Origin of the sequence: Burkholderia sp. AU33423, assembly GCF_002223135.1 — a bacterium.
Taxonomy (GTDB): Bacteria; Pseudomonadota; Gammaproteobacteria; order Burkholderiales; family Burkholderiaceae; genus Burkholderia; species Burkholderia lata_D.
The window spans coordinates 1257141-1313206 of record NZ_NKFH01000004.1 but is presented as its reverse complement, the minus strand read 5'-3'; the positions used below and the strand labels follow the sequence as shown (position 1 = coordinate 1313206).

General features: G+C 64.1%; 54 protein-coding genes and 2 pseudogenes (2 of these 56 cut by a window edge). 19 read left to right on the top strand and 37 right to left on the bottom strand.

Going from position 1 to position 56066, the window contains the following annotated elements; all coding sequences use genetic code 11:
• The 18 genes from CFB50_RS08870 to CFB50_RS08780 all read right to left on the bottom strand — a co-directional run.
• On the bottom strand, positions 1 to 281 hold the start of the coding sequence (locus CFB50_RS08870) for an ABC transporter substrate-binding protein (RefSeq protein WP_089445582.1). The gene continues 535 nt to the left of window position 1, outside the view; the window shows 281 of its 816 coding nt (coding positions 1-281); its start codon is at positions 279 to 281; the stop codon falls past the left edge of the window.
• A 199-nt stretch (positions 282 to 480) separates the two neighbouring features.
• A complete protein-coding gene (locus CFB50_RS08865) occupies positions 481 to 2403 on the bottom strand; it encodes a rhomboid family intramembrane serine protease (protein WP_089445581.1) in 1923 nt (640 codons plus the stop codon).
• Between the two features lie 372 nt (positions 2404 to 2775).
• Positions 2776 to 4080 carry an MFS family transporter gene (locus tag CFB50_RS08860; protein WP_089445580.1) on the bottom strand — a complete coding sequence of 435 codons (1305 nt, stop codon included), beginning with the start codon at positions 4078 to 4080 and terminating at the stop codon, positions 2776 to 2778.
• A 233-nt stretch (positions 4081 to 4313) separates the two neighbouring features.
• A complete protein-coding gene (locus CFB50_RS08855; protein ID WP_069247903.1) occupies positions 4314 to 5996 on the bottom strand; it encodes a SpoVR family protein in 1683 nt (560 codons plus the stop codon).
• On the bottom strand, positions 5993 to 7261 hold the full coding sequence (locus CFB50_RS08850; RefSeq protein WP_069247902.1) for a YeaH/YhbH family protein: 1269 nt from the start codon (positions 7259 to 7261) through the stop codon (positions 5993 to 5995). The genes CFB50_RS08855 and CFB50_RS08850 overlap by 4 nt, the downstream gene beginning before the upstream one ends.
• Positions 7262 to 7386: 125 nt before the next feature.
• Positions 7387 to 9309, bottom strand: coding sequence for a PrkA family serine protein kinase (locus CFB50_RS08845; RefSeq protein ID WP_043182748.1), 1923 nt, complete (start codon positions 9307 to 9309; stop codon positions 7387 to 7389).
• A 551-nt stretch (positions 9310 to 9860) separates the two neighbouring features.
• Positions 9861 to 11627, bottom strand: coding sequence for a methyl-accepting chemotaxis protein (locus CFB50_RS08835; RefSeq protein ID WP_089445579.1), 1767 nt, complete (start codon positions 11625 to 11627; stop codon positions 9861 to 9863).
• Between the two features lie 278 nt (positions 11628 to 11905).
• Positions 11906 to 12835 (bottom strand): ribokinase, encoded by a 930-nt coding sequence (gene rbsK, locus CFB50_RS08830; RefSeq protein WP_089445578.1) that lies wholly within the window; start codon positions 12833 to 12835, stop codon positions 11906 to 11908.
• Positions 12832 to 13863 carry a LacI family DNA-binding transcriptional regulator gene (locus CFB50_RS08825; protein WP_011351902.1) on the bottom strand — a complete coding sequence of 344 codons (1032 nt, stop codon included), beginning with the start codon at positions 13861 to 13863 and terminating at the stop codon, positions 12832 to 12834. The genes rbsK and CFB50_RS08825 overlap by 4 nt, the downstream gene beginning before the upstream one ends.
• Positions 13864 to 13898: 35 nt before the next feature.
• Entirely contained in the window at positions 13899 to 14918 is a 1020-nt protein-coding gene (locus CFB50_RS08820; protein ID WP_089445577.1) for an ABC transporter permease, read from the bottom strand.
• Positions 14915 to 16528, bottom strand: coding sequence for a sugar ABC transporter ATP-binding protein (locus CFB50_RS08815; RefSeq protein WP_089445576.1), 1614 nt, complete (start codon positions 16526 to 16528; stop codon positions 14915 to 14917). The genes CFB50_RS08820 and CFB50_RS08815 overlap by 4 nt, the downstream gene beginning before the upstream one ends.
• 145 nt (positions 16529 to 16673) lie before the next feature.
• Positions 16674 to 17624, bottom strand: a complete 951-nt coding sequence (locus CFB50_RS08810; protein ID WP_089425352.1) for a sugar ABC transporter substrate-binding protein — start codon at positions 17622 to 17624, stop codon at positions 16674 to 16676.
• Positions 17625 to 17902: 278 nt separating this feature from the next.
• On the bottom strand, positions 17903 to 18289 hold the full coding sequence (locus CFB50_RS08805) for a DUF805 domain-containing protein (RefSeq protein ID WP_089445575.1): 387 nt from the start codon (positions 18287 to 18289) through the stop codon (positions 17903 to 17905).
• 514 nt (positions 18290 to 18803) lie between these two features.
• Positions 18804 to 19730: a CysB family HTH-type transcriptional regulator gene (locus tag CFB50_RS08800; RefSeq protein WP_006484201.1), complete on the bottom strand. Its 927-nt coding sequence runs from the start codon at positions 19728 to 19730 to the stop codon at positions 18804 to 18806.
• Positions 19731 to 19805: 75 nt separating this feature from the next.
• Positions 19806 to 20864 carry a sulfate/molybdate ABC transporter ATP-binding protein gene (locus tag CFB50_RS08795; protein ID WP_069247896.1) on the bottom strand — a complete coding sequence of 353 codons (1059 nt, stop codon included), beginning with the start codon at positions 20862 to 20864 and terminating at the stop codon, positions 19806 to 19808.
• 13 nt (positions 20865 to 20877) lie between these two features.
• Complete coding sequence (gene cysW / locus CFB50_RS08790; protein WP_089445574.1) at positions 20878 to 21822, bottom strand: sulfate ABC transporter permease subunit CysW; 945 nt, start codon at positions 21820 to 21822, stop codon at positions 20878 to 20880.
• Positions 21819 to 22712 carry a sulfate ABC transporter permease subunit CysT gene (gene cysT, locus CFB50_RS08785; RefSeq protein ID WP_089445573.1) on the bottom strand — a complete coding sequence of 298 codons (894 nt, stop codon included), beginning with the start codon at positions 22710 to 22712 and terminating at the stop codon, positions 21819 to 21821. Before cysT ends, cysW begins: the two co-directional genes overlap by 4 nt.
• A gap of 122 nt (positions 22713 to 22834) precedes the next feature.
• The gene (locus tag CFB50_RS08780) at positions 22835 to 23872 is read right to left on the bottom strand and encodes a sulfate ABC transporter substrate-binding protein (RefSeq protein ID WP_011351893.1); all 1038 of its coding nucleotides are present in this window, start codon (positions 23870 to 23872) and stop codon (positions 22835 to 22837) included.
• Between the two features lie 264 nt (positions 23873 to 24136).
• Here CFB50_RS08780 and lexA point away from each other — a divergent pair, with 264 nt between their 5' ends.
• From lexA to CFB50_RS08760, 3 genes are read left to right on the top strand one after another with little or no spacing between them, the layout of a single operon-like run.
• Positions 24137 to 24784, top strand: coding sequence for a transcriptional repressor LexA (gene lexA / locus CFB50_RS08770; RefSeq protein ID WP_009689103.1), 648 nt, complete (start codon positions 24137 to 24139; stop codon positions 24782 to 24784).
• A gap of 25 nt (positions 24785 to 24809) precedes the next feature.
• On the top strand, positions 24810 to 25145 hold the full coding sequence (locus CFB50_RS08765; protein ID WP_006476078.1) for a hypothetical protein: 336 nt from the start codon (positions 24810 to 24812) through the stop codon (positions 25143 to 25145).
• Between the two features lie 29 nt (positions 25146 to 25174).
• Positions 25175 to 25885 (top strand): DUF2939 domain-containing protein, encoded by a 711-nt coding sequence (locus CFB50_RS08760; protein ID WP_089445572.1) that lies wholly within the window; start codon positions 25175 to 25177, stop codon positions 25883 to 25885.
• Positions 25886 to 25982: 97 nt separating this feature from the next.
• Here CFB50_RS08760 and CFB50_RS08755 read toward each other — a convergent pair whose 3' ends face one another.
• Complete coding sequence (locus tag CFB50_RS08755) at positions 25983 to 26480, bottom strand: universal stress protein (protein WP_039358765.1); 498 nt, start codon at positions 26478 to 26480, stop codon at positions 25983 to 25985.
• A gap of 340 nt (positions 26481 to 26820) precedes the next feature.
• Here CFB50_RS08755 and nodI point away from each other — a divergent pair, with 340 nt between their 5' ends.
• A complete protein-coding gene (gene nodI / locus CFB50_RS08750; RefSeq protein WP_069247891.1) occupies positions 26821 to 27735 on the top strand; it encodes a nodulation factor ABC transporter ATP-binding protein NodI in 915 nt (304 codons plus the stop codon).
• Positions 27736 to 27741: 6 nt separating this feature from the next.
• Positions 27742 to 28575 (top strand): ABC transporter permease, encoded by an 834-nt coding sequence (locus CFB50_RS08745; protein ID WP_089445571.1) that lies wholly within the window; start codon positions 27742 to 27744, stop codon positions 28573 to 28575.
• A 38-nt stretch (positions 28576 to 28613) separates the two neighbouring features.
• Here the strand turns inward: CFB50_RS08745 and CFB50_RS08740 are convergent, their stop codons facing one another.
• From CFB50_RS08740 to CFB50_RS08725, 4 genes are all read right to left on the bottom strand, one after another.
• On the bottom strand, positions 28614 to 29036 hold the full coding sequence (locus CFB50_RS08740; protein WP_021157006.1) for a hypothetical protein: 423 nt from the start codon (positions 29034 to 29036) through the stop codon (positions 28614 to 28616).
• A gap of 87 nt (positions 29037 to 29123) precedes the next feature.
• On the bottom strand, positions 29124 to 30182 hold the full coding sequence (locus CFB50_RS08735; protein ID WP_089445569.1) for a permease: 1059 nt from the start codon (positions 30180 to 30182) through the stop codon (positions 29124 to 29126).
• Positions 30179 to 31306, bottom strand: a complete 1128-nt coding sequence (mnmH, locus tag CFB50_RS08730; RefSeq protein ID WP_089445568.1) for a tRNA 2-selenouridine(34) synthase MnmH — start codon at positions 31304 to 31306, stop codon at positions 30179 to 30181. The genes CFB50_RS08735 and mnmH overlap by 4 nt, the downstream gene beginning before the upstream one ends.
• Positions 31307 to 31370: 64 nt before the next feature.
• Complete coding sequence (locus CFB50_RS08725) at positions 31371 to 32324, bottom strand: LysR substrate-binding domain-containing protein (RefSeq protein WP_089445567.1); 954 nt, start codon at positions 32322 to 32324, stop codon at positions 31371 to 31373.
• 166 nt (positions 32325 to 32490) lie between these two features.
• Here CFB50_RS08725 and CFB50_RS08720 point away from each other — a divergent pair, with 166 nt between their 5' ends.
• Together CFB50_RS08720 and CFB50_RS08715 are read left to right on the top strand one after the other, a co-directional pair.
• A complete protein-coding gene (locus CFB50_RS08720) occupies positions 32491 to 33912 on the top strand; it encodes a M20 family metallopeptidase (protein ID WP_089445566.1) in 1422 nt (473 codons plus the stop codon).
• A gap of 34 nt (positions 33913 to 33946) precedes the next feature.
• Positions 33947 to 35233: an MFS transporter gene (locus CFB50_RS08715; RefSeq protein ID WP_089445565.1), complete on the top strand. Its 1287-nt coding sequence runs from the start codon at positions 33947 to 33949 to the stop codon at positions 35231 to 35233.
• A gap of 66 nt (positions 35234 to 35299) precedes the next feature.
• Here CFB50_RS08715 and CFB50_RS08710 read toward each other — a convergent pair whose 3' ends face one another.
• Both CFB50_RS08710 and CFB50_RS08705 read right to left on the bottom strand, forming a co-directional pair.
• On the bottom strand, positions 35300 to 36352 hold the full coding sequence (locus CFB50_RS08710) for an NADP(H)-dependent aldo-keto reductase (protein ID WP_089445564.1): 1053 nt from the start codon (positions 36350 to 36352) through the stop codon (positions 35300 to 35302).
• A 147-nt stretch (positions 36353 to 36499) separates the two neighbouring features.
• Positions 36500 to 36937, bottom strand: a complete 438-nt coding sequence (locus CFB50_RS08705; protein ID WP_069247883.1) for a PaaI family thioesterase — start codon at positions 36935 to 36937, stop codon at positions 36500 to 36502.
• A 178-nt stretch (positions 36938 to 37115) separates the two neighbouring features.
• Between CFB50_RS08705 and CFB50_RS08700 the strand changes: the two genes are divergently transcribed.
• A complete protein-coding gene (locus CFB50_RS08700; protein ID WP_069247882.1) occupies positions 37116 to 37604 on the top strand; it encodes a winged helix-turn-helix transcriptional regulator in 489 nt (162 codons plus the stop codon).
• Positions 37605 to 37939: 335 nt separating this feature from the next.
• Positions 37940 to 38563 (top strand): phospholipase D family nuclease, encoded by a 624-nt coding sequence (locus CFB50_RS08695; protein WP_089445563.1) that lies wholly within the window; start codon positions 37940 to 37942, stop codon positions 38561 to 38563.
• Between the two features lie 107 nt (positions 38564 to 38670).
• Here CFB50_RS08695 and CFB50_RS39925 read toward each other — a convergent pair whose 3' ends face one another.
• Positions 38671 to 38898, bottom strand: a complete 228-nt coding sequence (locus tag CFB50_RS39925; RefSeq protein ID WP_089445562.1) for a hypothetical protein — start codon at positions 38896 to 38898, stop codon at positions 38671 to 38673.
• Between the two features lie 255 nt (positions 38899 to 39153).
• On the opposite strand from CFB50_RS39925, the pseudogene CFB50_RS38630 reads away from it, so the two are divergent.
• Positions 39154 to 39306, top strand: a pseudogene (locus CFB50_RS38630) (GGDEF domain-containing protein); the annotation flags it as partial.
• A 66-nt stretch (positions 39307 to 39372) separates the two neighbouring features.
• On the opposite strand, the gene CFB50_RS08680 reads toward CFB50_RS38630, so the two are convergent.
• The 5 genes from CFB50_RS08680 to CFB50_RS08660 form a co-directional block, all read right to left on the bottom strand.
• Entirely contained in the window at positions 39373 to 39846 is a 474-nt protein-coding gene (locus CFB50_RS08680) for a VOC family protein (protein WP_089445560.1), read from the bottom strand.
• A 155-nt stretch (positions 39847 to 40001) separates the two neighbouring features.
• Positions 40002 to 40544: an aspartyl-tRNA synthetase gene (locus CFB50_RS08675; protein ID WP_089446073.1), complete on the bottom strand. Its 543-nt coding sequence runs from the start codon at positions 40542 to 40544 to the stop codon at positions 40002 to 40004.
• 178 nt (positions 40545 to 40722) lie between these two features.
• On the bottom strand, positions 40723 to 40965 hold the full coding sequence (locus tag CFB50_RS08670) for a hypothetical protein (RefSeq protein ID WP_089446072.1): 243 nt from the start codon (positions 40963 to 40965) through the stop codon (positions 40723 to 40725).
• A 207-nt stretch (positions 40966 to 41172) separates the two neighbouring features.
• Positions 41173 to 41481 (bottom strand): phosphatidylserine/phosphatidylglycerophosphate/cardiolipin synthase, encoded by a 309-nt coding sequence (locus tag CFB50_RS08665; protein ID WP_046546333.1) that lies wholly within the window; start codon positions 41479 to 41481, stop codon positions 41173 to 41175.
• A gap of 47 nt (positions 41482 to 41528) precedes the next feature.
• Positions 41529 to 41912 carry a VOC family protein gene (locus CFB50_RS08660; RefSeq protein WP_089445559.1) on the bottom strand — a complete coding sequence of 128 codons (384 nt, stop codon included), beginning with the start codon at positions 41910 to 41912 and terminating at the stop codon, positions 41529 to 41531.
• 86 nt (positions 41913 to 41998) lie between these two features.
• Between CFB50_RS08660 and CFB50_RS08655 the strand changes: the two genes are divergently transcribed.
• Positions 41999 to 42742, top strand: coding sequence for a DUF695 domain-containing protein (locus tag CFB50_RS08655; RefSeq protein ID WP_089445558.1), 744 nt, complete (start codon positions 41999 to 42001; stop codon positions 42740 to 42742).
• Positions 42743 to 43172: 430 nt separating this feature from the next.
• Here the strand turns inward: CFB50_RS08655 and CFB50_RS08650 are convergent, their stop codons facing one another.
• Positions 43173 to 43799, bottom strand: a complete 627-nt coding sequence (locus tag CFB50_RS08650; protein ID WP_089445557.1) for a hypothetical protein — start codon at positions 43797 to 43799, stop codon at positions 43173 to 43175.
• Between the two features lie 211 nt (positions 43800 to 44010).
• Positions 44011 to 44406 carry a hypothetical protein gene (locus CFB50_RS08645; protein ID WP_089445556.1) on the bottom strand — a complete coding sequence of 132 codons (396 nt, stop codon included), beginning with the start codon at positions 44404 to 44406 and terminating at the stop codon, positions 44011 to 44013.
• A gap of 322 nt (positions 44407 to 44728) precedes the next feature.
• Here CFB50_RS08645 and CFB50_RS08640 point away from each other — a divergent pair, with 322 nt between their 5' ends.
• Positions 44729 to 45193, top strand: a complete 465-nt coding sequence (locus tag CFB50_RS08640; RefSeq protein WP_069247873.1) for a plasmid fertility inhibition factor family protein — start codon at positions 44729 to 44731, stop codon at positions 45191 to 45193.
• A gap of 75 nt (positions 45194 to 45268) precedes the next feature.
• On the opposite strand, the gene CFB50_RS08635 is transcribed toward CFB50_RS08640, so the two are convergent.
• Positions 45269 to 45784 (bottom strand): GNAT family N-acetyltransferase, encoded by a 516-nt coding sequence (locus tag CFB50_RS08635; RefSeq protein WP_089445555.1) that lies wholly within the window; start codon positions 45782 to 45784, stop codon positions 45269 to 45271.
• Positions 45785 to 46325: 541 nt separating this feature from the next.
• Between CFB50_RS08635 and CFB50_RS39920 the strand changes: the two genes are divergently transcribed.
• Positions 46326 to 47126 (top strand): VUT family protein, encoded by an 801-nt coding sequence (locus tag CFB50_RS39920; protein ID WP_256978816.1) that lies wholly within the window; start codon positions 46326 to 46328, stop codon positions 47124 to 47126.
• Positions 47127 to 47832: 706 nt separating this feature from the next.
• Here CFB50_RS39920 and CFB50_RS08625 read toward each other — a convergent pair.
• Positions 47833 to 48633, bottom strand: a complete 801-nt coding sequence (locus CFB50_RS08625) for a phosphatase PAP2 family protein (protein ID WP_179254162.1) — start codon at positions 48631 to 48633, stop codon at positions 47833 to 47835.
• A gap of 865 nt (positions 48634 to 49498) precedes the next feature.
• Between CFB50_RS08625 and CFB50_RS39915 the strand changes: the two genes are divergently transcribed.
• From CFB50_RS39915 to CFB50_RS08610, 3 genes are all read left to right on the top strand, one after another.
• Complete coding sequence (locus CFB50_RS39915; protein WP_256978815.1) at positions 49499 to 49747, top strand: hypothetical protein; 249 nt, start codon at positions 49499 to 49501, stop codon at positions 49745 to 49747.
• Positions 49748 to 50175: 428 nt separating this feature from the next.
• Entirely contained in the window at positions 50176 to 51078 is a 903-nt protein-coding gene (locus CFB50_RS08615; protein WP_089445553.1) for an HNH endonuclease, read from the top strand.
• A gap of 531 nt (positions 51079 to 51609) precedes the next feature.
• Positions 51610 to 52767 carry a RelA/SpoT domain-containing protein gene (locus tag CFB50_RS08610; protein WP_089445552.1) on the top strand — a complete coding sequence of 386 codons (1158 nt, stop codon included), beginning with the start codon at positions 51610 to 51612 and terminating at the stop codon, positions 52765 to 52767.
• A 230-nt stretch (positions 52768 to 52997) separates the two neighbouring features.
• Here the strand turns inward: CFB50_RS08610 and CFB50_RS08605 are convergent, their stop codons facing one another.
• Positions 52998 to 53702 carry a sulfotransferase domain-containing protein gene (locus CFB50_RS08605; RefSeq protein WP_089445551.1) on the bottom strand — a complete coding sequence of 235 codons (705 nt, stop codon included), beginning with the start codon at positions 53700 to 53702 and terminating at the stop codon, positions 52998 to 53000.
• A 147-nt stretch (positions 53703 to 53849) separates the two neighbouring features.
• Positions 53850 to 54254 (bottom strand): annotated as a pseudogene (locus tag CFB50_RS08600) (SOS response-associated peptidase family protein); the annotation flags it as partial.
• A 59-nt stretch (positions 54255 to 54313) separates the two neighbouring features.
• Here CFB50_RS08600 and CFB50_RS08595 point away from each other — a divergent pair.
• The 3 genes in view from CFB50_RS08595 to CFB50_RS08585 are tightly spaced (at most 5 nt apart) and all read left to right on the top strand, a layout consistent with a single transcriptional unit that may run on beyond the window.
• Entirely contained in the window at positions 54314 to 54862 is a 549-nt protein-coding gene (locus CFB50_RS08595) for a PAAR domain-containing protein (protein WP_089445550.1), read from the top strand.
• Positions 54859 to 55638: a nuclease gene (locus tag CFB50_RS08590; protein ID WP_089445549.1), complete on the top strand. Its 780-nt coding sequence runs from the start codon at positions 54859 to 54861 to the stop codon at positions 55636 to 55638. The genes CFB50_RS08595 and CFB50_RS08590 overlap by 4 nt, the downstream gene beginning before the upstream one ends.
• Positions 55639 to 55643: 5 nt before the next feature.
• On the top strand, positions 55644 to 56066 hold the start of the coding sequence (locus tag CFB50_RS08585) for a type VI immunity family protein (RefSeq protein ID WP_089445548.1). The gene runs 696 nt beyond the window's last position; the window shows 423 of its 1119 coding nt (coding positions 1-423); it begins with the start codon at positions 55644 to 55646; the stop codon falls past the right edge of the window.

Here is a 56066-nt window from a genome sequence, read left to right as displayed (position 1 = left end):
TTGCCGGACGTCAGGAACGGAATGCGGTTCGCGGGGTTGGTCGGCTGGAGCTGCAGCTTTACGCCGAGCTTGTCGGCGAGCGCCTTCGCATAGTCGACGTCGAGGCCGACGATGTGATTGCTCTTGCCGTCGACATAGCCGAACGGCGGGTTGCTGTCGAACGTTGCGACGCGCAGCACACCGGCCTTCTTGATGTCGTCGAGACGATCCGCATGCGCGACGGCGCCGGCGGTGATGAGCGCAGCTCCGACGAGCCACGTAGCGAGCGTGTGGAATTTCATGAGCACGACCTGATTTGTTATGAAGGCCGCCGCGGATCGCGCGGCGGCCCGGTTCGAAGAACATCGCGACGGATGTGTATCGTCGCGAAGCCGCTAACGTATCAGCGCGTGCGGCGAATCCGAACCAACAAATGGTGCTTTGCTCAGCGGGTTTCGTGATGAGGGGCGGCATGTGCCCCGCACGCACCTGCGCGTGAGGTCATTCGCTGCCGCCGTCTTCGGCGCCGTCCGCGGACGCGGCACACAGGAACTCGCCATCACCGCCGTCCTGCAGGTAGTCGAGCGAGCGGTCCATGCTCAGGAACGACAGCGTGCCCGATGCGCCCAGCGCGAACAGCGTCCGGTGATCCGGCGCGAAGATCACCTGCGACACGCCGCCCGCAACCGGAAATTCGCCCACGGTGCGGCGCGTAGCGGTCTTGATCACGCGCATCGGCTTGTCGTCATAGCCCGCCACCACGATCAGCGAACCATCGCCGCTGCCGTCGAAGCTGTGCATCGACGTCTGGCAGACCGGATAACGGTCGCGTATGGCAAGGCTCGCCCCATCGCTCCACTGAATCGACGACGCGTTATCAACCCAGAGACCCGCGCCCTTCGCGGCCGGCTGCGCCTGGATGAAATCCGAATCGACCGGATAGGTCTGCACCGGCGCGTTCGTCGCCGTATCGAATGCAACGATCGCGCTCTTCTGCATCGCATATGCATACAGCCGGCGGCCATCGGGCGACAGCCACATCGACAGCGCGCGGCCGAACTCGACGCCCGAGGCGTCATGCTCGCCGAGCGGCAGCGTCGCGATGACCTGCGGCCAGTGCGCGAGACTGACGACGGAAATCGTGTCGTCGAGGCTGTTCAGCACGTACAACCTGTCGTTCGACGCGGATGCGACGATCGCGCGCGGGAACCGTCCGAGCGTCACGCCGTCGACGATCGCGCCGCTGTTCAGGTCGATGCGCACGAGGCCGTTCTCGCGCATCGACGCGACATACGCATAGCGTTCGTCGGGGCTCACGTACAGGCCGCTCGCGCCGCGGCCGCGGCACATGTTGCCCGGGCAGCCGTCGAGTCCCGTCGCGAACGGCCCGCCTTCGATCGTGCGAACGACTGCATGCTGCTCGACGTCGACGACGACGAGCGTGTTCCGGTCGATGTCGGTCACGTACAGGCGCTTGCCCGATGCGCCCAGCACCATCGCGTACGGCCACTTGCCGACCGGCACGACGGTGCCTGCCGCCTGCTCGGCCGACACGGGCGTCGGGCGGTGCTGCTCGTCGTAGCGAATCTGCTCGGCAATCGCGGCCGCCTGCTGTTTCGCCTGCCGCTGCGCGGCGTCGCGCGCGATCTCGCGATGTGTCGCGACGCGCCAGCCTTGCAGTTCCTCGCTGCCCGCCCGCTGCGCGGCGAACAACATCGCCGCGCTGCCGAGCACCGCGAGTACGAGCGGCACGGCGACACGCATCGAGCGCCCGGCCCCGTACATCAGCCAACCGGCGACGAACCCGGTGATCACGCCGCCGAGATGCGCGGCCTGGTCGATGCCGGAGATGAAAAAGCCCGACGCCAGGTTGATCGCGATCACCTGACCGACCGCACCGAGATTGATCGCAACCGGCGCATCGCGGCCGCCGTCGCTCCTGCGTCGCAGCGCGAATGCCGCGGCCGCGCCGGCCAGTCCCATCAGCGCGCCCGACGCGCCGACACTCACGACCGGCCGGATCCCGCTTGACTCCAGCACGACACCGAACGCGAAACTGGTGCTGCCGACTTCGTGATAGCCATGCCACAGCGCGCTCAGCAGCGAGCCGCCGAGCGCGGACAACAGGTACGCGACGCCGAACCGGAGCGTTCCGCCGGTGCGTTCGAGCACCGTGCCGAGCACGATCAGCATGTACATGTTCAGCAAAAGATGCGTCCAGCCGCCGTGTAGAAACGCGCTTGTCAGCAGCCGCCACGGCTGCCCCGTGAGCGTATACGGCGCGAAGTTCGCGCCCCAGTCGAGCAGCAGCGGGTTCGACAGCTCGCCATACGATGCCTGTCGCCATATCAGCACGAAAACGGCGGTATTGACGACGGCCAGCAGAATCGTCAGCCACGGCCAGGAAGCTTGTTGTTCTCTCATCGGGATCTTGGTATGGGTTGTCGCGCGTGAGCAGCGCGAGCGCCATTATATTTCGCGTCCCGCAAGAAACGAGCGTGAGACGGAGCCGGTCGGCGAGCCCGGGATAAAAAGACGCCCGCTGCAAGCAGCGGGCGCGAATCCCAGTCAAGGAGGTGTCACACGAACTACGGATTCAGAATAAGGGGATCGCCTGCCCCGGACAACGAAGCGATTCCGATATCGATATCGCCGGCACCGGGATGACCTTCCGAGCCGCCGAGCCACCGCCGCACGCCCCAAAGAAAACGGCGCCCCGCCATGATGGCGGGACGCCGCTGACTGCCTGTCGCAGCGGGCAACCGCGGCCGCAAGGCCGGGCTGCGCCGCACGCGATCACGGCTCGTGACGCAGATACCCTTCCTTGCTCGGATCGCGCATCCGCCACGACACGATCAGCGAGATCGCGCACAGCACGGTCACGTACCAGTAGAAGGTTTCCTCGCTGCCGATCGACTTGAACCACAGCGCGACGTACTCGGCGGAACCGCCGAAGATCGCGTTCGCGACCGCGTACGACAGGCCGACGCCCATCGCGCGCACTTCCGGCGGGAACATCTCGGCCTTGATCAGGCCGCTGATCGACGTGTAGAAGCTGACGATCGCGAGCGCGACGGTAATCAGCACGAATGCGGCCACCGGGCTCGTCACGTCCTTCAGCGCATGCATCAGCGGCACCGTGCCGATCACCGCGAACGAACCGAACAGGATCATCGACGTGCGGCGGCCGATCTTGTCGGACAGCGCGCCGAACACCGGCTGCATCAGCATGTAGACGAGCAGCGCGACGGTCATCACGTTGCTGGCCGTCTTCGCATGCATGCCGGCCGTGTTCACGAGGTACTTCTGCATGTACGTCGTGAACGTGTAGAAGATCAGCGAGCCGCCGGCCGTGAAGCCGACCACCGTGAAGAACGCGCCCTTGTGCTGCCACACGCCGCGGATCGTGCCCGCGTCTTTCTTGTCGCGCGATGCCGTCGTCGACGTTTCGTCGAGCGACTTGCGCAGGTACAGCGAGATCAGCGCGGCCGCCGCGCCGACCACGAACGGAATGCGCCAGCCCCACGCCTTCAGTTCGCCGGCCGACAGCGTCTGCTGCAGGATCACGAGCACGAGCAGCGCGCACAGCTGGCCGCCGATCAGCGTCACGTATTGGAACGACGCGAAGAAGCCGCGGCGGCCCTTCAGCGCCACCTCGCTCATGTAGGTCGCGCTCGTGCCGTATTCGCCGCCCACCGACAGCCCCTGGAACAGCCGCGCGACCAGCAGCAGCGCCGGCGCGAGCGCGCCGATCTGCGCATAGGTCGGCAGCACCGCGATCACGAGCGAGCCGCCGCACATCATCAGCACCGAGATCATCATCGCGTTGCGGCGGCCGTGGCGGTCGGCGATGCGGCCGAACAGCCAGCCGCCGATCGGACGCATCAGGAAGCCGGCCGCGAACACACCGGCCGTGTTCAGCAGCTGCGTCGTCGTGTTGCCGCTCGGGAAGAACGCCGGCGCGAAGTACAGCGCACAGAACGAGTAGATGTAGAAGTCGAACCACTCGACGAGGTTGCCCGACGAGGCGCCGACGATGGCGAATACGCGCCGCCGGGTGTCATGCGCGGACAGCGCAGCTTGGTCGGTCTGGACGTCCATGGATTGGTCAGTTCCTTTTAGTGCTTTCTGGGCGAGACGGCCGGGGGCCGCCGCGTGCGATCGTACGTGGCACCGGTTCCGGCGCACGGCGCTACGGGATTTTAGCGAAATGTAAAGTAACGGGCTCTCCGGGTTCGTCCGGATGTAGAAGATTTTTCTCCCGCCACGCGTTCGTCATATGAAAACGCCAGCCGCAAGGCTGGCGTCCGATGCAAACTTTCTGCTTGCGATGTTCAGATCCTCACCTCCGGCGGCACGTAGCGGCACTCGTAGCGCTTGCGCACGGTGCCGGCCTCGTCGACGCTTTCCAGGAACACGTCGAACTGCCAGAGCCGCGCCATGTGCTTGAGCACCTCGTCGCTGTCGTTCGACAGGTGGCGGTTGTCGGTCATGAAGTGGCGCAGCGTGAGGCTGCGGTCGCCGCGCGTGTTCACCGCCCACACCTGGATGTTCGGCTCGCGGTGATGGATGTCGTATTGCCGCGACAGCGCCTGCCGCACGTACTGGTAACCCGAATCGTCGTGGATTGCCGACACCTCGAGCGAATCGCGCATGTCGTCGTCAAGCACCGAGAACAGCCGCATGTCGCGGATCAGGCTCGGCGACAGGTACTGCGCGATGAAGCTCTCGTCCTTGAAGTTGCGCATCGCATAGTGCATCGCCGGCAGCCACGGGGTGCCCGCGATCTCCGGAAACCACTTGTAGTCTTCTTCCGTCGGCGCTTCGCAGATCCGCCGGATGTCGCTCATCATCGAGAAGCCGAGCGCATACGGGTTGATCCCGCTGTAGTACGGCTTCGTGACGGGCGGCTGGTAGACCACGTTGCTGTGCGAGTGCAGGAACTCCATCATGAAGCTGTCTTCCAGCTTCCCCTGGTTGTACAGCGTATTCAGCAGCGTGTAGTGCCAGAACGTCGCCCAGCCTTCGTTCATCACCTGCGTCTGCCGCTGCGGGTAGAAATACTGGCCGATCTTGCGCACGATGCGGATCACTTCCCGCTCCCACGGCTCGAGCAGCGGCGCATTCTTCTCCGCGAAATACAGCAGGTTCTCCTGCGGCTCGGGCGGATAGCGTTCTTCCTGTTCCTCCATCAGCTCGGGCTTCTTGCCCGGCAGCGTGCGCCACAGTTCGTTCACCTGCGACTGCAGGTACGCCTCGCGCTCGCGCCGCAGCGCGGCTTCTTTCGACAGCGAAGGCTTCTGCGGCCGCTTGTAGCGGTCGACGCCGTAGTTCATCAGCGCATGGCACGAATCGAGCAGTTCCTCAACGCGATCGAGGCCGTAGCGCTCCTCGCATTCCGCGACGTAGTTCTTCGCGTACACGAGATAGTCGATGATCGCGTGTGCGTCGGTCCACAGCCGGAACAGGTAGTTGCCCTTGAAGAACGAGTTGTGCCCGTACGCCGCGTGCGCGATGACGAGCGCCTGCATCGTCATCGTGTTCTCTTCCATCAGGTACGCGATGCACGGGTTCGAGTTGATGACGATTTCGTACGCGAGCCCCATCTGGCCGCGACGGTAGCTCTTCTCGGTCGACAGGAAATGCTTGCCGAACGACCAGTGACGGTAGTTGACGGGCATCCCGACCGACGCATACGCGTCCATCATCTGCTCGGCGCTGATCAGTTCGAGCTGGATCGGGTAGATGTCGAGCTCGTATTGTTCGGCGACCTGCGAGATGTGGGTGTCGTATTCCTCGAGGAGTTCGAACGTCCAGTCGGACGGGCACGGCAGCGGCTTGCGTTCGGCAACGTTCATACGCGCTTCCTTTTGCCCTGGGCCGGGCAAGTCGGCGGCCGGCGGCGGCGGTGGTTCGGCCTGCCCGCGTTGCTGCGGTGCGGCAGGGCCGGCCGTGTCGTCGCCGGAAGGGCGCGGCGCATAGCCGCGCGACTCGTTGTGCAGATGGCGGGTCGTCATGACATTTCCACCTGCTTTTCGAACAATTCGCGAAACACCGGGTAAATATCGGCAGCCGATTCGACTTTTTTCATCGCGAGATGCGGCTGAGACAAGGCCAGTTGCGCGTATTCCAGCCACAGGTTCTGCTCTTCCGGCGCGACCTGGATATACGCGAAGTAACGCGTCTTCGTGAGGATATCCTCTTCCAGGATTTTGCGACACTTGGGCGAATCGTCGGTCCAGTTGTCGCCGTCGGACGCCTGCGCGCCGTAGATGTTCCACTCAGTCGGCGAGTAGCGCTCGTTCATCACCTTGCGCATCAGCTCGAGCGCGCTCGACACCACCGTGCCGCCGCTCTCGGTCGAATGGAAGAAGGTGTCCTCGTCGACTTCCTCGGCTCGCGTGTGGTGACGGATGAACACGACCTCGATGCGCTCGTAGTTCCGCTTGAGGAACAGGTAAAGCAGGATGAAGAAGCGCTTCGACAGATCCTTGCGCTGCTCGTCCATCGAGCCCGACACGTCCATCAGGCAGAACATCACGGCCTGGCTCGACGGTTGCGGCTGCTTCACGCGGTTGATGTAGCGCAGATCGAACGGATCGATGAACGGAATCCGCCAGATGCGCCCCTTCAGGTGATGGATCTCGGCCTCGAGCACCGCGATCTCCGCGCGCCGGTCTTCCGGATCGGTCTTCATCGCCTCGAGCTGCGCTTCGAGTTCGCGCAGCTCGTTGACGAGCGGCGAGCCGAGCGCGATGCGGCGACCGAGCGCGCTGCGCAGCGAACGCACGACGTCGATGTTGTTCGGCGTGCCTTCCGCCGACCAGCCCGCGCGCACGTTCTTCCAGCTCGGCACCGTCAGCAGGTGCGTCTTCACGAGGCGCGGGAGCTCGAGATCGTCGAAGAAGTACTGCATGAACTCGTCACGCGACAACTCGAACACGAAGTCGTCCTGCCCTTCGCCCTCGTTGCTCGCCTGACTGCCCCCGCCGCCCGAGCCACCCTGCGGACGCGGGATCTTGTCGCCGCGCACGTAGTCCTCGTTGCCGGGGTGCACGTATTCACGACGCCCGCCAGGCGCGTGCCGAAAATTCGGCTCCGCGATGTCCTTGCGCGGGATCGTGATGCTCTGCGTGCTCTGGATATCCTTGATGCTACGGTCGCGCACCGCGTCGGACACGGCACGACGAATGTAGTTCTTGACGCGACGCAAAAAGCGTTCGCGGTTGGCGATACTCTTGTTCTTGCCGGCCAGCCTGCGGTCGATGATTTGATGAAGCACTCCCGGTCTCCCGCTCGAAAATCGATACGCCGGGACGCTCGCCGCACATGCCGTCTCCCGTCATGCGGGCGGCGTCTCTGAAAACACCCGTACGGCGACGCCGTACGGGCGCGGTACCGCGCGCGTCATGACGACTTGCGCACGCGCAGGTACCAGTCGCAAAGCAGCCTCACCTGCTTCGGCGTATAGCCCTTCGCGACCATCCGGTTCACAAAGTCCTCATGCTTGCGCTGCTCCTCCGCCGAACCCTTGGCGTTGAACGAAATCACCGGCAACAGTTCCTCGGTGTTCGAGAACATTTTCTTCTCGATCACGACGCGCAACTTCTCGTAGCTCGTCCACACGGGGTTCTTGCCGGCATTCGCCGCCCGTGCACGCAACACGAAGTTCACGATCTCGTTGCGGTAATCCTTCGGATTACTGATGCCGGCTGGCTTCTCGATCTTCTCCAGCTCCGCGTTCAGCGCGGCGCGGTCGAAGCTCTCGCCCGTGTCGTGATCGCGGAATTCCTGGTCCTGGATCCAGAAGTCCGCATACGTGACGTAGCGGTCGAAGATGTTCTGGCCGTACTCCGAATACGACTCGAGGTAGGCCGTCTGGATCTCCTTGCCGATGAATTCCGCGTAGCGCGACGCGAGCACGTCCTTCACGAAGGACAGGTACTTCTGCTCGGTTTCCGGCGGGAACTGCTCGCGTTCGATCTGCTGTTCGAGCACGTACATCAGGTGCACGGGGTTGGCCGCGACCTCGCTCGAATCGAAGTTGAACACGCGCGACAGGATCTTGAACGCGAAGCGTGTCGACACGCCCGTCATCCCTTCGTCCACGCCCGCGTAGTCGCGGTATTCCTGGTACGACTTCGCCTTCGGATCGGTGTCCTTCAGGTTTTCGCCGTCATACACCTGCATCTTCGAGAACAGGCTCGAATTCTCCGGCTCGTGCAGGCGCGACAGCACCGAGAACTGCGACATCATCTTCAGCGTGCCGGGCGCGCAGACGGCCTCGGCCAGCGACGAGTTGCGGATCAGCTTCTCGTAGATCTTGGTTTCTTCCGAAACGCGCAGGCAGTACGGCACCTTCACGACGAAGATCCGGTCGAGCAGTGCCTCGTTGTTGCGGTTGTTGCGGAACGCCTTCCACTCCGACTCGTTCGAGTGCGCGAGGATGATCCCGTCGAACGGAATCGCGCCGAAGCCCTCGGTGCCCTTGAAGTTGCCTTCCTGCGTGGCGGTGAGCAGCGGATGCAACACCTTGATCGGCGCCTTGAACATTTCGACGAACTCGAGCAGCCCCTGGTTCGCCAGGCACAGACCACCCGAGTAGCTGTACGCGTCGGCGTCGTCCTGCGCGTACTGTTCGAGCTTGCGGATATCGACCTTGCCGACCAGCGACGAGATGTCCTGATTATTCTCGTCACCCGGCTCCGTCTTCGCGATGCCGACCTGCCGCAGGATCGACGGATAGCGGCGCACCACGCGGAACTGGCGGATGTCGCCGTTGTATTCGTGCAGCCGCTTGACGGCCCACGGACTCAGGATGTTCTTCAGGTAGCGGCGCGGAATGCCGTACTGTTCCTCGAGGATCGGGCCGTCTTCGTCGTAGTCGAACAGCCCGAGCGGCGACTCGTTGACGGGCGACCCCTTCAGCGAATAGAACGGCACGCGCTCCATCAGTTGCTTCAGACGCTCGGCGATCGACGACTTGCCGCCGCCCACCGGGCCAAGCAGATAGAGGATCTGCTTCTTCTCTTCGAGCCCTTGCGCAGCGTGGCGGAAATAGGCGACCACCTGCTCGATCACCTCCTCCATTCCGTAGAACTCACGGAATGCGGGATAGACCTTGATGACCTTGTTCGCAAAGATCCGCGACAGGCGCGGCTCGTTGCGGGTATCGATGTGTTCAGGTTCCCCGATTGCTGCCAGCATGCGTTCACCAGCCGTCGCGTACGCGGATGGATCGTTCTTGCAGAGCGCGAGATACTCCTCCAGCGAGAGCTCTTCCTCTCGCGTTTTTTCGAAGCGGTTCGCGAAGCTGCTGTAAATATCCATGCTACCTCCCTCGCCTGAGTCTGAAGACGTGCCTGCCTTCGTACGACTGCGCAGAAGCAAGCGCGTTCGAATTCATCCTAAACCCTTTCTTATTTTTTTTCACGAACTCTTCGTATGAAGTTCGTCATTCTCGACAACACCGCTTGGACAACACATTTCGTCGTTTTACAATCGACGTCCCGAGCCGCAGAAACTGCATCCGTCGCGTCTCGTCGAACAACGGAACGTCTTGTGTGTTGGACACATCCGACGTCGTCGCCTCCCCCTTCATCCCTATACGTTCGAGCGGTCGTTTTCGACGACACGTTGCGTGCGCCGTTACAAATTTTTTTCGCAGCGCCCTTACGGAAATACCCGTACGACGGATGCGGGAACATGGCACACAACCTGTGCACGCATCCTTCGATGCAGGTTTCACTGTGCATGCGACGTTGCACGATCGTCATTCATGACGTCGCCATGTCACATTTTCCCGTCGCAGAAACGACGACGCCCGCAGGTCGCGGGCGTCGTTCGTCACCAAATGGGGATAGATGCGCGGCGCGCGCGAATCAGAAGGTTTCCCAATCGTCCGCGTCAGCGGTAGCGGCCGTTTGCGCGGGCGCCGCAGCAGCAGCGGCGGGCTTGCGTACCGGCGCCGCTGCGGCGACGCGTTTCGGCGGTGCGTCGCGATCGTCGCGCGCAGCCGCCTGGACGGGCACCGCAACCGTGGCGGCCACCGCACGCGGTGCGTGACGCACTGCAACCGGCGCCGCGCCGCCCGGGCGAGCCGTGTCTTCATCGAGCTGGAAGACCGCGGCCGTTTCACGCAGGCGCCCGGCCTGTTCGTCGAGCGATTGCGCGGCAGCTGCGGCTTCCTCGACGAGCGCCGCATTCTGCTGCGTGACCTCGTCCATCTGCGCGACCGCGCGCGCCACCTGGTCGATCCCGCCGCTCTGTTCCTCCGACGCCGCCGCGATCTCGCCCATGATGTCCGTCACGCGCTGCACCGCACTGATCACGTCGCTCATCGTGCGCCCTGCTTCGTCGACCAGCGTGGAACCCGACCGAATGCGCTCCACCGATGCGTCGATCAGCACCTTGATCTCCTTGGCCGCGGTCGACGACCGCTGGGCCAGGCTGCGCACCTCGCCCGCGACGACCGCGAAACCGCGGCCTTCCTCGCCTGCCCGCGCGGCTTCGACTGCCGCATTCAGCGCAAGAATGTTGGTCTGGAACGCGATTCCTTCGATGATCGCGATGATGTCCGCGATCTTCGCCGAGCTGTCGTTGATCTCGCCCATCGTGCCGACCACCTGGCCGACCACCGTATTGCCCTTGTTTGCAATCTCCGACGCGTTCGCGGCCAGCGAACTCGCCTGGCGTGCATTGTCCGCGTTCTGTTTCACGGTGCCGGTCAGCTGCTCCATGCTCGACGCGGTTTCCTGCAGCGCCGCGGCCTGTTCCTCGGTGCGCGACGACAGGTCGATGTTACCGGCCGCGATCTGGCGCGCCGCGGTCGCGATCGACTCGCTGCCGCCGCGCACGGTGCGCACCGTGTCGACGAGCCCGCGCTGCATCTTGCCGAGGCCCTCGAGCAGCTGGCCCATCTCGTCACGGCGATCCACGACGATCGGCCGGCGCAGGTCGCCGGCGGCAATCGCATCGAAATGCGCGAGCGCGTCGGCGATCGGACGGCCGATCGCGCGGCTCAGCGTCAGCCACGACACGACCGCGGCGCCGAAGCCGGCCACCAGCGTGACGATCGCCAGCACGCGCAGCGTGTCGTATACCGATTCCGCGTGATCGAAGCCTGCTTGCGCATCCGTGAACTGGAAGTTGCGCAGCGCCTCGCTTGCCGTCGCGAGGTCGTTGAAGCTCGCCTGGAGCCGCTTCGCGCCGTCGCCGATCCGGTCGGCCTGATTCGCCCCGACCACGCTCGCGAACGCGTCGCACTCGCGCTGCAGCGCCTGCCGCTTCGCGGCGACGTCCTGGGCGATCCGGTCTTCCTCCGGGCCGCGCGGCAACGCGAGGTATTTCTGCCACCACGCGTCGGACTGCGCGCGCATCCCGCGGCTTCGCTCGACTGCGGCGGCCGCGTCGGGCGTGCCGGCCAGGAGTGCCGCACGGTCGAGCGCAAGGCGTTCACGCGCGGCGTAGATATCGGCCACCGACACATCGACCGCGCTCGGCATCTGGTTCGTGAAAATTTCGCGCGTCGCATCGTTCGCGCGTGTCATGCCGTACACGCCGAGCCCGCCGATCACCCCCAGGAGCACCGCCAGAAACGCCATCGTGAGACCGATGCGCGCACGAATCGTCAGGTTTTTGAACACCATCATCCTTCCTGTGTTGCGTCGTGATGGACGGGACGGACCCGTCGCTTCGAAGCATTGCTTCTCCCGATGCATTTACGACCATGCACCGCACAACTTGATGGTGTTTCCGTTATTTTTTCGAATTATTTGTCTGTTTATTACAAATAGCTGAACGAATAATGCACGTTTCAGCGTGTACTGGAAGCCAAGCAATGGGAGGCGCTCCACTGCCGGCGAGCGTCGTGGAGACGCGGCCGGCCGTCGTCTGCGACGAACCGGCCGCGATGCGTGATCAGGCCCTATCCGGCCAGTTCTGCAAGCGTTGGAATCGACGGTTGCGCGCCCGCTCGCGTGACCGACAGTGCCGCTGCACGTTGCGCGAAGCGGATGGCCGTGTCGACGTCCGCGCCGGCCGCAAGCCGTGCGGAAAAGCCGCCGATGAAGGTATCGCCGGCCGCGGTCGTGTCGACGGCCTGCACGGCCGGCGCCGGATAGTGCCGCGCCGCGCCATCGGCCGTCAGCGCCAGCACGCCGCGCGCGCCCAGCGTCACCAGCACGTTGCGCGCGCCGCCTGCCTGCAGCACGCGCGCGGCGGCTTCCGCCTCCGCCGGGTCGCGCACCGGCAGCGCGGTCAGCGCGGCCGCCTCGACCTCGTTCGGGATCAGGTAATCGACGAGCGGCAGCCAGCCGTCCGGCAACGGTGCGACGGCCGGGGCCGGATTGAGCACCACCGTGCGGCCGAGCCGACGCCCGGCCGACAGCGCCGCGAACACCGTGTCCGGCGGCGTCTCGAGCTGGCAGATCAGCACGTCGGCCGACGCCAGTGCGGCCTCGTGCCGGGCAACCGTCTCGGTCGTGACCTCGCCGTTGCCGCCCGCGACGATCACGATCGCGTTCTGGCTCACATCGTCGACGACGATCAGCGCGACACCGGTCGACGCCGATGCGCTCGTCGCGAGCCCTGTACAGTCGATCCCCTCGGCTTCGAGCCCCGCGCGCAGGGCCGCGCCGTGGGCATCCGCGCCGACGCAACCGATCATCGCGACCTGCGCGCCGAGCCGGGCGGCCGCGACGGCCTGGTTGCCGCCCTTGCCGCCCGCCGCCTGCGCGAACGCGTGACCGGCGAGCGTTTCGCCCGGAAGCGGCAGGCGCGGCGCGCGCACGACGAGATCCATGTTGAGGCTGCCGACCACCGTCACGCGGCCGGCGCCTGCCACGGGCGCCGTCATGCGCGACCGCCGGAGGCCGGCGGCTCGCGGTAGATCGCCGTCGATTCGCGCAGCACGAGGCGCGGCGACACGACGCGGCGGCGGCTCGGCACGGCGGTCGAGCCGCCGCCGATGCGCTCGATCAGCGTCTGCGCGGCCATTTCGCCGAGCGCGCGCACCGACTGGCCGACCGTCGACAGGGCCGGATACGTGTAGCGGGAGAATTCGATGTCGTCGAACCCGATGATCGAACAGTCGTCGGGCACGCGCATGCCGCGCTCAGCCGCCGCGCGCAGCGCGCCGACGCCCATCAGGTCGTTGCCCGCGAAGATCGCGCTCGGCCGCACCGATTCGAACAGCCGCGACGCCGCGTGATAACCGCCGAGGCACGAGAAGTCGCTTTCCGCGATCGCGCCCGGCACGATGTCGACCCCGCGCTCGGCCATCGCGCGGATGAAGCCGTGCACGCGCATTGCGCTGACCGCCGTGTCGGTCGGCCCCGTGATGCAGCCGATCTTCGCGTGCCCGAGCTCGAGCAGATGGCGCGTCGCCAGGTACGCTCCGCGCTCGTGGTCGATCTGCACCAGGTCGGCCGCGAGCCCCTCGATATTGCGGTCGACGACGACGAGCGGCGCGTGGATATCCGCAAGCGTCTGCGCGAGCACCGCATCCTCGCCCGCCGATGCGACGATCAGCCCGTCGATGCGCTTTTCCTGCAGCACGCGCAAGTAGTTGCGCTGCTTGACGGGATCGTCGTCCGAGTTGCAGAAGAACACGCAATAGCCGTTGGCCGCGCACTGGTCCTCGATCCCGCGCGCGAGCTCCGCGAAGTACGGGTTCGTGCTGTTCGGCACGACGAGGCCGATGGTCGCCGTCGCACGCGCCTTCAGCGAGCGTGCCACGGCCGACGGCACGTAATTCAGCTCGCGGATTGCGCCCTCGACCTTCGCACGCACATCCGCGGACACCGGCCGCGAATTGTTCACCACGTGCGAGACGGTCGTAAACGACACGCCCGCCATGGCCGCCACATCCTTGATCGTCGCCATTTCCCGTTTCTCTCTGGTCTGTTCTGTCTGTCTTTCTACCGCACGCGTGTGCGCCGGCTGCGATACGTATCGAGCACGACCGCCACCACGATCACCGCCCCGGTGATGATCCGTTTCGTCGGCTCGTTCGCACCGATCTGCGCCAGCCCCGCGGCCAGCACGGAGATGATCAACACGCCAAAGAACGTGCTGATCACCGAGCCGCGCCCGCCCATCAGGCTCGTGCCGCCAATCACGACGGCGGCGATCACCTGAAGTTCGAGACCGACGCCCGCATTCGGGTCGGCCGCCTCGAGCCGCGAAATCTGGAACAGCGACGCCAGCCCTGCGAGGGCGCCCATCAATGCGAATACGAGAATTTTATACGGCCTCGGGTTAACCCCTGCAAGTCGGACCGCTTCTTCGTTCGTGCCGATCCCGACGAGATAGCGTCCGAACACGGTCCGCGTCAGCACGAACTGGGCGGCGATCATCACCGCGACCGCGATCAGGAACGCCGGCGAGATGCCGAGCGCGATCGGGTTCGACAGGAAATCGAATGCGTCGCCGATGTAGGCCGTGCGCGAATTCGTCAGCTGGTATGCGAGGCCGCGCGCGGCCTCCAGCACGCCGAGCGACACGATGAACGACGGGATTCGCCAGCCGACCGTGACCGCGCCCGTCAGCGCGCCCGTCGCGGTCGCGACCGCGATGCCGATCAGCGCGGCCGGCAGCGGCCCCCACTGCCATTTCAGCGCGGCGACGCTGACCATCGACGCGGCGAGCGCGAGCACCGAGCCGACCGACAGGTCGATCCCGGCGATGATCAGCACGAAGGTCATCCCGACCGACATCACGACGAGATCGGGAATCTGGTTCGCAATCGTGCTGAACGTATCGTAGGTCAGGAAATGCGAGCTCAGCACCGAAAACAGCGCAATCATCGCGGCGAGTGCACCGGCGAGCCCGAGGTAGTTCGACAGGCCGAGCCGTGTGCCGGACAGCGTGCGCGCACGGCGCCCCGTCAGGTCCTGCTGCGCGCCTGCGTCGGTCGGGGTTACGGGAGGCTGGGTCATTGCTGTCGTCCTGTATTCGAAGTACCGGGAGCGGCGCCTGGCGCCTGCCCCGCGTCCGGATGCTGCGCGCCGCCCGGCGGCGTCTCGCGGCCGAAGCCGGCGAACGCCGCGGCCAGCAGCGCATCCTGGGTCCAGTTGCCGCGCTCGAACACGGCGGTCATGCGCCCGGCCGACATCACGCCGATCCGGTCGCAGATCAGCATCAGCTCGCGCAGGTCGCTCGACACGACGACGAGCGCGCGGCCTTCGCGCGCGAGCGCGCCCATCAACGTGTAGATCTCGAACTTTGCGCCGACGTCGATCCCGCGCGTCGGCTCGTCGAACAGCAGCACGCCCATGTCGCGTGCGAGCCAGCGGCCGATCACGACCTTCTGCTGGTTGCCGCCCGACAGTTCGCCGACCGCCTGCGTCGCGCCGTGCGTGCGGATCCGCAGCGCGTCGATCTGCTGCTCGGCGAGCGCCGTTTCGCGCGCCCCGTCGACGATCCCGCCGCGCGCGAGCCGGTCGAGCTGGCCGAGCGACACGTTCGCGGTGATCGACTGCGTCAGCAGCAGCCCTTCGCCCTTGCGATCCTCGGTGATCAGCGCGATGCCTTGCTTCACCGCCTCGACGGGCGAACCGATCCGCACCGGCTTCGGCGGCTGGCCGATCGCGATCGTCCCCGCGTCCGGCGCGTCCGCGCCGTAGATCAGCCGCAGCAGCTCGGTACGTCCCGCACCGATCAACCCCGAGATGCCGAAGATCTCGCCCGCGCGCACCTCGAGCGACACGTCGCGCACCGCCGTCCCGCGGGTGAGGCCCGACACGACGAGCCGCGGCGCGCCGATACGACGCTCGCCGAGATCGATGTGCTCGCCGATCTCGCGCCCGACCATCAGCGTGACGAGCCCGTCGGACGTCGTCGCCGCCATGTCGCCCGCATGGACGAGCCGGCCGTCGCGCAGCACCGCGACGCGCTCGGCGACCCGCGCGAGTTCCTCGAGCCGGTGCGAGATGTAGACGATCGCGACGCCGCGCGCCTTCAGCCGGTCGATCTGCTCGAACAGCAGCTCGACTTCACGCGCGGTCAGCATCGCGGTCGGTTCGTCGAGAATCAGCACGCGGCAGTCGCCGATCAGGTTGCGCGCGATCTCGACCATTTGCTGGTGGCCGATGCCGAGCGCGCCTACCGGCGTATCGGGGTCGACCGTGTCGAGCCCGACCTGCGCCATCGCGGCCCGCGCATCGTCGCGCAGCCGCGCGCGATCGATGATCCCGAAACGCCGCGGCAGGCGGTTCAGGAACAGGTTTTCGGCAACCGTCAGTGTCGGCAGCAGGTTCAACTCCTGCATCACCATGCGCACGCCGAGTGCCTCGGCCTGCGTGCGGCTCGCCGGCGCATACGGCTTGCCACCGAGCTGCATCGTGCCGGCGGTCGGTTCGACGAGCCCACCGATGATCTTCGACAGCGTGCTCTTGCCGGCGCCGTTCTCGCCCGTCAACGCAAGCGCGTGGCCCGCCTCGAGCGTCAGCGTGACGTCGGCGAGCACGGGTTCGGCGTAGGTCTTGCCGACGCCGGATACGGACAGCACGGGAGTGGCTGCGCGGGAGGGTTGGAAAGTCGGGTCCATCGCGATCCTGGTTGCGGCCGCGCGCACGCGGCGCGCGGGTGTGACGCTCACAAGTGCATGTGCATGCAGTGGCCGTGATCGCGCTCACCTCGGATAACGGCCGCCGCGCGAGATTCTTGAGAGCGGCGGCCGCATCGGGGCTGCGTCACTTCGTCACGAGATCCACCGGCGTCTCGACCACGCCCGACATGTCGGCCTGCTTGCGATGCTCGGCAATCGCCTTGAGCGCCGTGTCGATACCGAACACGGCCTGCTTCGCCGCGTACTGATCGGCGGTCGCGAGCACGCGGCCGTCCTTCAGCATCGGCTTGATCGCGTTGATGTTGTCGTAGCCGACCACGAGCACCTTGCCCTGCTTGCCGGCCGCGCGCACGGCCGACACGGCGCCGATCGCCATGTTGTCGTTGCCGCACAGCAGCGCCTTCAGGTTCGGGTATTCGTTGAGCATCGCGGCGGCGACCGCATTGCCCTTGTCGATCTCCCATTCGCCGGACTGCACCGACACGACCTTCATCCCGCCCGCCTTCATCGCGTCCTGGAAGCCGGCCGTGCGTTGCTGCGCATTGGTCGTCGTCGACACGCCTTCGACGATGCCGACCTGGTCGCCCGCCTTCAGCCGCTTCGCGAGGTAATCGCCGATCTTGCGCGCGCCCTTGCGGTTGTCCGGGCCGACGAACGGCACGTTCAGGTTCTTCGACTTCAGCACGTCGGGATCGAGCCGGTTGTCGATGTTCACGACGACGATGCCCGCGTCGACCGCCTTCTTCACGACCGGCACGAGCGCCTTCGAATCCGCCGGCGCGAGCACGATCGCGTCGACCTTCGACACGATCATCTGCTCGACGATGCGGATCTGGTTCGCGGTGTCGGTCTCGTCCTTGATGCCGTTGGTGATCAGGTCGAACTGGCCCGCGTTGTGTTTCTGGTATTCCTTCGCGCCCGTTTCCATCGTCAGGAAGAACTCGTTGGCGAGCGACTTCATCACGAGCGCGACCTTCGGCTTGGCTGCAGATTGCGCGTGGACGGCCGGTGCGGCGGCAACCGCGACGGCGGCGAGCGCGGCGGTCAGGAAGCGACGGCGAAAGAGGACATTCATACTCATCTCCTGGCGACCGGCCCCCAAGGGCCGGACTATTGTTTGACTGTTGTTTTAATGTGAGCAAACGTTTGCGCCACACTACCCGGGCAATGGCCATCGATGCTGCTGTCGGTACCACGGAATGGAAGCGAGGCAGACGGCCGACTGCCTGGCGCGTGCTGTTGTTGACGCGCCGCCGCCGGCGGGACGCCGGCGGAGTGAAGGCTATGCTGTACCGATTCGCGTCGGTGTGCAACCTGTCTGATCAATATTTAAGGGTTTATTCGGAGCGCGAGTCACGCCGGGTCCCGCGGCGCCGGTTCGTCTTCATCGGCCGACGGCGGCTCGCCGAAGCGGTTCGCATGCGGCGTGCCGGCGATGAAGCCGTTCATCACGAACAACGCAAGCGCACCGACGATCGGCACGAACAACAGCAGCATCCACCATCCCGACTTGTCGATGTCGTGCAGCCGCTTCACGCCGACCGCAATCGACGACCACACCGCGACGACCGCGATGACGACGACCACCAGCATCACCAGCAGCGGCAGATCGTCTTCCGGCGCACTGCGCGAATTCGCATCGAAAATCGCACTGAGCACCGTGGAAACCAGCGCGTAGATCCACCACGGCAGGCGCCCGATCCGGCCTTCGAAGGAGAAGAGAAACCATTTCAGGTTCATTGTTTACCTCTTCGTCACGCGTGTTGCGTGCTGCGCGATATGTCTCCGAGCGTGTCGGGACCGGCAATCCGCATGCCTTGTTTTGTGAAGGTGGACGGGCTGCCGGCTTCGCCTTTCGCACTGTCTCCCGGTGTTACGCATTGCGTCGCTGATGCGATCCGGCCGGCAGGATGGCGGCCAAGGGACGGCCCGAGCGCACGTCGCCCGGCATTCACGCGCATTGAATCACATTTGCCGGCCGATGGATCGCTCGATGCGGCAAATGGCCGAACCCGAAACGAGGCGTACACGCGCACCCTCTTGTGTTCTTGTCGTCGTGCCGGCAAGCGAATACATGTCGTTCGCCGCGTGCGGCGAAGAGGCTGACGGGAAACCGCGATGGCGGTCGATGATACGGTGAGTCGAACTACCCAGGCAGCGGCGGATCGCCTGCCGCTCCCCAATACATGACAACCCGCGCCGGTACGTCGCGCCATCCGCCGTGAGCGCGCGGATGGCGCACGGCGCGCCGTCGTCAAACGGCTTCGCGCAACAGCCCCGCGATTTCTGCTTCGTTCAGGTGCGGCGCGAACATCTCGATCAGCCGGTATGCGTATGCGCGCAGGAACGCGCCCTTGCGCAGCCCGACCCGCGTCGTGCTCGCCTCGAACAGGTGCTGCGTATCGAGCGCGACGAGCCCCGTGTCGCGCTGCGGATCGTAGGCCATCGCCGCGACCACGCCGATCCCCATGCCGAGCTCGACATAGGTCTTGATCACGTCCGCGTCGATCGCGGTCAGCACGACGTCGGGCACGGCGCCCGCCTGCGTGAACGCCTGGTCGATATGCGAGCGGCCCGTGAAGTCCTGGTCGTACGTGATGATCGGGTACTCGGCGATTTCCTCGAGCGTCAGGTTCTCGCGGCCGACGAGCGGATGGCCCTTCGGCACGACGACCGTGTGGTGCCACGAATAGCACGGGAACGTGACGATGTCCGGATAGCGGTCGAGCGCTTCGGTCGAGATGCCGAGATCGGCCTCGCCGTTCAGGATCATCTGCGCGATCTGCTGCGGGCTGCCCTGACGCAGCGCGAGATGCACCTTCGGGAACACGTCGGTGAACTGGCGGATCACCTTCGGCAGTGCGTAGCGCGCCTGCGTGTGCGTCGTCGCGACGACGAGGTGGCCGCTGTCCTGGTCGGCGAACTGGCGCGCGACGCGGCGCAGGTTCTCGGCGTCGAGCAGCATCCGCTCGATCAGCTGATGCACGGCCTTGCCGGGCTCCGTGAGCCCCGTCAGCCGCTTGCCGCGCCGGATGAAGATGTCGACGCCCAGCTCATCCTCGAGATCCTTGATCTGCTTCGACACGCCCGACTGCGACGTGTACAGCACGTTCGCGACTTCCGTCAGGTTCATGTTCTGGCGCACCGCTTCGCGCACGAACCGCAATTGCTGAAAATTCATGGGTATGCCTCTTAGGCTGTCGTTGTTTGATTGTCGATTCGGAGCATGTTCCGCCCCCTGCCCTGTATTTGCTCGTCAACGCGCGGGAAACACACGCACCGCGCGCGGCACGGCCGTCGCACCGTCGCCGACCTGCAGCGACAGCGCCCGCCATGCGTCGCGATCGAGTTCGGCCTCGAGCGCGCCGCCCGCACGCGCCTCGAGCTCCACGCGCACCGAGCCGCCGAGCGGGATCACGCGGCGCACGTCCACCGCGATGCCGTCGCGGTGCCCTTCGCCGACCGGCCACAGCTGAAGGTCGTGCGGGCGCACATAGGCGTTCGCGGGACCGGCGAAATCGGCGTCGACCTCGATCGGCGCGGCCGCCCCCTCGGCGACGAAGCCGCGCCCGGCGACCGTGCCCGGCAACCGGTTGGCCGCACCGAGGAACTCGTAGACGAATGCGCTCTGCGGATGATCGTAGACGTCCTGCGGGCTGCCGACCTGCTCGACGTGGCCGCGGTTCAGCACGACGATGCGGTCCGCGACTTCCAGCGCCTCCTCCTGGTCGTGCGTGACGAAGATCGTCGAGATGTGCAGGTCGTCGTGCAGACGACGCAACCAGCCGCGCAGCTCCTTGCGGACCTTCGCGTCGAGCGCGCCGAACGGCTCGTCGAGCAGCAGCACCTTCGGCTCGACCGCGAGCGCGCGGGCGAGCGCGATGCGCTGGCGCTGGCCGCCCGACAGCTCGGACGGATAGCGCTGCGCGAGCCAGTCGAGCTGCACGAGCTTCAGCAACTCGTGCACCTTCTCGCGGATCGCGCTTTCCGACGGCCGCTCGCGGCGCGGCTTCACGCGCAGCCCGAACGCGACGTTCTCGAAGACCGTCATGTGGCGGAACAGTGCGTAGTGCTGGAACACGAAGCCGACCTGGCGGTCGCGCGCGCCGACGGATGCCACGTCGAGCCCCTGCAGCACGACCTGGCCGGCGTCCGCGTGCTCGAGGCCCGCGATCACGCGCAGCAGCGTGGTCTTGCCGCAGCCGGACGGCCCGAGCAGCGCGACCAGCTCGCCCGGCGGGAAGTCGAGCGATACGTTGTCGAGCGCCGTGAAATCGCCGAAGCGCTTCTGAAGGTTACGGACGGTGATACCCATTCTGGTTGCCTCTTTACGATTTCGACGAAACGGCGCCGACGGGGCCGGCATGTGCGGGAACGGCGTCGTGCGCGTCGGCCAGTTCGGCCGCGAGATGACGCTCGGCGATCAGCTTCAGCGCGAGCGTGACGAGCGCGAGCAGCGCCAGCACCGACGCCACCGCGAACGCCGCCGCGAAGTTGTATTCGTTGTACAGGATCTCCACGTGCAGCGGCATCGTGTCGGTCACGCCGCGGATGTGGCCGGATACGACCGACACCGCGCCGAACTCGCCCATCGCGCGCGCATTGCACAGGATCACGCCATACAGCAGGCCCCACCTCACGTTCGGCAGCGTCACGCGGCGGAAGATCTGCCAGCCCGACGCGCCAAGCACGCGCGCGGCTTCTTCCTCGTCGGTGCCTTGCGCCTGCATCAGCGGAATCAGTTCGCGCGCGACGAACGGGAACGTGACGAAGATCGTCGCGAGCACGATGCCCGGCACCGCGAAGATGATCTGCACGTCGTGCTCCTGCAGCCACGGCCCGAGCCAGCCTTGCGCGCCGAACAACAGCACGTATACAAGGCCCGAGATCACCGGCGACACCGAGAACGGCAGGTCGATCAGCGTCGTCAGCAGCGCCTTGCCGCGGAATTCGAACTTCGCGATCGCCCACGATGCACACACGCCGAACACGAGGTTCAGCGGCACCGCGATCACGGCGACGGTCAGTGTCAGCTTGATCGCCGACCACGCATCGGGATCGGCCAGCGATTCGAAATAGAAGCCGACGCCCTTGCGCAGCGCCTCGACGAACACCGCGGCGAGCGGCACGACGAGGAAGAATGCGAGGAACGCCAGCGCGATGCCCGTGAGCAGCCAGCGAACGACGCGTGACTCGCTGACGGGGTCGAGCCGTTTCGCGGCGCGTGCGGCCGGCGACGGGGTTTTCAGCACGACGGTGGCCTCCTGGCTCATTGCTGGCCTCCTGCTGCGGTAGCGATGACGGCGGCGGGCGCGGGGCCGCTCGCGCCCTTGCTCGTGCGGCGCTGCAGATACCACTGCAGCGTGTTGATCAGCAGCAGCATCAGGAACGACACGACGAGCATCACGACCGCGAGCGCGGTCGCGCCCGCGTAGTCGTACTGCTCGAGCTTCGTGATGATGAGCAGCGACGTGATCTCGGATTTCATCGGCACGTTGCCGGCGATGAAGATCACCGAGCCGTATTCGCCGAGCGCGCGCGCGAACGAGAGCGCGAACCCGGTGAGGAGCGCCGGCAGCACGGCCGGCAGCACGACGCGGCGGAACGTCAGCCAGCGCGACGCGCCGAGGCACGCGGCGGCCTCTTCCTGCTCGCGCTCGAAATCCTCGAGCACCGGCTGCACCGTGCGCACGACGAACGGCAGCCCGATGAAGGTCAGCGCGACCAGCACGCCGGCCGGCGTGAACGCGATCTTGATGCCGAGCGGCGCCAGATACTGGCCGACCCAGCCGTTGGTCGCGTAAACGGCCGCGAGCGAAATGCCGGCGACCGACGTCGGAAGTGCAAACGGCAGGTCGACGATCGCATCGACGAGCCGCTTGAACGGGAACGTGTAGCGCACGAGCACCCACGCGACGAGGAAACCGAACACGGCGTTGATCAGCGCGCCGCCGAGCGCGGCGGAGAACGTCAGCCGGTACGACGCGAGCACGCGCGGCGACGTGACGGCGGTGACGAACTGCTCCCACGACAGTGTCGCGGTCTTCAGGAACGTGGCGGCGAGCGGTATCAGCACCACGAGGCTCAAATAGGCCACCGTGATGCCTAGCGTCACGCCGAAACCGGGCAGCGCGCTCGGCTTGCGAAAGGTGTACGTCGTCATCGGATGCTCTTGCTGGGTCGGTGCTGCTCATGGGTCCGACGCAAACGCCGGCGCAGTGAATCGCGCCGGCGGGCCGTCGGGGATGCGGCGCGCTATCGTGGCGCGCCGCTGTCGTTATGGCGTTACTGCGGCTTGTAGATCGAATCGAACACGCCGCCGTCCGCGAAATGCGTCTTCTGCGCATTCGTCCAGCCGCCGAAGGTATCGTCGACCGTGTACAGCTTCAGCTTCGGGAACTGCTTCGTCAGCTCCGCCGGCACGTTCTTCGAACGCGGCCGGTAGTAGTTGCGCGCCGCGATCTCCTGGCCCTGCGGGCTGTACAGGAAGTTCAGGTATGCATCGGCCAGCTTGCGCGTGCCCTTCTTGTCGACCACCTTGTCGACCACCGCGACGGGCGGTTCGGCCAGGATGCTCACCGACGGCACGACGATCTCGAACTTGTCGGTACCGAATTCCTTGACCGACAGGAATGCCTCGTTTTCCCATGCGATCAGCACGTCGCCGATCCCGCGCTGCACGAAGCTCGTGGTCGCGCCGCGCGCGCCCGAATCAAGCACACCGGCGTTCTTGTAGAGCTTCGTGACGAATTCCTTCGCCGTCTGCTCGTTGCCGCCCGGCTTGTGCACCGCATAGGCCCATGCGGCCAGGTAGTTCCAGCGCGCGCCGCCCGACGTCTTCGGATTCGGCGTGACGATCGAGATGCCCGGCTTGGTCAGGTCGTCCCAGTCCTTGATCCCCTTCGGATTGCCCTTGCGCACCAGGAACACGATCGTCGACGTGTACGGCGACGCGTTGTCGGGCAGGCGCTTCTGCCAGTCCTTGTTGACGAGCCCCTTGTTCGCGAGGGCATCGATGTCGTACGCGAGCGCCAGCGTGACGACGTCGGCCTGCAGGCCGTCGAGCACCGAGCGCGCCTGCGCGCCCGAACCGCCGTGCGACTGCTTGAAGTTGACGGTCTCGCCCGTCTTCGCCTTCCACTCCTTGCCGAACGCCTGGTTGAAGTCCTGATACAGCTCGCGCGTCGGGTCGTACGACACGTTCAGGAAGGTCGTATCGGCCTGTGCGTGCGTCGCGACGCCCAGCGCCGCCGCCGCGCCCAGCGCGAGTGTTGCGATCAGGCGGCCCACTCCGCCCACCAGCCCCGTGTTGCGCTTGCCCATCCTTGGTTCTCCAGTGTTGTCGGTATTGCGATGTCGGGCCAGTCTAACGAACGGGTTACATGATTAAAAATAATCGTTCCTTATTTTTTAATACTCAAAAGTGCTAACGCAGACGGGATGGACGGTTGTGGCGGATGAACCGGCGTCCGGGCGTCGTGAAATCGCGTCGGAACCGGCGTGATCGCGTCGAACCTCAAGTAACACTTGAAATTCGCGGACTACTGTATAAAAATACAGCTCACTGTCTATCCATACAGTTGAGCCATGACCAAACTCACCGCCCGTCAGCAGCAAGTGTTCGACTTGATCCGTCGCGCGATCGAGCGCTCCGGATTCCCGCCCACCCGTGCCGAGATCGCGGCCGAACTGGGCTTCAGTTCGCCGAATGCGGCCGAGGAGCACCTGCGCGCGCTGGCGCGCAAGGGTGTGATCGAGCTGGCCGCCGGCGCGTCGCGCGGCATCCGCCTGCTCGGCATCGACGATGCCCCGCACCAGTTCACGCTGCCGCACGCCGGCCTGATGCAGTTGTCGCTGCCGCTCGTCGGCCGCGTCGCAGCCGGTAGCCCGATCCTTGCGCAGGAGCACATCTCGCAGCATTACGCGTGCGATCCCGCGCTGTTCTCCAGCAAGCCCGACTACCTGCTGAAAGTGCGCGGCCTGTCGATGCGCGACGCCGGCATCCTCGACGGCGACCTCCTCGCCGTGCAGAAGCGCACGGAAGCGAAGGACGGCCAGATCATCGTCGCGCGCCTCGGCGACGACGTCACGGTCAAGCGCTTGATGCGCCGGCCTGGCGGTCTCGAACTGATCGCGGAGAACCCGGATTACGAAAACATCTTCGTCAAGGCCGGCAGCGCGGAATTCGCGCTGGAAGGCATCGCCGTCGGGCTGATTCGCTCGGGCGAACTCTGACATTCCGTCTCGCTAGGAGAACATCATGGAACGCCTTGCCCGTCTGCTGCCTTTCCGTCAATTCGGCCGCCTGCGTCACCTGCGCGGCCGCACGCCCTGCGCACCGCTGTCCGCGGCGGCGCCTGTGCAAGAAGAAGTCGCAGTCGAACGGCAGGCGTCCCTGCTGCCGTCGGCGCTACCCGCTTTCGCGCGGGTATCGCTGAACGCCGGCCTGAATCACGCCGAACCCGCGCGCCGTGCACCGGTGCGCGTCTATCACGGCCGTTCGCGCCTGATCATGGTCGGCACGATCGATGCCGTGTGCCGGATGATCGATCGCTGCATCGCAGAGGAACGATCGGCCACGCCAGGCGGTCTCTGATTGCGGAACATCCCCGCACCGGAGGCAACGTGACCGGATCTTCGGGCCGCGCATGGCGGCTCAAGCCCCTGCTGATCGCCGTGCTGGCCGTCGCCATCATTACGGCGATCGGCTATGCGTACGCGTCGCCGTACGTCGCGCTCGGTCGCCTGAAATCGGCGATCGATGCGCGCGATGCGCAAGCCATCAGTGAATATGTCGATTTCCCGTCGCTGCGCATCAGCCTGAAGCAGCAGGTCACGGAAGAGTTGATGCGCCGGATCGACGCGGTGAAGAAAAACAATCCGTTCGCGGTGATCGGCGCGCTGATCGGGTCGGCACTGATCGGCCCGCTGGTCGATGCGTACGCGACCCCGGAAGGCGTAGCCGCGCTGATGAGCGGATTGCCACCGCGTGGCAATCCAGGTGAGCGTCCACCCGAATGGTCGAATCTGCCGCCGGGCAGCAATGCGCCGGCTGCGCCTGCAGCCAATCCGGCTCCCCCGGCGAGCGCAGCCGCTCCGGGCAGCAATGCGGCCGCTCCAACTGCGTCATCGCCGCCACCCGCCGCTGCCGCACCGGCCAGCCCGGTCGATGCAACGCATACGCCGCACCAGCAGCAAACCAGCGCCGGGTACCGGAATATCGATGAATTCGTCGTGACCTACCAGCGCAGTGCCGACGGCACGCGCTATGCGGCGATATTCCACCGCTTCGGCCTGTTCTCGTGGAAGTTGTCCGCGATCGACATGCACGCTTGACCGGTCTTGAATGGCCGCGGTCAGCGCCCGGCCCACGGACGTGACACGACGCCCGACCGGCACGATTCGCCGGTCAGGCAGTCATCGAATCATTGGATCATTTGCCGTTCGCCGTGGCCGCTTCACGCTCCCGCGCGATTTCTTCCTTCTGCTCCTGCGCCGACGAACACGCAACCAGGATGCTGCAGTTCACGCGATCGAGCAGTTGCGTGTTGCCCGACCCCATCCACCATCTGGACAACCCGCTGCGGCACCGATGGCCGACGACGACGAGGTCGGCCTTCAGCTCCGTCGCGAGATTCGCGATTTCGTCGATCGGATAGCCGAACGCGAAATGGCCTTCGGCCTGCACACCGCGCTCGCGCAGCCAGTTCACCCCTTCCTGCAGGATTTCACGCGCGGTTTCCTCGAACCGGCCGCACGCGACGTCGGTCAGCAAACCCGCGCTCTGTGCAATGCTCGAGCGCATGTCGACCACCGACAGCAAATGCGTCTCGGCCTTCAGGTCCATCGCGAGATTGGCGCCACAACGCAGTGCCTTGCGTCCTTCGAGCGTGCCGTCGTAACACAGCAAAATCTTGTTGTAGCTAGCCATGAAACCTCCCTGTCGCAACACCGAGCCTACGCATTCATCATGGTGCGCCGCAATTCAGGACGCAAGGGATGGAAAACGCTGATTCGCCCCGCTCGGCTCGCGCGCGATGATGCAGTGCACGATCGGTGCGTCCATGCATCGCACCGTGCAGGCATGCCCTGAAGAGACGCAGCCGATGCACTAGAATGGCCCGTTCGTACTCCAGCGGGCCATCAGGCGCCGGCGTCGTGCGCTTCGGTCATGCCCGTGTGACACGCAATCGTCCGATCGGTTCGCCAACCGGCCATGCATCCGGCAGCTGCGGAACGCTTCCGCGCCCGCCTACAACGACAACATGCCCATGTCCGTTGCACCGATCGATTTCCGGAACGTCGAAAAGCGCTATGGCGACAAGCTCGTCGTCAACGGCCTGTCCTTCACCGTCCAGGCGGGTGAATGCTATGGCCTGCTCGGGCCGAACGGCGCCGGCAAGACCACCACGCTGAAAATGCTGCTCGGCCTCACGCATCCCGACGCAGGCACCATTTCGCTCTGCGGCGAACCGGTTCCATCGCGTGCGCGGCATGCACGCCAGCGCGTCGGAGTCGTCCCGCAGTTCGACAATCTCGACCCCGACTTCACCGTGCGCGAGAACCTGCTCGTCTTCAGCCGCTACTTCGGCATGTCGGCGCAGGCTGCGCACGCGCTCGTGAAGCCGCTGCTCGAATTCGCGAAGCTCGAGAACAAGGCCGATGCGAAGGTCGGCGAGCTGTCGGGCGGCATGAAGCGCCGCCTGACGCTCGCTCGCGCGCTCGTCAACGATCCCGATGTGCTGGTGCTCGACGAGCCGACGACGGGCCTCGACCCGCAGGCGCGTCACCTCATGTGGGAGCGGCTGCGCTCGCTGCTCGCGCGCGGCAAGACGATCCTGATCACCACGCACTTCATGGAAGAAGCCGAGCGCCTGTGCGACCGCCTGTGCGTGATCGAGGAAGGCCGCAAGATCGCCGAAGGCGCGCCGCACGCGCTGATCGAATCGGAGATCGGCTGCGACGTGATCGAGATCTACGGGCCCGATCCGGCCACGCTGCGCGACGAGCTGTCGGCATTCGCGAAGCACACCGAGATCAGCGGCGAGACGCTGTTCTGCTACGTGAGCGATCCGGAGCCGCTCAGTGCACGACTCAAGGGTCGCACGGGGTTGCGCTATCTGCATCGCCCGGCCAATCTTGAAGATGTGTTCCTGCGGCTCACGGGCCGCGAAATGCAGGACTGATCGATCATGGACGTCCGCAACTATTCCACCGCCGCGCCGTCGGCACCCCCGCGCGTGTCGCGCTTCGCGATCGCCATGCCCGCGAACGCGACCAACTGGATCGCCGTCTGGCGGCGCAACTATCTCGTCTGGCGCAAGCTCGCGCTCGCGTCGATGTTCGGCAATCTTGCCGATCCGATGATCTATCTGTTCGGGCTGGGGTTCGGGCTCGGGCTGATGCTCGGCCATGTCGACGGCGTGTCGTATATCGCGTTCCTCGCAGCCGGCACGGTCGGATCGAGCGTGATGATGTCCGCGAGCTTCGAGTCGATGTATTCGGGATTCTCGCGGATGCACGTGCAGCGCACGTGGGAAGCGATCATGCATACGCCGCTCGCGCTCGGCGACATCGTGCTCGGCGAGATCGTCTGGGGGGCCAGCAAGGCGATGCTGTCGGGGGCCGCGATCATGCTCGTCGCGGGGGCGCTCGGCTATGCGCGGTTTCCGTCGATGCTCGCGGCGCTGCCCGTGATCGCGCTCGCGGGCCTCGCGTTTGCCAGCATCGCGATGATCGTCACGGCGCTCGCGCCGTCCTACGATTTCTTCATGTTTTATCAGACGCTCGTGCTGACGCCGATGCTGCTGCTGTCGGGCGTGTTCTTCCCGATCACGCAGTTGCCGCCGATCGCGCAGCGTGCGGCGCAGGCGCTGCCGCTCGCGAATGCCGTCGAGTTGATCCGGCCCGCGATGCTCGGCCGGCCGGCGACCGACGTCGCGCTGCATGTCGCGGTGCTCACCGGTTACGCGGTCGGCGGATTCCTGCTGTCCGCGTGGCTGTTCCGGCGGCGGATGATGCGCTGACGGCCGGCGCACCAGGCGCCGGCTTCATGCGGACGACGTTACTCGTCGTCGTCGCTCCACGGGATCTCGACGTCGGTCAGGAACGCGACGGTCGCGAGCGGGCCGCCTTCCTGGCGGCCGAGCTTGCCGTCCGCGCGATGCCACTCCACGCGGAACTGCGTACCCGGATCGTCGGCCAGCAGATAGACCGTGCGCAGCTCTTCCTTGTCGGCTTCGTCCACCGGGCCGTCGAACGACACCAGCATCTTCTGCGGCCACAGGCCGTTGACCGGATCGTAGATGCGATCGCCTTGCGGAATGTCGATACTGGCCTCGACGCCGATCGTCGCGGAGGCCTCGATGATCATCGTGCCGAGTGCGTTCAGCACGGCAGTCGCCCGCGCGGAATTGGCCTGGCGGATCGCGAGATCGCCGCGCGTCAGCGCCTTTTCGAGTCGAGGATGGATCTTCGGTTGGGTCATGCGTTTTCCTGTTTGCTTCTTGTAAATGGCGCCGCACGGGTGAAACGGCGGCGCCGGATGAATACGATTGCGCCCTGCTGGCGCGCGTCAGAACCCGAACGCGATCGCGAGCAGGCCGCTCGCGATCCCGAACACGACGACGAGCGTCGCGACGATCGCCAGCATGTACGGCTTGAACGAACGCGCGAGCATCGCGAGCGACGGCACGCTGATCGGCGGCAGCGTCATCAGCAGCGCGGCGGCCGGGCCGACGCCCATGCCGAGCGACAGCATCGCCTGGATGATCGGCACCTCGCCTGCCGTCGGGATCACGAACAGCATGCCCGCGACCGCGAACGCGACGATCCAGCCGAGATGATTGCCGATGTCCGGGCCGATATGCGGGAACAGCCACGCGCGCGCGGCGCCGAGCAGCAGCACGAGCACGATGTATTCGGGCACGAGCCGCACGGCCATGCGCGCGAGCAGCTTCATCCAGCGGACGAACGGATTGCCGGCCGCGGCCTGCTCGGCCGCCAGCGCGGCGAGCTGCGCATCGTCGATGCTGCGGTCTTCGGGGCGTGCGATACGGTTCAGCAGATAGCCGATCCCGAACACCATCGCGATGCCGAGCACGAGGCGCAGCGCACTCCAGTGCCAGCCGAGCACGAAGCCCATGAACACCAGCGCCGCCGGGTTCAGCACCGTGTTGCCGAGCCAGAACGCGACCGCGCCGCCCGGCGATGCATGGCGCGCACGCAGCCCCGCGACGACCGGCGCCGCGCAGCACGTGCACATCATGCCGGGCAGCGACAGCAGACCGCCCGCGGCGACGCTGCCGAACCCGGTACGGCCGAGCACGCGCGCGACCCAGTGCGCAGGCAGCAGTGCCTGCACGGCCGAACCGAGCAGCAGGCCCAGCACCATTGCCTGCCAGATCGCCTTGCCGTACGCCCACGCGTAGTCGAGCGCGGCCTTGAGCGACGGCTCGGGCGCGGCCGCCGACGTGCCCATCAGGATCGACTGGCCGATCGAATGGTGCTCGGCGGCAACGAACGCCTTGTTGTAGTACGGAAACCATTTCACATAGAACAGTCCCGCGACCGCGATCAGCAGGAAGGTCATCCAGCCGAGGGCCGGATTGGGTTGGGTGCGTGTGGTCGTCATCGTGTGGTCGTCGATTGGTTTTGATCAGTTTCGAATGTCGCGCCTGCAGCAAACGCGGCCGATGCGGGTAGCCCGGCCTGTGCGAGCTGGGCCAGCAGCGCACGCGCCTGCTCGCGCCCGTCGGCGGCGTTGGGCCGGAACGTGAACGTCAGCGCCCGGTTCGGCTTGTTGTATGCCGCGCGGTAGGTCCGTGCGTAGGCCGGATCGTAATGCTTGTCGATCAGTTCGGTGAACAGTTCGGCGCGTGCGTTCGCGTCGATCAGCGCCTTCCAGTGCGTCACCTGCTCGCGGCTGTGCAGGCCGATCAGCCGATGGAGCTGCGCCTTGAACGCCTCCGGTTCGTCGAACAGGTGCGCGTAATCGTCGAGGAGAAATGCGATGCGCTCGTCATGCGCTGCGTCGACATGCACCCACGGCCCTGCGTGAAACGCTTCGATCAACGCGATCGGCAACTGCACGAGCCCGATCCGGCGGCTTTCCGACTCGACGAACACCGGCCATTCGGGGTCAAAACGTCCAAGCGTTTCGACGAGCCCCGAATCGAACCCCTTCTGCGTCGGCTGCGGCTTGCCCGGCAGCGCGCCGAGCAGCGAACCGCGATGGCACGCCAGCGCCTCGAGATCGAGCGTCTGCGCGCCCACGTCGCGCAGTGCGTTCAGCAGGCGCGTCTTGCCGCAGCCCGTATGGCCGACGAGCGCGATGTAGCGAAAGCGCGTCGGCAGCGAGTCGAGCGTCGCGCACACCGACTGGCGGTACGCCTTGTAGCCGCCGTCGAGCTGGCGCGCCTTCCAGCCGATCAGGTTGAACCAGGTCGTCATCGAGCCCGAGCGCTTGCCGCCGCGCCAGCAGTAGATCAGCGGCCGCCAATTGCGCGGACGGTCGGCGAACGTCGTGTCGAGATGACGCGCGATGTTGCGCGCGACCATCGCCGCGCCGACCCGGGTCGCCTCGTACGGCGACACCTGGCGGTACATCGTACCGACGAGCACGCGCTCCTCGTTGCTGAGCACGGGCGCGTTCAGCGCGCCGGGAATATGGTCCTCGGCGAACTCGAGCGGCGTGCGCACGTCGATGATCTCGTCGAACTCGCCGGCGCGATCGAGGGTGACAATCAGGTTCTTCAATTTGGCGTCGAACAGGGGCGATGCGGCTCGATGAGCCGCATGGGCACGGAAGGCGGATTGACGATTATCTCACGGGCCGGCCTCTCGGGCCGCGCACGGCAGTCGGCGGCGCCGACGCGGCCTGCATCGCATCGATCAGATGGTCGCGGAATGCGCGAACCGACGCGGGCAGATCGCGCCCCGCCATCGTCTGCACCTGGATGCTGCGCTCGCGCAACTGCGGGTTCGTCACGGGCACGACGACGAAGCCGTCCGCGGCGCAGCGGTCACGCACCGACAGCAGGCCCGTGAACATCACCGCGCCCGTGCGCCGCGCGTAGCCGTACATCGCGGCCGTGTTGTTGCTCGTCAGTTCGGGCTCGAGCAGCAGCCCGTCGAGCGCGCACGCGATGTCGATCAGTTGGCGCACCGTCGTGCCGGCCTCAGGCAGCACGTGCGGGTAACGCGCGACATCGGCGAGCGACACGGCTTCCCGCGTCGCGAGCGGATGGTCGTGCCGCACCAGCGCGAAAATCGGCGCGCGCTCGGTGTGGTCGACGCGCACACCCTTCTCCGGCGCGAGGCTGAAGCTCAACGCGATGTCCACATCGCCGTCGCGCACACGCCGTGTCGCGTCCGCCGGCGACACCACCCATACGGAGAAATCGACACCCGGATGGCGCGCCTTGAAGCTGGCCAGCGTGCCGGGCAGGAAGTCGATCGCGAACCCTTCCGAGCACGCGATCTTCAGCAGGCTGCCGTGCAGCGCGTCGAGCCCGCCGATGTCCTTCATCACGTGCTCGGCCTCCAGCAGGCTGCGCTGCGCGAACGCCAGCAGCCGCTCACCGGCCTCCGACAGCGCCATCCCACGCGGCCGGCGCTCGAACAGCGGCGCGCCGAGCTCGCTCTCCAGTTTCGCGATCTGGCGGCTGATCGCGGATACGGCCACGTGCAGCCGCGCGGACGCGTCGCTGATCGAGCCGGTGCGCGCCACTTCGACGAAATACCGCAACGCCAGGCCATGCAGGAAAGCCGCCATCGTTCTGTCTCCGCCCGGCTGTCGGCCGCGCTGCTTTGCCTTTTCGGCAAAGAAAGGTTCGAAATTCGATCATTGTGACAAAAAAAACGGCTTCCTAGAATCGATCGCACTTCCCGCTGCATGCCCGATCCGGCGCGTGCAGCGAACCCGACAGAGGAGACCCGACTTGAGCCGTACCGCCGCCATCCAGCACGCGCTGAACCAGTTCGAATCCGGCGCGTTCTTCACGACCCTGAGCCGCCGCGTCGGCCTTCGCACCGAAAGCCAGGAAAGCGGCAACGGTGCCGCACTGCGCGCCTACCTGACCGACGAGATCGCCCCCGAAGCCGCGCGCCTCGGCTTCACGTCGCGGATTGTCGACAATCCCGTCGACGGCGGCGGCCCGTTCCTGCTCGCCTCGCGCCACGAAGACGACGCACTGCCGACCGTGCTGATCTACGGCCACGGCGACGTCGTGCGCGGCTACGACGCGCAGTGGCGCGCGCCGTTGTCGCCGTGGACGCTGACGGCCGACGGCGACCGCTGGTACGGCCGCGGCAGCGCCGACAACAAGGGGCAGCACACCATCAACCTGGCCGCGCTGGCGAGCGTGCTCGACGCGCGCGGCGGCCGGCTCGGCTTCAACGCGAAGCTGCTGATCGAGATGGGCGAGGAAACGGGTTCGCCGGGCCTCGACGCACTGTGCCGCCAGGAGCGCGACGCGCTCGCGGCCGACGTGCTGATCGCGTCGGACGGCCCGCGCATCGCCGCCGCGCGTCCGACGGTGTTCCTCGGCTCGCGCGGCTCGGTCAATTTCAAGCTGAGCCTGCGCGCCCGTGACGGCGCGCATCACTCCGGCAACTGGGGCGGGCTGCTGCGCAATCCGGCGATCGTGCTCGCGCACGCGCTCGCGAGCCTCGTCGACGCGCGCGGCGCGATTCGCGTCGCGGGGCTGCGTCCGCCGCCGATCCCGGCGGCCGTGCGCGATGCGCTCGCCGATCTTTCCGTCGGCGGCGGCCCCGGCGATCCGGCGCTCGACGCCGACTGGGGCGAGCCCGGCCTCACCGCGCCCGAGCGCGTGTTCGGCTGGAACACGTTCGAGATCCTCGCGTTCAAGGCCGGCAACCCCGAGCATCCCGTCAACGCGATCCCGCCCGCCGCTTACGCACACTGCCAGTTGCGCTTCGTCGTCGGCACCGACTGGGAGGCGCTGCACGCGCATCTGCGCACGCACCTCGACGCACACGGCTTCGCCGATATCGAGATCGACGTCGAACGCGGCGCACCGGCAACGCGCGTGCCGCCGGACGATCCGTGGGTGCGCTGGGCCGTCGCGTCGCTCGCGCGGACCACCGGCAAGAAGCCCGCGATCCTGCCGAATCTCGGCGGCACGCTGCCGAACGAAGTGTTCGCCGACACGCTCGGGCTGCCGACGCTGTGGGTGCCGCACTCGTACCCGGCGTGCTCGCAGCACGCACCGGACGAGCACCTGCTCGCGAGCGTCGTCAGCGAGGGGCTGCAGATGATGGCCGGCCTCTTCTGGGATCTCGGCGACGACGCGCCGACCGCTCGCCGCGCGGCGCCCGCCGCGGCCGGCGCCGCCCTGTAACGCGCTTCGCCCTTTTACGGGACCTGCACACACGATGAATACGACCACCCTGACCTCGCAGGAAGCCGCCCGCCCCAGCGCCGCGAAGATCCGGCGCATCATCTTCGCGGCGTCGATCGGCAACGCACTCGAATGGTTCGACCTGATCGTCTACGGCTTCTTCGCGGTGACGATCGCCAAGCTGTTCTTCCCCGCCACCAGCGAAGCGACGTCGCTGATGCTGACGCTCGGCACGTTCGGGCTGTCCTACCTGATCCGGCCGATCGGCGGCTTCGTGCTCGGCGCATACGCGGATCGCGCGGGCCGCAAGGCGTCGCTGCTGCTGTCGATCGCGATGATGATGGCCGGCACGCTGCTGATCGCACTGATGCCGACCTATGCATCGATCGGCCTGCTCGCGCCGCTCGGGATCATGCTGTCGCGGCTGATGCAGGGCTTTTCCGCGGGCGGCGAATTCGCGAGCTCGACCGCGTTCCTCGTCGAGCACGCCCCGCAGCGGCGCGGTTTCATGTCAAGCTGGCAGTTCGCGAGCCAGGGCCTCGCGACGCTGCTCGCATCGGGCTTCGGCGCGTTGCTGACCTCCACGCTGACGACCGCGCAACTCGAAAGCTGGGGCTGGCGCGTGCCGTTCCTGTTCGGGCTCGCGATCGGCCCGGTCGGGCTGTACATCCGCCGCTACGTCGACGAAGGCGTCGAGTTCAAGACGCAGGAACGCTCGGAAGCGCCGGTGCGCGAGCTGTTCGCGGAACAAAAAGTGCGGGTGCTGCTGTCGATCGGCGCGCTCGTGATCTCGACCGCGATCAACTACATGATCCTGTACATGCCGACCTATGCGATCAAGCAGCTCGGCCTGCCCGCATCGACGGGCTTCGCGGCCACGCTCGCGACCGGCTTCGTGCTCACGCTCGTCACGCCGGTCGTCGGCCACCTGTCCGATCGTACCGGGCGGATCCGCATGATGGCAGTCGCGGCGGTCCTGATGCTCGTCACCGTGTACCCGACGTTCGCGTGGCTCACGCGTCACGCGTCGTTCGCGACGATGCTCGCCGCCCTGGTCTGGATCGGTGCGCTGAAGGCGATGTACTGCGGCGCGCTGCCGGCGCTGATGGCCGAGCTGTTCCCGTCGCAGACCCGCGCAACGGGGCTCGCGGTCAGCTACAACACGGGTGTCACGCTGTTCGGCGGCTTCGCGCCGTTCGTCATCACCTGGCTGATCAGCGCGACCGGCAACCGGCTGTCGCCGGCGCTCTATCTGATGGGCTGCGCGCTGCTGAGCCTCGCCGCGCTGTTCGTCGCGCGCACACGGCTCAAGATGCGATGACGGAAGAAACGGCGGCGCAGCGGTGCGGCCCGCCGCGGCATCGCTGCCGTGCGGGCCGTGCGCCGTTTACGGCGCAGGGTTCGGCTGCAGCTCGTGCAGCGCGTCGATTTCGGCGAGGATCTCGTCGGACAGCTTCACGTCGACGCTGCCGATGTTCTCCTTCAACTGCTCGAGTGACGTCGCCCCGACCAGGTTGCTGCGCGTGAATGGGCGGCTGTTGACGAACGCCAGCGCGAGTTGCGCGGGCGACAGCCCGTGACGCCGTGCGAGCGCGACATAGCGCGACGTCGCCTCGACGGCCTGCGGCTTGCTGTAGCGCTGGAAGCGTTCGAACAACGTGATGCGTGCGCCGGCCGGACGCGCGCCGTTCTCGTACTTGCCGGACAGCCAGCCGAACGCGAGCGGCGAATACGCGAGCAGGCCGACGCCATCGCGATGCGTGAATTCCGACAGCCCGTTCTCGAACGTGCGGTTCAGCAGGCTGTACGGATTCTGGATGCTCGCGATGCGCGGCAGCCCGAGCTTCTCGGCCGCGCGCAGGAATTGCGCGACGCCCCACGGCGTTTCATTCGACACGCCGATCGCACGCACCTTGCCGGCCTTCACGAATTCCGCGAGCACGCCGAGGGTTTCCTCGATCGGCACCGTATAAGCGTCGTCGACCCATGGATAGGCAGGACGGCCGAACGTCGTCGTGCTGCGGTCGGGCCAGTGCAGCTGGTAGAGATCGACGTAGTCGGTCTGCAGGCGCTTGAGGCTGCCGTCGAGCGCTTCGGTCAGGTTCTTGCGGTCGAACTGGTTGCCTTCGCCGCGAATATGGCGCGGATTGTGCGGCTGCCGCGCCGGCCCGGCGATTTTCGTCGCGAGCACGATGCGCTCGCGCTGCGCGCGATGCTGCGCGAGCCAGGTGCCGATGTACGCCTCGGTGCGCCCCTGCGTATCGGGTTTCGGCGGCACCGGATACATCTCCGCGGCATCGATCAGCGTAACGCCCTGCCCGATCGCGTAGTCGATCTGCTCGTGCGCATCGCGCTCCGAATTCTGCTCGCCCCACGTCATCGTGCCCAGGCCGATCAGGCTGACCTCGATGCCCGAATCGCCAAGTGTGCGGTAATCCATGCTGTTCCTGTCGCGTCGGTGGAAAGCAGAAACGCTATCACATTGAAGCGACTGCTTCAGACAGGCGCCGCTTACGCTTACAGGCGGCCTTCGGCGCCGGCAACGAGGCTCACGCGCCGCCCCGAACGATGGCGCTGCCGCCCGCGGTTACTGCGGCCGCTGGATGAAGCAGGTTGCCGACGCATGCGCGACGATCTTGTCGTCCGCGGTCTTCAGCGTGCCCTCCGCGACGCCCAGCGAGCGCGACAGGTGAATCACGCGCCCTTCCGCGACCAGGTCGACGTCGCGCGGCACGGGCCGCAGCATCTTCACATGCAGATCGACCGTGCCGTAGCCGACGCCCGCATCCAGCATCGAATGCACCGCACATCCGGTGACCGAATCGAGCACTGTCGCGGCGAACCCGCCATGGACGCCACCAAGCGGATTCAGGTGCCGGTCGTCCGCCCGCGCCGAAAACTTCACATAGCCGAGCTCGACGTCGAGCGGACGCATCGGGATCGTCTCGGAAATCGACGCGAGCGGGGCATCGCCCGACACCGCCGCGCGCAGCAGATCGAGACCAGACAGGGAAAGCGGGTTCATCGGGTTGTCTCCGGGTTGAAAGCGCGTCGTCGCGCGAGTAAGTTCTAAATTGGAACTCAATATTGGCAACGACGGCGCCCGTTGTCAACGTGGCCGGGCCCGTTGAAACCGAAGACGGGTTCTATAATCGAACCCGCTATTTCGCCGAACCGCCGCAAAGGATGCAAGAGACTCGACGATGAAATGGGATGACATCGGCACGCTGAACTGTTCGGTCGCGCGTACGCTCGCCGTGCTCGGCGACCGCTGGACCATGCTGATCCTCCGCAACGCGTTCCTCGGCTGCCGCCGCTTCGACGCGTTCCAGGCCCAGCTTGGCCTCACGCGCCATGTGCTGGCCGAGCGGCTTGCGCGACTCGTTGACGAAGGCGTGCTGGTCAAGCGCGCGTACCAGGAGCGGCCGCCGCGGTTCGAATACCGGCTGACGGACAAGGGCCTCGACCTCTACCCGACCCTGCTCGCGCTGACTGCGTGGGGCGATCGCTGGAAAGACGACGGCCAGGGGCCGCCGGTGCAGTTGCGTCACCGCACGTGCGGCCATCTGATGCATGCGGTCACCGTATGCTCCGCGTGCGGCGAACCGCTCGACGCACGCGACGTGCAGCCGGAGCGTGGCCCCGGTTGGATCGCAGCCGAAGCAGCCGGGGCGCCCGCGGCCGAGGATTGATGCAGCGTCGCGCATCCGTGAGTGAACGTGTAACGCACACGGATCGTTAGTCGCACTCGTGCTGCTGTCGCGTGCCGCGTCGACCCTGCGCGGCTGCACTCGCGCAGCGCTTATACGCTGCCATTCCACCACCATCGCACGCGCAATCGCGCGCTGCTATCGCCCCCATCCGCGGATCAACCCGATCACGGGATCCCGCTCAACGCAACTTTGCGTCACCGCCTCTGCCATCGCGGTCATCGCGATGCGTCATCCCGTCTCATCCACACGTGACCGGGCCGCCACGTCTGCGTTACACTCACGGCCCGCTGTCTCGAAATTGTTCGCTGTCCAAGATGTTGTCGCGCAATCGCCTCGCCGCTGCCTGTCTCGCCGCCTCCCTGTTCGCCACTCCGTTCGCCGCCTTCGGCAAGACGCAAAGTGAATCGCTGCTCCAGCAGGCGATCGACTTTGTGTCGCGTTGGCTGCCGGCCCCCACTCACGAAGCACCCGCGACACAGGTCGTCGAATCGGCATTTTCGCCCGACGGCGGTGCCGAAGCGCTCGTGCTGAAAGCGATCGGCGCCGCGCGCAGCTCGATCCGCGTCGCCGCGTATTCGTTCACGTCGCCGCCCGTCACGCGCGCGCTGCTCGCGGCCAGGCGACGCGGCGTGAATGTCGCGGTGGTCGTCGACGACAAGGGCAATCGCGCAAAGAGCAGCAAGCAGGCGTTGAACCTGCTCGTCAACGCAGGTATCCCGACGCGCACGATCGATGCCTACGCGATCCATCACGACAAGTACCTCGTGATCGACGCCGAGCACGTCGAAACGGGCTCGTTCAACTACAGCGCATCGGCGGCCAGCCGCAATTCCGAGAACGTCGTCGTGGTGTGGAACAACCCGCAACTCGCGTCGCGTTATCTCACGCACTGGCAAAGCCGCTTCGACCAGGGCACGCCGTACCGCTCCAGCTACTGAGGCAGGCCGCACGGCGCGCGCCCCGTGTTCGATCCGCCGTGTTGCTGATAATCGGCGAGCGCGGCGCGAAGCGCAATTCAGCCGAATGGCCAGCGCGCCGCCACACATCAATGGATGTCGGGCGCCCGCCCGGTCGCCGCACCGGCCTGCGCCGTCGGCGCACAGCGATTCGCCTGTCCGCTCGCGCCGCTTGCCGGAGACGTCGGCAAGCCGCTGACGCCGCCCGGCAGCGCGCTGCTCACGCAAACGACGCCGAACGCCAGCGTGTTCTGAACCATCGGATAAAGAAGATATAGCGCAAACGCGAGATAACCCGCGTAGAGAAATCGAACCATGGTGCGATGGGGAGCGATGAACGAATGGACTCACCCTGTTTTACGGCACTGCGCCGGGCACCTTGAGGTATCGTGCTTCCGATTGCGCATCGGGGCGAAATGCGTGCCCATGACGCTCACTTCTCACCTCATCTGCATCGATTCGTGTCGGGCCAAAATCACCGGTCGGCGGATTGGCAACGTGGCGATGCGCCGAACAATGCGCGATACGGTCCGACATACGATCCGGTAAGCGGCCTCGCAGCCGGGACAAATGACGCGGCCGACGCACGCGGCTATGACATCCGGTTCAGCGTCGGGCATGTCGACTACGATCCCGCGCACCATCGCGACGTGGCCGGCCTGCTCGCCTCGGCCGATCAACGGATGTACGAGGACAAGCAGCGCGGCAAGACGGCCGGCACGTAAGCGCGGGCGGACCGGGCGCAGGCGCCTGCCGCCGCCCTGCCGCTCGACTGCGATTGCGTGGTTGCGTCAGCTTCCGCACGGCGGCGCGCTGGCCATGGCCTCCGCGATCTGCTCAGGCGTCAGGTCGCGCTGGTGCGTCGCGAGCGACCAGCGATGGCCGAACGGATCCTCGACCTGTCCGTAGCGATCGCCCCAGAACATGTCGGCAGCCGGAATCGTGACCGTCGCGCCGGCCGCGACCGCCTTCGCGATCGCCGCGTCGGTGTCCGGCACGTACAGGTGCAGGCAGACCGGCGTGCCTTTCAGTGCCTTCGGCCCGAACGCGCCGTGCTCGGGCATTTCATCCACCAGCATCAGTGTCGAATCGCCAATCACGAGACACGCGTGCGCGAGCCGGCCGTCGGGCATCGCCAGGCGAAACTGTTCGCTCGCATTGAACGCGCGCTTGTAGAAGTCGATGGCTGCTGTTGCGCCGGCGCAGATCAGGTGCGGCGTCAGGGTGCGCATCCCTTCCGGGATCGGTTTGACGGACGTGGACATGTGTGTCGCTCCTTCGGTCGGTTGTCGTATCGGAATCGGGACGGACGCGCGATGCGCACGCCTCCGATGCTACGACGGACGAACCCGGCGGAAATCGACACGGCGCCTGACATTTTTTTCCCGGGTATCGGCGCGCGGCTTCCCCGCATCGGGCGTCATCGGCCCGGTCGGTCGGCCTCGTTGTCCGGTATGCCGAACTGCCGGCGGCATGCCTCCAGCAATCCGGCCACCGCATCGAGCGGCAGATCGGCAAACCGGGCGATCGGCAGCATCACGCCACCCGGTACCTTGTTGCGCGATGAAAGCGCCGAAAACTGGTAGCCGATGTAGCGATTTCCGGCGACGCTGATGATCCTGAATTCGGTGACGTCACGCCACGGCGTGACGGGTTGCTCGCGCAAAGCCCCGATCAGCCTGAAGCCCGTTTCGTCGACATGCAGCGCCATCCTGCGCCGCGACGACACGAAGAAGGCGGCCCCCGCCAGCGCCAGCAACAAGGCCAGCGCCGCCACCGGCCAGAGCGCCGGAGCAGCTGCATAACCGCACAGGCTCGCCACGGCCAGCACCGCACACACGATCGCCCTTCTTTTCAGGCTCCGGCCGTCGACTGCCAGCGTCATCGGCAACTGGCCGACGACAGTTTCCGCAACGGGATCGACGTGCCAGCCGGAATCGGCGGTCTCGCTTTCGTCGTTCATCGCGCGATCACTCACATCGACGACAACCGGCTCATCGAGGCCGGACACCCTATCGACGCGCCGGGACACGCGGCCTGCCGACAGGAAATGGTCGGGATCGACGAAGGCAAGCATCGACGCACGACAATGCGCCTTCGTCCGTGCGGCACGGGCCACGCTCCGTCGGCATCGGTCATGTTCAGTTGCACACCTTGACGGTGCCGTTGGTCGTGCATTGACCAATAGCCCAGTGGCTCTGCCCTGCCAGATGAGGTGCCTGGCCGACGCCACGGATCGGCTCGGACTGCGACGATGCCGGAACGGCCGCGGCGGCCGACGCGGTGTCGGGTGACGGTAGCGGAGGCGGCTCGGGCGCGGTCTGGCAAGCCGACAGCGCCAGACAAAGCACGGATGCCAACAGGGCGATGAGCGGTCTGGACATGATCTCGTACGCGTTTGCGATATTCGCTTCCGTTAACGGCTCGATGAAGGTCCCGTGGCCCGTCGAACCGTTCAGCGCAACCGGCAACGCAGCAGGTGACGATCGTCCAATACTACTCCCCGCGATCGACGTCGTACTAACGGCCGTTCGGCCAGGTGCCGGCATCGATGCGATGGCGCCCGCTATCGCTGACGCATGCCGCGCCGGTCAGATTTGCGGCAGGTCGCGCAGCGTCCGCGACTCGTTCGTTGCATCGATGTCGAGCTCGATGCCTTCCGATGCATCGCGATACAGCACACGTTTCAGCCTGGGCCCGATCGCGGTGGCGTCCGATGCCGAGAAGATTGCACGGACATCGTTTCCGGACGCGAGCGCGCGCGCCACGTCCGCCACCGGCGCCTCGCTTGGTGTCGCCGCCCACGACCGATCGGCCGGATTCACGGCCGCCCAGCGCACGTGCGTCACGCGCGCGCTGAGCGGATCGATTCGCACGCCATTCACCGCAAACATCGACATCGGCATCTCCTTCGAATTTTTTTGCGGCCCGCCGTACCGATGCACGGTCACGGACGGCCCCAGATCTCGCAGACGTTTCCCGCCGGATCGGCCACGGAAATCGCGATCGTGCCGTCGCCGTAGTCCCATTCGTTCAGGATACTGACGCGACTCGACTCAAGTCGCGCAACGGCTTCCGAGACATGCGCCACTTCGATGGCCAGCGCAATGCCATGGCCGGTCGGACGAAACTCCGGGTACGGAAACTTGCCACCGCTGCCCGTATGGATGGTCAGCGTCGCCCCATCCACGACAAAGCGATGCCACGGATTCCCCGCAGCCGACACGCCTTCGGAATGCACGGGCAACGCGAGCGCCAAACGATAAAAATCCACCACCGCCCGGAAGCGATCGTCTTCGACCGGCACCAGGATGCCCAGACTCGCGATCATGCGCGCTTCTCCGGTCAACGCGATTTTCGATGATACATTGGGACGCTTTACAACCGTCAACAGACAATCGTGCACGGGAGAAACACATGACCGACGCCTGGGGAACCTTCCCTGCCAGAATGGGCGACCATCAGGCTTTCATCAGCTTCAACCACAGCTTTGCGGAAATCGCCGAAGGCGATCCGCGCACGTCGCTGCTCAGCGTGCGCGTCCCCTTTGCGCATCCGTCGCCGGAAGGCCTGCCCACCGGCGACGAATTCGCCGGTCTCGCGCAGATCGAGGATCTGCTCGACGCCACGATCACCGCGAAAGGTGGCGTGCAGGTTGGCCGCGTCACCGTCGACGGCCACCGGGATTTCCTTTTCTACGTGCCGTTCGACGAAGAGGCCGCGGCGGAGATCGTCGACGCGCTGGCCGATCAGACGACCTACGCACTGCAGTACGCGCACCAGGACGATCCGGACAAGGAAGCGTACTGGCAGACGCTCTATCCGACCGACGACGACTGGCTGATCATGCGCGACATGCGCGTGCTGGATGAATTGCGGAAGAAAGGCGACGCCAGCGAGGTAAGCCGGCGCGTGATGCACTGGGCGTACTTCCCCGACCCGAGCGACGCGCATCAGTTCGCGGATTGGGCCGAATCGAAAGGCTATCCGGTCGAATCGGTTGCGCCCACCGAGGACGGCAAGTCGGCAGTCCGGTTTTCGCATGAAGGCACCATGGCGCTGGCCGACATCACGCGTCATACGATCGCGATCAACCACGAAGTGCGTGCCCTCGGAGGGGATTACGACGGATGGGAAACCAGCGTCGAACAGGCTGACTGAGCGGGTCGACCTGCCCGCTGTGCGACACGTGATGCAACGCATCCGGCGCAAAAAATATCCCGGCGGCATGCTTGCGCGCCGCCGGGACCAAGGCATCACCGGCCGAAACCGGCGATGGGCCTGAGGGTTCGCCCAGGCACGAGGAAAGCGATTCGTGCGGATCAGGCGAACGGATGCCGGGGCGCGCAATCGATGCGATCACGCCGCCCGCCGGACGCCTGTCCGGTTCCGTCGACGCAGCCTTCCCGCGTCGGACGGGCAAAAAGCCCCCGCTCCTGCGCGAGCGAGCGGGGAAACGGTTGACCGGGCCGGGGAAGAACGGTCAACCGGCCAAATTGTGAGCGTGGGCCGCGCAACGATCTGTGCGGCAACTCACCATTTGGTGACAATGCGGCGGCAATTGGTTCGCTCGCGTGCCGCGCGGATCGCGTCACGGTCCGAGCCCAACGCCCGCGACCGGCGCGAGCGTCACCACGATGATGGGCGACAGCACCACGGCCCCGATCATCATCACGCCGTCGGCCGCGAGCGTGACGGGCGTCGCGAGCACGCGCACGGCCTTGCCCGCCGTCGTGATGCGGTCGGTGACCTGGATCTTGTACGAATGCGTAAACGACGACCACGTCTTGCCCTGCGCAAAACCATCGGCGAGATAGCGCGATCCGGCCAGTTCACCCTTCATCCCCAGATCCCAGTCTCCGAGCTTCGTGAAGCCGTCCTCCAGCGCACGATTCCAATCCTCATCGGTCATGTCATCGCGGTGGAGCCGCAGCGAGAAGTCGCCCGAAATCTTGCTGCCCTGCGCGACGAACTCATATAGCGACGCCTTGATCGATTTCCGGTAAGGCGATGCCAGCACCGCGCCGAGATGCTCCGGCATATCGAAGATGTAGTGATATTTCTTGCCGAGCACGACGAATTTCTTGCCGTCCTCGCTGACGAGGAATCGGTCGACTGTCTCTTCGTAATGGCCGTCTTCGAACAGCATTGCGGTGCAGCCTGCCAGGCCCGCAGCGACAACGATCGCGCCCGCCGTCAGCAGCGTTCTTCTTTTCATGTCTGGAGTTTTATTTTGTTTTGATTCAATCGGATATTTTCAGGCCCGGGCCCAGTTTCCGGTCAGTCGCGGGTGTTTGTCAAAGCAGGTTTATTCTATTTTTCCGATCGACATGATTCGGGCTTCATTTTCCTGAACCGATTTTTTCAAAACCGCGTTTTGCAAACACCGGGACTCGCGTCATGGCAACCGGGTTTCATCATCGTGACGGTCAGCTGAAAAGCCATTCTGCGACCCTCTCGATCCAGTCGAGATCGCCAGCGATATCGATGACGGTTTCGCCGACGATTTCGGCAGTCGATGTGGGCGATACGCCCGTCGCCACCGCTCCGGCAGCAACCGCACTCACGTTCGCCATTTCGAGCGACGCGCCCGATCTTGGATCGGCCAGCCGCTCCAGCCAGTCGACAATGTTGGCACGCGCATCCTCTTCATCGACGAAATCATGCCGCTCGAGAAAGCGGTCGAACACGATCCATGCAAGCGTCTTGCTTCGTGAATCGGATTCGAGATGCCAGTCGACCACACCTGTCCGACCGGACGCCCTGATTTCAAGCGTCGCGGTGAAACAGTAATCGAGGTACTCGATTTCAAGTTTCGACGACATGGTTTCTCCGATCAATCTGCCAGCTCTGTTCTTATGATGAGCCGCGCACCGGGTTTCGCGAGACTGTGTGAATCTTCGATGAAATTCGCGCGGCGCATCATGTCCGCGGGCAGTATCGCGATATTCTCGTGACCTGTCGATATCGATCGCCGACACCTGACCGCATTCGATTTACCCCCCTTCCTCTCCGCACTTTTTCATGCGGTTCAGGTTCTGCCGCGAATCGCCCCGCTTTCCTATTCCTGGTATTGCCCTGCTGCGCCGCCGCAATCGCGCTGCTAAACTGGAATCAATAAGGCCGCTTGCGACATCAGAGGAAACAATGGCACTCGCCCACGCACAGGAAAATGGCGTAGAAGTCTGGGTTATCCAGCTTCCCGGGCACACCCCCTATGCCTATACGCACCTCAAGCGGGTCTTCTCGTCCGACGATACGCGACATCGGGTCGTGACGATCGATCTGACGAAACTGCTGGCATGTGCCGACCGCGACACGACTGACTACGTGTTGCCGTCTGTTCTGTACTGGGCCCCTGGAAAAGCCGCGGGCATTCGCGAATTCCTCGATCCTGACCAAGACAGGATTGCGGACATGCCGTACATCACGTTTCGCGAGACGAGAACGCGAACGCTGCTCGGCATCCCCGGCCTGTCGAAGGTCGGCGTCGCGTCGTTCCGCAACGGCCAGCATCGCGCGCGCTATCTGGCCTATGCAGGCGCAACGACCCTGCCCGTCGAAGTGCACGAGACGGAAGCCGATCTGCTCGTGCGGTACTGCGGCGAGTAGCGACGGAGTCCGTTCGGCTTTCGCCCGGCGACGGCCGCCCATCGTGCGACCGTTCGCTCGAATGTCGCCAGGCCGCTACGCCTGTATCGCATAGATCCGGTCGGTGACCTCCGTCTGGCCGATGCGGCTCGTCTCGATACCCGCCAGTTGCCAATCGTTGTATTCATAGAAACCGATCGCGCGTTTGTTGTCGTCCAGCACCTTCAGGTGGACCTTGTCCACGCCAATCGTGCGCGCCCAGGCGCGGACGGCTTCGATCATGCGCTTGCCCGTGCCGCTTCCGTGATGCGAAGGATGGACGTGCAGGCAGTCGAGCAACACGCCGAGCACCGGGTCGACGGGACGCTCGGCACTGACGAAGCCCACGGGCTCGCCGTCCGCCTCGGCGATCAGCACGAGACCCCACTCTTTTTCATCGCGATCGAGATACTGCCGCCATCGGTTCGCGTGTTCCGTCGGCACCTCGTCGGTCAGGTAGGCAGCCGGCAGGACGTGGCTGTATGCGGTTTGCCAGCTCAGCGTGTGCAGGCGAGCGATGTGGTTTGCGTCTTGCGCTGTCGCGGCACGCAGCGTGGCCCGGGTTTCCGGCATCGGTGGTCACTCCTTCGGCTTGCTCTCTTGATCGGGACGTCTCGCCGCAAAATATACCGCGCGTTGCGGCATGCAACCCTCAACGACGCTGCGCCAGAACGATACCGTGTCGGCCTGTCCCGGGACGACGAAATCAAGGCATCGCACTCCGCACGTTATCGTCGCGTACCTCGCATGCGCCGTCGCCCCCCACTGGCTCGTGACGTTCGCCAGCGCTCGTCTTCTTCACATCTGACGCGATCACGTCAGCGCCTGCCCGCCGGGCGTCGCTGCAACTCGTTGCCCGTGCAACGGGATGCAGAAAAAAAATCCCGACACCGTCATTGGTCGTCGGGATCGAACGGCCCTGCAAAGCATGAGGGCACGAGGAAGCCGACACATTACACCAATGTAAGACTGTTGCGCGCTGTCGCTTCACGCCAAGTCCCTGTCCCATTCCGCCATTCATGCGCAAAGCGCGGCCATAAACGAAAAAAGCCTGCTCGCGCGGAACGCGAGCAGGCAAGAAAACGGATCAGCATTCGAGGCACGAGGGCTGTCCATGGAAGATAACGGCACGGGGCGCAAGAACCTTAGCTGCGACAGGAAACTTCGCAACATCATGGCGACGGGATACGGCCATACACTCTCGCGTCGAAGATCCATTGATGAAAGCCGGCGACACAGTGACGATATCCAGTCGCTCGCAACGCTGGCCGTCTGCCAATCGTGCGACGTTCCACCCGGCTTGCTCGTAGCGAAGCACCTGTCCATCTTATCAGCCATGTATGGCAAACTTCGGCTCCGAATCGACGCAGCGCGCACTCTTTATTGCAGGGAAATCATGTACGTCTTGATCTATATCGCAGCAGTCGCTGTCGCGAACCTGATGGTCGCTCATTTCGGGCCAGCTGCCACACCGATCATCGCGTTCTTTCTGATCGGACTCGATCTCGCGATTCGAGACCGACTCCATCTGGACTGGCGCGGCCGCGCGCTCTGGTCACGAATGTTTGCGTTGATCGCAGCCGCCGGCATTGTCAGTTACGCGCTCAATCCCGCTGCCAAGGAAATCGCCCTCGCGTCTCTCGTAGCGTTCGGTTCGGCTGCCGTGGCAAGTGCAATCGTGTTTCAACTCGCACCTCGCTTTCCGATACTGGCGCGCGCCAACGGCGCGAACGTCGCGGGTGCGGCTGTCGACTCCATCGTCTTTCCGCTTATTGCGTTCGGGACAGTGTTTCCGACGATCGCCGCGTTGCAGTTCGTCGCAAAGGTGGCGGGCGGCGCTTTGTGGTCGTGGGTGGTTTTTAGAAATACCCGAACGGCTCAGGTGGGGATCGCGAGCAATGTGGTCGATCGGTGAGGACGGGTTTGCTTTTACGCAGCGTTCACTACGTATATATCCACGCCGGCCCGGACGCCAAAAAAGCAAAAAGCCCAATCCGCAGCACACCGAACAGGGCAAACACGGCGCCGAACGGCACGAGGCCTGAAGGGAGATGAGAAGCAAGCAGATCGGCGGATACAGTCATGGGTCGAAGCCCTCGATCGGACGCAATATTGCCTTGATCTGCTGCCTCCACTTGTGAAAGAAGCTTGGCATAGCGCCGAACTCGATCGTCACGCGCGCTCCCTCCAGATATAGCCGACCACGCTTTGATGGAAGACGTTCGACACGTACGCAACAGCCTGTATCAGCTTCAGTGCGTGAGAGCACTGCTTGGGAAAGGGTAACAGCGCGCAGCGAGGCTGTGACAGGGACAAGATCGGAAGCTATCGCCCGAGAAGCCTGGTCAAGCATCTTGCACGCGGAGCCCCAGTGCTTCGAGCAGATAGATGATCGCCACAACATTGCAAGCAATGATGCAAAGTCACCAGGATTCAACAGAAGCCACCACAAGATCAGCAGGGGCACGGCGGAAGCAACTCCAGCGAGCGAATAAAACGCCCCCTGGAAGTCGTCTCAGCCATGACCTTGCTCTTTGAATCTGTTTCCCGTTCCATTGTCTGGACCACAGGCTTACCCTTTCAGCGCGTGGAGTAAGCATGCAGACGGTGGAAAGGTTGATTCAGCGTCCCGTCAGGAGCGGTCGCCGCGCGATTTCAAATCCCAAGAACCAGCGACGCACCAACCATATCGTCACGATGCCCACAATCACGCCGGTACCGATATCTGCCAGATAATGGCCACCAACCGAGAACGTCGACACCAACATGACAGAATTGAGCGCGAGCGCGACGGGAAAAATGAAGCGAAGATTACGTGTGACGTAGATCAACATTACCGCGACGACTGCATGAAATGACGGTAACGATACGATTCCCTGCATCGCCATAGGATTCATCACTATGGGCGCCCCACTTCTGGCACTGAAATAATCAGAAACGTGAGACGCCGGCCCGGAATCGCTAATGCCGAAGTGTGGGAATGCACTCGCCGCCGGATACCACGTCGAAATCGCAACTACGAATATCAGCGAAATCACGAATATCAGCATCATCTCGCAAAGCTCTTGCTTTCGGCGCAACAGTCCGAATAAAAAGCACAAAAAAACCATCTGATATGAAATGGTTTTATATGCAAACAAAAGTACTTGCTGAATAACCTCGCAACGCACGACCCATTGGTAGCTTTTCAACCAGTCGAATCCGAACGATTGCTCCCATGCCAGAAGCGCACCCTGGATCTCGGGGCGGTTGACAGCCGCCCCGATATACGTCGCAATTACTGCCGCCTGCGCATTCATCGTGACGATCCGAAAGCAAAGGACAGAGAGCGCGATATCCCGACAACGAAGTTTTTCGGCAATTTCCCGATAGCGCGGGATACGTCCGATGCCGACTAAGACACCGCAGATCAGTAGCGTCATGACGCACGTCTCGACCGATTGCAGATACCACTCGTGAATGAGGGACAGCCCAAATCGGCCCATGGTCGCGAAATCGACAGCAAACATTACACCCGTCAGTATCCATGCAATCGCAAACGCCCCCAATACTCTCGTTCTCATATTTTCCCCGGCATGCTTTTTATTGACGGTGTGTCCGTCCTGTCAGCACATATTCAATCACGCCCGGCAAAAAATTACACTGGGCGTTTGTCATAGGCCCGCCAAATCAGTCGTCGCGGGAACGGCACTCATAGCGGAGACGGTTGCGGTATATCCACCGTTGAAGGGGCGTTTCCGCGTCTCGACCGCCTTGTGTCGATCGAAGGCACTCACTTAGCCGGTCGATACTCGCACCACTGTTACCCCATTCGAGCTGTCGAGCGCGACGTGCATCGCCTCGCACGTCGACTGCATCGTGTCAATGATGCGTAGTGTGGGCGTCGGCAGCCTGTATGAACGCGGCGGCAGCGAATCGTCATCGGACACCAAGCAGATGCCGAGACGTGGCACGGCATGGCGATCTGGAAGCCATGGGAAGAGTTCGAGGAGACGGCCACTGGAAGCGCTGAGCGCCTGACGACCGGAAAGACTACGAGCAATGCTCCGGACCGATATTCGTTTGGTTCACGGACGCCCGCGCGTCCGACATCGAGGTTCCAGACGTTGCATGCTATCCGGGGAAGGAATCGAAGGGAGCGCCCAAGTGCGCGATCCGCGAAATCGCCCTGCGTTCGAATGCTCCGCTCGCCGGAAACCGCAAGATCGAATGCCTCGACCTCGCCCGGCCGCAGGTCGACCGCAGGCCGGTCACATTGGCGTGAAGCGCGCAATGCAGTGCCGGAAGATGTGCCGCAAGGTAATCGAGCAGTTCGAAATCACGCCAACGCTCGCGGCACGCCCCGATCGATCGGAGGCGATCCGCGACACTAAGGAATGCCTGTACGTGTTCACGCCGAAGTGTGGCACGCACTACACGCGCGACGGATTCAAGGGATTCCGAGGGAAGTTGATGAGCGAAACGATCGAGGCGAAGGTTATTGCCGGTCGATTCGCGTTCCATGACCTGCGTGCATATTATGCGCCCCAACATTAGAGCGAGCACGGCGCTCTGCCCGACCTGCATGCGAACCCGGCGACAACCGCACGGTGTACGACCGAAACAAAATCGGAAAGCGCAGTGAATTCCGTTTTGTGGAATTCCAAAACAAAAACGGCACTGTCTTTTGGGACAGTGCCGTTTTTAACAACTTGATACCGCTTGGAATTCTGTGGGGTGGCTGATGGGACTCGAACCCAATTAGGCGGGGTGCCAAGGGGGGCACCGGGGACATATGCCTTTGTTTTTACTATGATTTTTGAATTCTCGCGGCGATCTATCCCCCTTCGATCCCCCCGGTTGTCCCCGAAATTGTCCCTGAAGCGGTCGCGAACCTAAACATTCGCGCACCCTGATCTGCCCCTTCCACTACCGAGTAAAGACAGGTAACGTTTCACGGACACAACAACCGGGGCTACGGGGCAATGGAGTTCTATTGGGTAAACGTCGGGCTGACGATCAATGAAGTACTCAGCGGCAATTTTCTCTGGGCACCACAATACACGATCACGCAATCGGGCAAGGAACAGCACCTAGAGCACTGGGACAATGTTGCGAAAGTCAAAGCTGGAGACTTGATCTTCTGCTGCCACAATCAGCGCATTTCTCATATTGCCAAGGCGGCCAAAGACTCGTATTGGGCTCCCAGACCTCCGAGTCGCTCCTTCTCCGAATGGAATGCCGGCGGGCACCGTGTCGACGTCCAACTGATCGAACTGAACACCCCGATGCTTCGTGACGAAGTCTCGGGCGAGTTTATGTCGCGGTTTGACGAGCACACGTCACCATCCCTGTTCACGAGAACCGGCACGCTCAAGCAGATTTATATGGCGCACTTGCCGCAAGATGCTGGTGCCTATCTGCTTGAGTCATCGCAGATGATCGAACGCTTCGAAGACGCGCTGGTAACCGATGGTGGAAACGGGAAGAAGGTATCGAAGACGACGCGCGATGCGATCGTGAAAGCCCGAGTCGGCCAGGGAAAATTTCGGGCAGATCTGCTCAAGAGATGGGACAACCAATGTTCGCTCACGGGCCTTGCAAACACCGACCTTCTCATCGCCTCGCACATCCACGCTTGGAGCCTCAGCACGAACGACGAGCGGATCGATCCTGACAACGGGTTGCTGCTCGCCCCACATATTGACCGGCTGTTCGACAAGGGGCTGATTTCGTTTGACCAGGATGGCGGCCTGTTGGTAGGACCGAAGCTGTCCAAACGCGACCAACAGGTCCTCGCGCTCGACCGGTATCCGGCGCTACGTAAACTCACAGAGGGCAACAAAACCTTCCTGGCACGCCATCGCGACCGATACAAGTTCGATTAGATCCATACCGGATTTGAAGGCCGATTCGAATGTATGCAAGATCAGTTGACAGGTCGTAAACTCGCGAACTGAAGCCGGTCTGGGCATTCGTCAATGCCGTAGATGCTTACAGTGACGCGTCATTCGAAGGCAGGAAAACACACACCCACTTCGCTGAGAACTCAAGGCATCTGTCTACCGGCTTGGTAGCGATCTTCGAGCGGACGTAGGGCCACATTCGTCGACCTCCCTCGAAGTAATGCTTGCTCCTTATTTCACAGCCTGCTGACAACAAACTTACGCCAAAACCTACGCTTGTCTTTATCGTGAGAAGCCGTTTCCGTTCCCCTTGGACGCCATCACAATTAGTCGATCATAGATCGAGTGTACCTGCCGCGGCATGCCAAGTGGAAGCCCTCATCTGGGGGTCGCATTGTTTCCACTTAGTACCGTAGAATTTCACCAACTCACCACCTCGCAATCGAGGCCAATAGAGTGTGTTCGTGACCACCAATCGGGCAATTGCCCGCCGCTGACGAATGGGGATAGCAGATGTACCAAAAAACTGAAAGTGAATTCCGGCAGCAGAACAACATTCCGGATGGTCAGTGGGAAGTCGCTAAGATTGACTGGAAGACACTTTTGGCGATTGGACGACACCATGAATCGCAAAAAAACTCTCTTACCCGAGCAGTAGAGGCGATGGCCCGTGACCTTCAGAGTATCGATCTCGTTCATTCTGTAAGATTTCGTATCAAGGACACCGACCATCTTTTGGCGAAGATTATCCGAAAGCGCGTTGAAGGAAGCGAGAAATATGCCGACATTAGCGTCGAAAACTATCAAACGAAAATTACTGACCTTGTTGGCGTGAGAGCCTTGCATCTCTTCAAGGAGGACTTGTTCCGCATCAACCAAAGCATCCTGGAAACTTGGGAATTGGAGGAAACCCCACCGGTCGCTTATGTTCGCGACGGTGATCAGAAAGAGAAACTTGAGGAGGCCGGATTCGATGTTCAGTCACGTACGGCCCACTATCGGTCTGTTCATTACATTATTTCGACGAGCCCAAGGCGCAAGAAGATCCTTGCTGAGCTTCAAGTCCGAACGATATTCGAGGAAGGCTGGGCCGAAATCGATCACACTGTAAAATACCCTGCATACTCTAACGACGAGTCAATTGCTGAGTTTTTAGGCATCTTTAATCGTTTAGCCGGCGCGGCAGACGAAATGGGAAGCTTCGTCAGACGCATGGCCGAAACAGTCCGAGAAGTCAGTGCAATCACGGGTCGGAAAGAAAGCGCCTCACAGAACGGAGTTAAGCAACTATCTGAGCCTGAGAATCTAGCTGACAATCTAGACAAGTACGCCGTTTACTTAAGCTTCATCAAAAATAAATCTTTTAACCCGCACCGTCGCACGACGAAAGGAATGGGTGCAACCTTCAAAATCTCAGATCCTATAGACAAAACCAGCGGCGACTTCTTAAGCTTCAAGATTTCAGATAGCGATCGAGAAATTCCGGGCCGCATCTCGCGAACTGCATTGACTACCCTTGGGGCCAAGAATGCCAGCGACTTGGATATTTTTTATGCCAATAAAGAGCGAATTAGGACTGCCGCATTTAACATGTTGAGGCGAAATCCGTCGCTCGACATCATTGCACTCGGATCAAACAACTTTCTTCCCCAAGGTCCGACATTCAACTAACTGAAAATCATTTTTATTCTGCCAACATATCTTTATCTGGATAGAGCTGCGGCATTGCACGCGCAGCCTCAACGTTTGGCGTCATCAACCATTCTTCACAATCGTCCCGCCGCAAGATCACGGCCGATCGCTTCTCGTCGCCGGCCCGTGCATGATCGCGAATCGCCGGCATTAACCGACTGTGTGTCCGGTGAGAGTGTCCAGCCTTGAGCCCTCCACGTCGATCAGGATTAGCTTTGCCACGCCGAAAAATCTTCACCCAAGTACCGACCAAGCGAAGACACTCGCTCTGCGTAAAGCGCATCGAGAATCGGACGCAACGAGGGGCGCAAGGGAACGCCATCACCCTCAAATTGTCGCGCCTGCAAAGCAGGTCGATCCCCTTCAACAAACCGCCCGTCCGAAACTCCAAGATGATCTAGGCAGCGATTGGCGACGGCGATAGCATCCTCATTCAAGCTCTCGTAACGAATGACTAACAAGCGGTCTTCACCGAAGACTGACCGCCAGTTGCGAATGCATGACTCGTAGTCGCCGCGTCCCAATGAGCCGCGCGATCGAAAATGATCAATAAACCACTCGTCTGATGCTTCCTCGTGTGTCATTTCCGCGCGCGCAAGCGCCATGCGCGCCGATGACCAGGCCCGCTCCCGAGGATCGCGAATCATATAAATCAAACGCAGGTCTGGCGCGAACGCTCCAATCTCACGAATGACATCAAGCGGCAGAAAACTGTAAGCAGGCGTAATGTCTCCATTGGTCCGCGTCGCGTCGGAAAAAAGATCAGAGTACCAGGCAAGCCCGCGGGCTCGATGTGCGTCCCAAAAATGCACCTCCTTCCCACCAGGAAATGCCACGGAAGGATGACGAGATAGCGCGTGATACAGCCACGTCGTCCCGCATTTTTGTGCGCCAATGCCCAAGAACTTCAACATAAGGGATGTCTGCCGTAGCTTTCGAATAATTGTCTGAGCCCACATTTCGTGAGCGTGCAGATTCTACCGGAAGCGCATGGTCGACCTCACCGAATCCGTATCGCCATACGAGCGCAGTTGGTGCCTTCATCTTCCTGAGAAATCCCATCATTCAGAGGACGCCGGCTCCGCCGCCATGTCTTCGGCTGGGTAGAGCTGCAGCATCGCGCGCGCAGCTTCGACGTTCGACGTCGTCAGCTATTCCTCCCAGTCGTCTGGATGCAGGATCACGACCGCCCGTTTCTCGTCGTCGGGTTTGTGCATCCGGGAAAAAATCGGATGCCCCTCGCCGTTGACTGTGATCATGGACATCGTGTGATGCTCCGCGCCGTCCGGCCCTGCTAGGGTCCGCCAGATGCCGGCGACGCACATCGTTCGCCAGCCGGCTAGGCCGATCAGGTGCCACACGTTCTTGCCCGTCTCGTTGAGCCCGTCGGCCGGAACCATGCAGCGGCGCCCGGCGCGCCACGCGGGACGATTTGGGCGTCGATCATCCCGGCAATCCTGACAGGATAGTTACAGGTCTAAAGCCCATGCTAAATTTCGTGCGGGTTTTCCTGTAAGGAATGAGCATGAGTTCTGCATTCATCCGCGAAGGCGACACGACCGACCACGGCGGCCGCGTGCTCGCCTGCACGTCGACCAACGTCGTCTTCGGTAAGCCGCTCGCTCTCGAAGGCGACATGGTGTCGTGTCCGAAATGCAGCGGCGTCTATCCCATCGTGGGCGTCCGCGTTCGAAGCATGACGTTCGGCGGCCGGGCCGTCGCGACCGACGGCGACCGGACGGCGTGCGGCGCGCGCCTGATCGCGTCGCAGGGCAATGCCACGGTAGAACCGACGTCCGGTGCGGGTGGCTCTGTCGGCGCGGGCAAAAGCGTGCTCGCGCAGACCACTGCGCAAGACGACGGCGCATACCGCGGGCGCTTCCAACTCGTCGATGACCAGACGCGCGCGCCTCTCGCGAACCACCGCTACACCGTCACGTCGGCCGACGGACAGACAATACAAGGCACGACGGATGCGAACGGCCACACGGGCTGGTTGAGCAGTCACCAAGCGTCGTCGCTAACGTTCGATCAGTCTGGCTCGACCGGAGCTGCGGGTGTGAGCAAATCATGAGCGGCGGGTATTCGGGCGGCTCGGCCGTCGGAGGCTCGGCAACCGGCAACGGCCAAACGACTGTCGTCGGTGCCAGGAAGGGGATAACGCAAGAGGACAAGGCCTTTCTATGTCGCGTCATGTGCGATTGCGGCAGGATCGGCGTTTGGACGCGCGGCGGCGGGCGGCTTCAGCGACAGAAGTGCGTTGAGCAACGGGTCGACGCTGACAACGATCGATCGGTTGAAGCGACCGGGCAGAAGACCGTATACGTCCCAGAGGTCAACTACAACATGATCGCTAAACCGCCTTCTCCGATCATGTCAAACGACGATCCGCTAGAACCCCACGGCGATCTGCTGGACTATATTCGTAACAGTTGGCCGGGCAAGATGAAGGGCTACCTCGAAGGGAAGCGTGCCGGCCTAGATCAGACGCGCCGCCCTGACGTCGTGATCGTGTACGATCCATCGCAGCCGCCTGAGCAATCGAACATTCGAGCCGTCATCGAAATGAAGTTCGAGGACCAGCTCACGCGAGGCCAAGCGTCCGACTACATCAAGATCGCGGGCGACGAAGCGAAGTACGTGCCGCTGAAGAAGGCGCAATGTGGTTGCCCCGACGAGGATGCAGAGAAAGAGCCGGCGCGATCGACTCAACGTAGCACCAGCACGGACACTGAAGAACTATTCGGCGGAAATGCTGGTGGAGCGCACAAAACCGGCCCGCTCGGATTGCCGCAATTGCCACCTGTCGGCCCCGGCCCGGCAGCTCCCGGCATTGCCCTTCCTTTCTGAAGATCATGACGAAAGACGAACTGATTGCGTGGGCCAATGACCCGCGCCGACAAGACACCCTGCCCTTCGGCCTGTACGAACCGCTCGAACAGAAAGCGATCGTCGGGGCGGCCTTGGTCGTGCGCGGCGCACTGTACTTCAAAGGCGGATACACGAAGGCCGTGCGCGAGGTAATCGTCGCCTGCTACAACCGGTATATGACAACGATCGAAGACTTCGAAAAAACCTATGCGAGAGCGGCCGGGCTGGAACCCCCGAAGGCGAGCCCGATGCGCTGGTTTTACGAGGAGGGGCAGAAACCGGTCGAGTTCGCCAAAGCGCGCGGATTTCCGACGGTTGCCTCCGACGTGCCGAGCAGTCAGGTTCTCGTGGCAACGACGACCAGCGCGGGCCACAAGCTCGCAACCGGTTTTTTTGAGTTCTCAGCG

What these genes read in the sequence shown, in the direction of transcription:
- CFB50_RS08825 (WP_011351902.1), bottom strand. Translation starts at nt 13,863, where the DNA reads ATGGCGACGATCAAGGATGTGGCGGCCATGGCGGGCGTGTCGTTTACG.
- CFB50_RS08815 (WP_089445576.1), bottom strand. Translation starts at nt 16,528, where the DNA reads ATGGACCCGACTTTCCAACCCTCCCGCGCAGCCACTCCCGTGCTGTCC.
- CFB50_RS08635 (WP_089445555.1), bottom strand. Translation starts at nt 45,784, where the DNA reads ATGCCGGAAACCCGGGCCACGCTGCGTGCCGCGACAGCGCAAGACGCA.
- nodI (WP_069247891.1), top strand. Translation starts at nt 26,821, where the DNA reads ATGTCCGTTGCACCGATCGATTTCCGGAACGTCGAAAAGCGCTATGGC.
- CFB50_RS08755 (WP_039358765.1), bottom strand. Translation starts at nt 26,480, where the DNA reads ATGGCTAGCTACAACAAGATTTTGCTGTGTTACGACGGCACGCTCGAA.
- CFB50_RS08625 (WP_179254162.1), bottom strand. Translation starts at nt 48,633, where the DNA reads ATGACGCTACTGATCTGCGGTGTCTTAGTCGGCATCGGACGTATCCCG.
- CFB50_RS08725 (WP_089445567.1), bottom strand. Translation starts at nt 32,324, where the DNA reads ATGGCGGCTTTCCTGCATGGCCTGGCGTTGCGGTATTTCGTCGAAGTG.
- CFB50_RS08745 (WP_089445571.1), top strand. Translation starts at nt 27,742, where the DNA reads ATGGACGTCCGCAACTATTCCACCGCCGCGCCGTCGGCACCCCCGCGC.
- CFB50_RS08800 (WP_006484201.1), bottom strand. Translation starts at nt 19,730, where the DNA reads ATGAATTTTCAGCAATTGCGGTTCGTGCGCGAAGCGGTGCGCCAGAAC.
- CFB50_RS08645 (WP_089445556.1), bottom strand. Translation starts at nt 44,406, where the DNA reads ATGTCGTCGAAACTTGAAATCGAGTACCTCGATTACTGTTTCACCGCG.
- CFB50_RS08780 (WP_011351893.1), bottom strand. Translation starts at nt 23,872, where the DNA reads ATGGGCAAGCGCAACACGGGGCTGGTGGGCGGAGTGGGCCGCCTGATC.
- CFB50_RS08660 (WP_089445559.1), bottom strand. Translation starts at nt 41,912, where the DNA reads ATGATCGCGAGTCTGGGCATCCTGGTGCCGGTCGAAGACGATCGCTTC.
- CFB50_RS39920 (WP_256978816.1), top strand. Translation starts at nt 46,326, where the DNA reads ATGGAAGATAACGGCACGGGGCGCAAGAACCTTAGCTGCGACAGGAAA.
- CFB50_RS08860 (WP_089445580.1), bottom strand. Translation starts at nt 4,080, where the DNA reads ATGGACGTCCAGACCGACCAAGCTGCGCTGTCCGCGCATGACACCCGG.
- CFB50_RS08795 (WP_069247896.1), bottom strand. Translation starts at nt 20,864, where the DNA reads ATGGGTATCACCGTCCGTAACCTTCAGAAGCGCTTCGGCGATTTCACG.
- CFB50_RS08670 (WP_089446072.1), bottom strand. Translation starts at nt 40,965, where the DNA reads ATGTCCAGACCGCTCATCGCCCTGTTGGCATCCGTGCTTTGTCTGGCG.
- CFB50_RS08855 (WP_069247903.1), bottom strand. Translation starts at nt 5,996, where the DNA reads ATGACGACCCGCCATCTGCACAACGAGTCGCGCGGCTATGCGCCGCGC.
- CFB50_RS08820 (WP_089445577.1), bottom strand. Translation starts at nt 14,918, where the DNA reads ATGACCCAGCCTCCCGTAACCCCGACCGACGCAGGCGCGCAGCAGGAC.
- cysW (WP_089445574.1), bottom strand. Translation starts at nt 21,822, where the DNA reads ATGAGCCAGGAGGCCACCGTCGTGCTGAAAACCCCGTCGCCGGCCGCA.
- CFB50_RS08715 (WP_089445565.1), top strand. Translation starts at nt 33,947, where the DNA reads ATGAATACGACCACCCTGACCTCGCAGGAAGCCGCCCGCCCCAGCGCC.
- CFB50_RS08640 (WP_069247873.1), top strand. Translation starts at nt 44,729, where the DNA reads ATGGCACTCGCCCACGCACAGGAAAATGGCGTAGAAGTCTGGGTTATC.
- CFB50_RS08835 (WP_089445579.1), bottom strand. Translation starts at nt 11,627, where the DNA reads ATGGTGTTCAAAAACCTGACGATTCGTGCGCGCATCGGTCTCACGATG.
- CFB50_RS08805 (WP_089445575.1), bottom strand. Translation starts at nt 18,289, where the DNA reads ATGAACCTGAAATGGTTTCTCTTCTCCTTCGAAGGCCGGATCGGGCGC.
- CFB50_RS39925 (WP_089445562.1), bottom strand. Translation starts at nt 38,898, where the DNA reads ATGGTTCGATTTCTCTACGCGGGTTATCTCGCGTTTGCGCTATATCTT.
- CFB50_RS08810 (WP_089425352.1), bottom strand. Translation starts at nt 17,624, where the DNA reads ATGAATGTCCTCTTTCGCCGTCGCTTCCTGACCGCCGCGCTCGCCGCC.
- CFB50_RS08765 (WP_006476078.1), top strand. Translation starts at nt 24,810, where the DNA reads ATGGAACGCCTTGCCCGTCTGCTGCCTTTCCGTCAATTCGGCCGCCTG.
- CFB50_RS08740 (WP_021157006.1), bottom strand. Translation starts at nt 29,036, where the DNA reads ATGACCCAACCGAAGATCCATCCTCGACTCGAAAAGGCGCTGACGCGC.
- CFB50_RS08695 (WP_089445563.1), top strand. Translation starts at nt 37,940, where the DNA reads ATGTTGTCGCGCAATCGCCTCGCCGCTGCCTGTCTCGCCGCCTCCCTG.
- CFB50_RS08655 (WP_089445558.1), top strand. Translation starts at nt 41,999, where the DNA reads ATGACCGACGCCTGGGGAACCTTCCCTGCCAGAATGGGCGACCATCAG.
- CFB50_RS08615 (WP_089445553.1), top strand. Translation starts at nt 50,176, where the DNA reads ATGGAGTTCTATTGGGTAAACGTCGGGCTGACGATCAATGAAGTACTC.
- CFB50_RS08605 (WP_089445551.1), bottom strand. Translation starts at nt 53,702, where the DNA reads ATGTTGAAGTTCTTGGGCATTGGCGCACAAAAATGCGGGACGACGTGG.
- CFB50_RS08590 (WP_089445549.1), top strand. Translation starts at nt 54,859, where the DNA reads ATGAGCGGCGGGTATTCGGGCGGCTCGGCCGTCGGAGGCTCGGCAACC.
- CFB50_RS08700 (WP_069247882.1), top strand. Translation starts at nt 37,116, where the DNA reads ATGAAATGGGATGACATCGGCACGCTGAACTGTTCGGTCGCGCGTACG.
- lexA (WP_009689103.1), top strand. Translation starts at nt 24,137, where the DNA reads ATGACCAAACTCACCGCCCGTCAGCAGCAAGTGTTCGACTTGATCCGT.
- CFB50_RS08735 (WP_089445569.1), bottom strand. Translation starts at nt 30,182, where the DNA reads ATGACGACCACACGCACCCAACCCAATCCGGCCCTCGGCTGGATGACC.
- rbsK (WP_089445578.1), bottom strand. Translation starts at nt 12,835, where the DNA reads ATGACGGCGCCCGTGGCAGGCGCCGGCCGCGTGACGGTGGTCGGCAGC.
- CFB50_RS08845 (WP_043182748.1), bottom strand. Translation starts at nt 9,309, where the DNA reads ATGGATATTTACAGCAGCTTCGCGAACCGCTTCGAAAAAACGCGAGAG.
- CFB50_RS08610 (WP_089445552.1), top strand. Translation starts at nt 51,610, where the DNA reads ATGTACCAAAAAACTGAAAGTGAATTCCGGCAGCAGAACAACATTCCG.
- CFB50_RS39915 (WP_256978815.1), top strand. Translation starts at nt 49,499, where the DNA reads ATGTGCCGCAAGGTAATCGAGCAGTTCGAAATCACGCCAACGCTCGCG.
- CFB50_RS08595 (WP_089445550.1), top strand. Translation starts at nt 54,314, where the DNA reads ATGAGTTCTGCATTCATCCGCGAAGGCGACACGACCGACCACGGCGGC.
- cysT (WP_089445573.1), bottom strand. Translation starts at nt 22,712, where the DNA reads ATGACGACGTACACCTTTCGCAAGCCGAGCGCGCTGCCCGGTTTCGGC.
- CFB50_RS08705 (WP_069247883.1), bottom strand. Translation starts at nt 36,937, where the DNA reads ATGAACCCGCTTTCCCTGTCTGGTCTCGATCTGCTGCGCGCGGCGGTG.
- CFB50_RS08650 (WP_089445557.1), bottom strand. Translation starts at nt 43,799, where the DNA reads ATGAAAAGAAGAACGCTGCTGACGGCGGGCGCGATCGTTGTCGCTGCG.
- CFB50_RS08675 (WP_089446073.1), bottom strand. Translation starts at nt 40,544, where the DNA reads ATGAACGACGAAAGCGAGACCGCCGATTCCGGCTGGCACGTCGATCCC.
- CFB50_RS08680 (WP_089445560.1), bottom strand. Translation starts at nt 39,846, where the DNA reads ATGTCCACGTCCGTCAAACCGATCCCGGAAGGGATGCGCACCCTGACG.
- CFB50_RS08710 (WP_089445564.1), bottom strand. Translation starts at nt 36,352, where the DNA reads ATGGATTACCGCACACTTGGCGATTCGGGCATCGAGGTCAGCCTGATC.
- CFB50_RS08865 (WP_089445581.1), bottom strand. Translation starts at nt 2,403, where the DNA reads ATGAGAGAACAACAAGCTTCCTGGCCGTGGCTGACGATTCTGCTGGCC.
- CFB50_RS08665 (WP_046546333.1), bottom strand. Translation starts at nt 41,481, where the DNA reads ATGTCGATGTTTGCGGTGAATGGCGTGCGAATCGATCCGCTCAGCGCG.